Raw genomic sequence first — 55,762 nt, forward strand, 5'->3', positions numbered from 1 at the left:
CAGGTCCAGCGCCCGCGCCATCGCCCGGTAGCCGTTGTCGCTCGGGTGCAGATGGTCGCCCGAGTCGAACATCGGGCGCAGCCGCAGCGGGCTGATCGGGTCGCGCAGCGCCTTGTCGAAGTCCACGACCTCGTCGAAGACCCTCCCGGCCCGGATCTGCGCGTTGACCTGCTCGCGCACGGCGTCCAGCTGGGGGGTGTAGCCGCGGTGCCCGTAGAAGGGCGTCAGGGTGGCTCCGATGACCCGCAGGCCCCGCGCGTGGGCCTGCTCGGTCAGCCGCTTCAGGCCCCATACGATCCGGTCGGGGTCGGTCTGGTGGGGGATGCGGAGTATGTCGTTGACGCCCAGCTCGATGACCACGGCCTTGACGCCCGTACGGGACAGCACATCGCGGTCGAAGCGGGAGAGCCCGCTGGGGTTGTTGGGCGGGAACTGGGTGCCGTCGCTCAGTACGCGGTTGCCGCTGATGCCCTGGTTGAGCACGCCGAAGCGGGGCGCCCCGGGCTCGCTGCGCAGCCGCTCGGCGAGGAAGTCGGTCCAGCGGTGGTTGGCCCCGGCGGTGGAGGTGATGCCGTCGGTGATCGAGTCGCCCAGCACCGCGACCGCGCCCTCGGCCTGCTTGGACCACACGTCCACACCGGTCAGATAGCGCCAGTACGGGCTCTGCTGGGTGTAGGCGGCGCCCGCGGTGTCCTCCGTACGGTCGCCACGGGCCAGGTACGACGTCTGGCGGGCGTGCGGATGGTAGGTGACGGAGCCGGACGCCTGCGGGGTGTAGGTGGTGACCAGCAGATCGGCCGAGTCCGGGACGGCGAGCCGCACCGGGTCACTGGTGGCCGCCTTACCGGGCGGGATGGTCACCCAGGTGCGATTGTTGAACGTGAGGCGGCGCATGGTGCCGGCCGCCGCCGTGGGGTTGCTGGGCGCGGCGGCCAGCGCCAGCGAGGCATGCGTGATCGTCAGCGGACGGCTGCTGAAGAAGTTCGAGAGCTGGATGCGGGCGCTGGTGCCGCCGATGCTGGTGTGCACCACGTTCCGTACCGACATGCCCGACAGACCGCGCAGCGTCCTCGGCTCCGCGGCCGCCGCCGAGGTGGACCAGGTGCCCACCCAGGCCCCGGCCGAGGCGGGGGCGGCCGAGCCGCGGGCCCCCTGTGCACGGGGATCCGTACCGCCGTCGTCGCCCCCGAGACCGATGAATATCGCGGTGGAGACGAGGATCACCACAGCCGCCAGCGCAGCGAGCACGGCATACCCCGTGCGTCTGGGCATTGGGGGCACGCTCATGTGCGGGTTGTCTCCTCGGGCAGACGGAGCCCCGAGGCTCCGGAAGTGGACGGGAACGGCGGGTTTTATCCGACAGCGCCGATACGGTCCGGTCGGTCTCTCATGATCCCATGGTGGGACCCGGCTCCGCCTGTCGGCCTGCCCCCAATGTGCTGGGTCGCTCCCCCAGACAGACGACGGGAACTCACCGTTCGTTCCACCCATGGGCGACTGAGACCTGAAAGAGACAATGCATGAGGGGACGGGCCGACCAGGTGGAGCGTATGGAGCGAAGAACGACTGGTGAGACGGCGGCCCCGCCGTCCCGGGGCACGGCTGTGCCCTTCGTCACCGACAGCCCCCTCGATGTGGAACGGCGGCGCGGGGTGCGCCGCATGAAGACGTTCGCCACCGGCCTGCTGCTCGGCGTCGCGCTGGTCTATGTGCTCGCCACCTGGGCGCGCTCCTCCGGTATCGGCGGCTGGCCGGGCTATGTCGCCGCGGCCGCGGAGGCGGGCATGGTGGGCGCCCTGGCCGACTGGTTCGCGGTCACCGCGCTCTTCCGGCGGCCCATGGGACTGCCGATCCCCCATACGGCGATCATCCCCACCAAGAAGGACCAGCTCGGGGTCAGCCTCGGGGAGTTCGTCGGGGAGAACTTCCTCTCCGGCGACGTCGTACGGATGCGGCTGCGCGCGGTCGGCATCGGCAGTCGGCTCGGCGCCTGGCTCGCCGAACCCGAGCACGTCGACCGTGTGACGGCCGAGCTGGCGACCGCGCTGCGCGGCGCCCTTACGGTGCTGCGCGACTCCGATGTGCAGGCGGTGGTGGGCGAGGCGATCACCCGCCGGGCCGACAGCCAGGAGATCGCGCCGGGCCTGGGCAAGCTGCTGGAGCGGGTCGTTGCGGACGGCGGCCACCACCGCGCCGTGGACCTGGTCTGTCTGCGCGCCCACGACTGGCTGGTGGAGCACAACGACTCGGTGATGCTGGCGGTGACCGGCGGCGCCCCCGGCTGGACACCGCGGTTCGTGGACCGCAAGGTCGGCGAGCGCGTCTACAAGGAACTGCTGCGCTTCGTGACCGAGATGCGCGATATGCCGGACCATCCGGCGCGCGGCGCCCTGGACCGCTTCCTCACCGACTTCGCCGGGGATCTGCAATCCGACACCGACACCCGGGTGCGGGTGGAGCGGGTGAAGAGCGAGGTGTTGGGGCGCGGCGACGTCCAGGACCTCATCGCCTCGGCCTGGGGCTCGGTGCGTTCGATGATCGTCGCGGCGGCCGAGGACGAGCGCAGCGAACTGCGACAGCGGGCGCGGGCGGCCATTCTGTCCCTGGGTATGCGGATGGTGACGGACCAGCGGCTGCGGGACAAGGTCGACGGCTGGCTGGAGGACGCCGCCGTCTATGTGGTGACGACCTATCGGGACGAGATCACCTCGCTGATCACCGAGACGGTGGCGAGCTGGGACGCGGAGCACACCTCGCGCAAGATCGAGGCCCATATCGGCCGGGACCTTCAGTTCATCCGGATCAACGGCACGGTGGTGGGTGCCCTGGCCGGGCTGGTGATCTACACGGTCTCGCGGGCGCTGGGCGGATAGCCGCGCCCCGTCTCTGGAAGGTGCGCGCGGCCTGGCCTATGGTGCGCGCGTGCGACGTCGTGGAGGGCGGGCCGTGCTCGCCCGGGGGCTGTGGACGGCCGGTGAACTCGCCGTCACCCTCGGGGTCGTGGTGCTGCTCTTCGTCGTCCACCAGCTGTGGTGGACCAACCGGCAGGCGAGGGCGGACGCCCGGCACGAGGTGTCGGCGCTGGAGCGGCGATGGGATGACCGGGCTGCCGAGGGCGCCGAGGCCGCGACGCCCGCGCCGGGGGCGCCGCGATCGGGTACGGCCGACTCCTCTGGTGGGGACGAACGCGACCGGGCGACCGGGAGCGGGGGCCAAGGGCCGCGCCGGGACCAGGCGTACGCCGTGCTCAGGATCCCGCGTATCGGCCTTACGGTGCCCATCGCCGAGGGCATCGGCCGGGCGGCGGTGCTCAACAAGGGCTATGTGGGCCACTATCCACGCACCGCCCAGCCGGGGCAGGCGGGCAACGTCGCGCTCGCGGGCCATCGCAATACGCATGGCGAGCCCTTCCGGCAGCTGGACGAGGTGCGCCCGGGTGACACGGTGCGCATCGAGACCGCCGACGCCCGCTACACCTACGCGGTCGAGCGCACCCTGCCGCGCACCTCGCCAGCCGACGGCACGGTGATCGCCCGGGTGCCCTTCAGCTCGACCCACCCCCGCTACCGCTACACCGAACCGGGCTACTACCTCACGCTGACGACCTGCACCCCCGAATTCACCTCCCGCTACCGCCTGGTGGTCTGGGCCCGGCTGAAAGCCGCCGAGCCGCGGTCTGTCGGTGGGGCCGATTAGACTGGCGACGCCAGTAGGGGAGACCGGCCGGAGCGGAAGGGGGCCCAGATGACGTATCGCGTCGAAGCGCTGCGGATGCGGTTGGGTGTCTGCCTGTTCCTGCTGACCGGGGTTCTGCTGGCCCACAGCGGGGTGGTCGGCGCCGTCGCGCTCGCCGCCGCCGTCGCGGCCACCACCGCCGTCGCCACCGCGCTGCTCACCTGCGCTGTCCTCGCCTCCCGCGGCCGAATACCCGTCCCGGCCGGGCGGATTCGCACCGCGATACGGGACCGGGAGCGCCGTACGGCGTTCCTGCCGCAGCGGGATCCCGACGCCGCCGGACGCCCGAGGCCACGAGCGCCGGGCCGCCGTCTGCCGACGGCCGCGTAGGCGCACCGGGCGCACCCGTACCGCCGTACGTCGTCATCGCCGTACGGCGTACCTCCTCGTACGTCCTTCCTCGTACCGCCGCGCCACGCGGCTCGTCACGCCGATGTCTTTCTCACTCCGGCAACTCCGGTGACTCCGGCAACTCCGGTGACTCGGGTAGCTCCGGCAACTCCGGTAGCTCCGGTGACTCCGGTACGACGAGACCCGCGGAGGGCTCCCATGTCCCTTTTCTCCTCCCTTTTCTCTTCTCTCGGCACCCTGTTGACCACCATGGCCGACGGCCTGGACCCGCTCTTCGGCGCCTCCGCGGCGGCGGCCGCCATCGTTGTGTTCACGCTGTGCGTCCGCGCCGCGTTGCATCCCCTCGCCCGTGCCGCGGTGCGCGGCGAGAAGGCGCGGGCCACGCTCGCGCCGAAGATCACGGAGCTGAGCCGCAAGCACCAGGGCGACCCCGAGCGGATGCGGCGCGCCATGGCGGAACTCCAGGCGAAGGAGGGCGCGTCACCGCTGGCGGGCTGTCTGCCCACCCTCGCCCAGCTTCCGTTCTTCTTTGTGATGTACCACGTGTTCTCCACCGGCAGCGGTGCCGGGGACCTCCTCGACCACACGCTCGCCGGGACTCCGCTCGGCGCCCGGTGGGGCGGGGTGCTCAGCGGTGGGCCGGGCCTGGTCTACCTCGGGCTCTTCGCGCTGATTGCGGCCGTGGCGACCTGGACGTATCTCCGTGCCCGTAAGGCGACCGTCCCCGGGGCGCCCGGAGTGGCCCGGGCGCTGCCGCTGCTCTCGTTCGGCACTCTCGTCACCGCCGCCGTGGTCCCGCTGGCCGCGGCGCTCTACCTGGCGACCAGCGCGACCTGGACGGCGGTGGAACGGGCGCTGCTGCACCGCTGATGACGGCGGCCAGGCGGGGGCCAAGGCGGCGGCCCGGGGCGGCGCCCTATGACGGCGCTCATGAAGCCGTTCTCTTCGACGTCCCAGTCCGTGAACGAGGTCTTGCGGGCTGGATCTCCCCGAAGAGAGGATCGATCAGCCGGTAGGCGCCTCGCACCGGCGTGTGATCTCGGGAGTCTTGGGATGAAACTGCTGCGAGTCGGACCGTCGGGCGCCGAACGCCCCGCGCTGCTCGATCAGGACGGCACCCTGCGCGATCTGTCCGCCCTGGTCCCGGACATCGACGGCGCCCTGCTCGCCGATGAGGCCGCTCTCGCTCGGGTGCGCGAGGCGGCCGCCGCCGAGGGCGACGACGCGCTGCCCGCGATCGAGGACGGCGGGGTCCGGATCGGCCCGCCGCTCGGCCGTATCGGCAAGATCGTGTGCATCGGGCTGAACTACCACGGCCACGCCACCGAGACCGGTGCCGCCATCCCCGAAGAGCCCATCGTCTTCATGAAGGCTCCGGACACGGTCGTCGGCCCCGATGACACGGTTCTCGTACCGCGCGGCAGCGTGAAGACCGACTGGGAGGTCGAGCTCGCCATCGTCATCGGCCGCACCGCCCGCTACCTCGACTCCCACGAGGACGCCCTCGCCGCGGTCGCGGGCTATGCGATCGCCCACGACGTCTCCGAGCGCGCCTTCCAGATCGAGCGCGGCGGCCAGTGGGACAAGGGCAAGAACTGCGAGACGTTCAACCCCCTGGGCCCCTGGCTGGTGACCGCCGACGAGGTCCCCGACCCGCAGGCCCTGGGCCTGCGCCTCTGAGTCAACGGTGAGCTCGAGCAGAGCGGCAGCACGGCGGACCAGATCTTCGGCGTGGCCGAGGTGGTCCGCTACCTCAGCCAGTTCATGACCCTCTACCCCGGCGATGTCATCAACACCGGCACCCCGGCGGGCGTGGCCATGGGCCGCCCCGAGCCCAAGCCGTACCTCCGCGCCGGCGATGTCGTCGAGCTCGAGATCGATGGACTGGGCCGCCAGCGCCAGGAGTTCAAGGACGCCTGATGTCCGGTGCGATGCGTGGATGAGGGGCGGCCCCGCCGGGGCCGCCCCTTCGCACGTGCGCTGTCAGGCCGTCGTCGGCAGATAGCGCTCCAGCGCCTCCACCACCAGGGCGTGGTCCTCGGCCTGCGGCAGCCCCGAGACCGCGACCGCCCCGATGACGCCCGTGCCCGTCACATGGACGGGGAAGGCGCCGCCGTGCGCGGCGTACCGGTCGGGGTCGAGCCGGGAGGACTCCTCGAAACTGGTGCCCTTGGCGTGGAAGCGGGTGCCGACGAGGTAGGAGCTGGCCCCGTAGCGCTCCACGACCCGGCACTTGCGCTCCAGCCAGGCGTCGTTGTCCGGGGAGGTGCCCGGCAGAGCGCGGTGGAACAGGCGCTGACCGGCCCGGTGGATGCCGATGGTGACGGCGGCGGCGCGCTCCTGGGCCAGATCGGCGATGAGGCAGCCCAGGCGCCAGGCGTCGTCGTTGCCGAAGCGGGGCAGGCGCAGCCGGCGCTCCTGCTCCTCCAGACGGCCGATCAGCTCGGTGTAGTCGGTGTCCTCGCTCATGCCGGGACCTCGATCCGGACGGTACGGCGCTCGGCGGCCGACAGCCGGGCCGCCTCCAGCACATGCAGCGCGGCCGCGGCCTCGGCGGCGGTGACCGGCGGCGGGGTGCCGTCGCGCAGGGCGGCGGCGATGCCCGCGTAGTACGCGGGGTAGTCGCCCTGGAGGGTCGGCACCGGGGTTCCGCCGCCGGTCAGCGGGGACTCTCCCGCGCCCAGCCGGCCCCAGTCGCCCTCCGGCTCGGCACCCCATTCGGCGGACGGGTCGCCGGGGCGCAGCCCGTCGCGCAGGGCGGCCTCCTGCGGGTCGAGGCCGTACTTCACATAGCCCGACTCGCTGCCCAGCACCCGGAAGCGCGGACCGAGCTGGGCGGTGGTCGCGCTCATCCACAGATGGGAGCGGACCCCGCCGGTGTGGGTGAGGGCGATGAAGGTGTCGTCGTCGGTCCGCGCCTCGGGGCGGCGCACATCGGCCTCGGCGTAGACGGATTCGACGGGGCCGAAGAGGGTGAGCGCCTGGTCGACCAGATGGCTGCCCAGGTCGTACAGCAGCCCGCCGATCTCGGCCGGGTCGCCGGACTCCCGCCAGCCGCCCTTGAGCTGCGGCCGCCACCGCTCGAAGCGGGACTCGAAGCGCTGCACCTCGCCGAGCGCGCCCTCGGCGAGCAGCTTGCGGAGGGTGCGGAAGTCATTGTCCCAGCGCCGGTTCTGGAAGACGCTCAGCAGCAGCCCGCGGGATTCGGCGAGCGCGGCCAGCTCCTCGGCCTCGGCCGCGGTCGCGGCCAGCGGCTTGTCCACGACGGTCGGCAGCCCCGCCTCCAGGGCGGCACGGGCGAGCGGGACATGGGAGCGGTTCGGGGAGGCGATGACGATCAGATCCAGCTCATCCGCCCGTCCCCACAGCTCATAGGCGGAGTCGAGGAGGCGGACGTCGGGGAACTCGGCACGGGCTTGCTGCTGCCGCTCCGGGCTGGAGGTGACGATGGTGTCGAGGGTCAGCCCCTCGGTGGCCGCGATCAAGGGGGCGTGGAAGACGGATCCGGCCAGGCCATAGCCGATCAGTCCCACTCGGACGGTGGTGCTGCTGTCATGCGTGGCATCCATGTGGCCACTTTGGCAACGCTGTTGCGAAAGTGTCAAGCGGGGGCCACAATGGATGGGTGAACAGCACGATGTCGGGGGCGGCCGGGCCCGGAGCCAATCTGTCCGCCCTGCGCAGCCATAACGCCGCACTCGTCCTGCGTCTGCTGCGTGACGCGGGCGAGGACGGAGTCAGCCGTCTGGAGCTGGCCGGGCGCACCGGCCTCACCCCCCAGGCCGTCAGCAAGATCACAGCGCGGCTGAGAGCGGAGGGGCTGGCGGCGGAGGCAGGTCAGCGCGCCTCGACCGGTGGTAAACCGCCCACCGCGCTCCGCCTGGTCCCGGGCGCCCGCCATGCGATCGGGCTGCACCTCGACCGCGATGAGCTGACGGCGGTCCTGGTCGACCTCGCGGGCACACCGGTCGCCGCCCGTACGGCACCCTTCGACTTCGGCGCGGCGGCGGACGAGGCGATGGCGGCCGCCACCGCCGAGGTCAGGGCGCTCCTCGCGGATGCCGGGGCGGGTGGTACGGAGAGTGGGGGCGCGGCGGGCGGCGGGGCCGGCGAAGCCGGCGGTGCGGCGGACGGTGTGACCGGTGGCCTGGCGGGCGGCGGGAACGGTGGCGCGGTGGACGCGGGCAGCGCCGGGTCGGTCGGCGGCGGGACCGGCGGTGCGGCGGGTGGCGGGACCGGTGGCGCGGACACGGCCGGGACCGGGGTTGCGGCGGGCGGCGCGGCCGCGGGCGCGGGCGGGACCGGCAGCAGGGCGGGCGGCGGTGCCGGAGACCCGGACAGCGCCGGAGCCACCGGAGCCACCGGAGCCACCGGAGCCACCGGAACCACAGGTACCGCCGGAACCACCGGAACCGTCGGGCCCGCGGGCGGCGGCGGGCTGCTCGGCGTCGGCGTCGCCGCGCCCGGACCGCTCGATCACGGCTCCGGTGTGCTGCACCGCGTCACCGGCTTCCCCCAGTGGGACGGCTTCCCGCTGCGCGACGCGCTCGCCGAGCGGCTCGCCCTGCCCGTCGTCCTCGACAAGGACACCAACGCCGCGGCGCTCGGCCTGGCGACCGCCGGGACCACCGAGTCGGCCGCGTACCTCCATCTGGGCACCGGCCTGGGTGCCGGTCTGGTGCTCGGCGGGGACGTCTACCGGGGGGCGCGGACCGACGCGGGGGAGTTCGGGCATCAGGTGATCCAGCTCGATGGGCCGCCCTGTGGCTGCGGCAACCACGGCTGCCTGGAGGCGCTGTGCCTCGCCGCCGTCGCGCGTGGTGACCGTAAGGACGCCGCGCGGCTGCTCGGCATCGGCGCCGCCAACCTCGTACGGCTCCTCGACATCGACCGGGTGCTCCTGGGCGGCCGGGTGGTGCTGGCCGATCCCGAGCCCTACGTACGCGGGGTGGCCGCGCTGATCGCCGAGGACTCCGCCCGCGCCAGCCGTCCCACGGTGCCCGTGGACGTCGTGGAGCGGGGCGGGCGGGCCGTCGTGGAGGGCGCCGCCCGGCTGGTGCTCGCACCGCTGTTCGCACTGGGCTGATCGAGGGGGATCGTGAGGGCCAGTCGGGGGCAATCCGGGCCTTGTGCGGTGTGTCGGCGTGCGGACGCGGAATGTAGCGGAGTGCTCGGGGAAAACCGCAGCACAGCAGAGGTTCACTCATGCGCTTGCCCACCGCACTGTCCCTACGAGCAGTCCTTCCGGCGGCCGCGCTCGCGTTCGCCCCGGCCCTCTACGGGGTTCCGGCGTACGCCGCCGGGCCCCAGCCCGCCACCTGCGGGGACCGGAACGCCACCGACTTCCCGATCGAAGCCCATCTGCGCGACGGACCGGACCAGTATGCCCGGGGCGGCGGCTGGCGCGGCTGGCACCTCGAACTGCGCAACGCCACGGACACCGGCTGCCGCGCCATCCACCCCATCGCGGTCCTGGTCGACCAGGCCCATGAACTGCGGCCCCGCCATATCGGATTCGAGTTCCTCGACCCGTACGCGGAGGGCGGCGCCACCTGGCGGACCGTCTCCTTCGAGACGACGGACGAGGACGAGAACATCGGGGTCTTCGACGACCACTTCAAGGGTTTCACCGTGCCCGCGCACAAGACCGTCGACGTCCAGGTACGGACGCGGTTCACCGCGGACGCGCCCGAGGGACCGGTGACGGCCAACGCCATCGCCGTACAGCGGCGCGCGGACGACGGCGACTGGGTGGGGCAGTCGAACGACTACCAGTTCCGCGTCGGCGGCGCGGCGACGGCCACGGGAGCCGGTACGAGTACCGGGGTCGGTACGAGCGCGGATCCCGGAACGCGTACGAGGGCGGCTACCCGCACCGGCCGCGTTGCGGGGACGGATACGGATACGGATACGGGCACGAGCAGGGGCACGGAGACGGCGGATGCCGGTGATACCGGAGCCGCTGCCGAAGGGGATGCGGAGACAAAGCCCGCTCCGCCGCCGACCACCCGCTCCAAGAGCCCCACGGCCACTCCGACGCGTACGCCCGACAAGCCCCGGCCCTCCGCCTCCGCCTCGCCGAGCGACGGCACCAGAAGCCCCGGCGCAAGCCATAAGGAGAGCCGTCCGCCTGCGGTACCGCCCCGCGCCGACAGCGACGTTGATGCCGACACGGAGGCGGACGCCGACGCCGACGTCGACGCGGAGGCCGACGCCGACACCGATCCCAGTGCCGAAACGGACACGGGGACCGGAGCTGATGCCGATACCGGCACCGACAGCGGCAGTGATACCGAGTTGGGCGCGGATGCCGACACGGACACGGACGCCGACCTCGGCGCGGACACGGACACCGGCAGCGACACGGGTACCGACACCGGCCTGGACTCGGACGTGGGCGCTGACGTCGATGCCGGTACCGAAACCGGGACGGGTACCGACACCGGTACCGACGAGGGCCTGGACACGGGCACCGACCTCGGTACCGACGCAGGCACGGACGCCGACCTCGGCACGGACACCGGGCTAGGCACGGACACCGAGGACCCCAGCGCCGACACGGACCTCGGCACCGAAACCGACCTCGGCACCGAATCCGACCTGGGCACCGGAACCGACCTCGGCACCGACACGGACCTCGGCACCGGGACCGACCCCAGTGCCGAATCCGACCTGGGCACCGAAACCGATCCCGGTACCGGAACCGACGCCGGGCGCGACCCTCAAGCCACCGATCCCGGCACCGGTACCGGGAGCGACGGCCGTCACGAGGAGGGCGGTGGCCGCGAGCACGAGCGCGAGCGGATGCCCGAACTCGCCGCGACGGGCCGTCACACCGCCCTGTTCGCGGGGCTCGGCGTCATCAGCGCCGCGCTCGTGACCTGCGGCACCGTCCTCGTGGTGAAGTCCCGGCGCTCGGGGGCCTGAAGCCCCGACGCCCTCGAGTCCGGGGTATCCGTATCCGAGTTTTCCGAGCTGTCCGAACTGTTCGAACTGTTCGAGCTACTGGCCCCGGGGCCCCTCGCCCCGGCGGCGCAGCTCGTCGTCGACCTTGTCCGAGCCGGACTGGATCTGCTCCGAGTGCTGGCCGCCCGTCTTCTTGTCCGCGGTTTCGGCCCCCTTGCGAGCGCCCCGCCGAGCCTTGTCCGGGTTCTTGCTGATCGCGCCCTTGAGCTTGTCCATCATGCCCATCGCGGCCTCCTTACGGTCCGGCTCGTTCCAGGGAGGGGCGGAATCCGCCCCTCCCCCAGGATCGGACAGCTGTGCGGATCTGTCGCGCTGGGACGGAGCGCGAACGGACGGCGAACGGATCGTGCGCCCGGACACAGGGCGGTCTCACCGGCGCTTTCCGCGGTTACGCTGAAGGTTGTCGCAGAGGCCGATTTCGAGCGGAGAGCAACCAGTGGCAGAGCGCAAGCCGATCGAGTCATGGCTCACCGACATGGACGGTGTGCTGATGCACGAGGGCATACCGGTGCCCGGTGCCGACGCCTTCATCAAGCGGCTGCGCGAATCCGACACGCCCTTCCTGGTGCTCACCAACAACTCCATCTACACCCCGCGCGACCTCCATGCCCGGCTGTCCCGTATCGGGCTCGACGTCCCGGTGGCCAACATCTGGACGTCGGCGCTGGCCAGCGCCCAGTTCCTGGACGAGCAGCGGCCCGGCGGCACCGCGTATGTCATCGGCGAGGCGGGGCTGACCACCGCGCTGCACGACATCGGCTACGTCCTTACGGATGTCGAGCCGGACTATGTGGTGCTCGGCGAGACCCGTACGTACAGCTTCGAGGCGCTCACCAAGGCCATCCGGCTGATCAACGACGGTGCGCGGTTCATCGCCACCAACCCCGATGAGATCGGCCCCTCCGCGGAGGGTGCGCTGCCCGCCACCGGCTCCGTGGCCGCGCTGATCACCAAGGCCACCGGCCAGCGGCCCTATTTCGTCGGCAAGCCCAATCCGCTGATGATGCGGTCCGGGCTGAACGCGATCGGCGCCCACTCCGAGTCCAGCGCGATGATCGGCGACCGGATGGACACGGATGTGCGGGCTGGGCTCGAGGCCGGTATGGAGACCTTCCTGGTGCTCACCGGGGTGACCAAGGCGGGAGAGGTGGACCGGTATCCGTACCGCCCGTCCACGGTCGTCGAATCCATCGCGAACCTCGTGGAGCGCATCGCCTGACCCGCCGGTGACCGGCCTGCCGGTGATCCGCCAAAGAGTCGCCAATGAGTCGCCAATGAGTCGTCGATGAGCCGTCGGTGACCCCTCTGCCCCGTATGGCGCAGTAGGCGCCCGCAGCGGATGCGGGCCCCTGCCGGGCGCGTGAGCCTCTTGGTATCGGGAGGTTCTCACCATGCGCATTGTCGCACTCACCCTCTGTGTCGGAGCGTGTGCCGCCGTCGCGGCGGTGACGGCCGCCGCTCCGGCCCTAGCCGACCAGCGTCACTCCGTCACCACCACGATCCGGATCAGTCCGCACGCCCTCGCGCCCGGCGCGGAGGTCGAGGTCTGGGCCTTCGGCTGCCCCGACGACAGGGCGGCCACGGCATCCTCACCGGTGTTCGTGGACGACGCGGAGCTGACGCCCGAGGGGGACGCGCTCTTCAGCGAGGCGACGATCCGCTCGACGGCGGCCAAGGGGGCGCACCGGGTCACCCTGGACTGCGCGGACAGCCTCGCGCGCCGGGGCGGAACGCGCGAGGGCGAAACGGATGAGGACCGTAAGGGCGGCATGGACGGGGTCTCCATCGCCGTGGAACGCCCGCCCTCGCCCGTCGCCCCCGTCCGCGCGGGCGGCGGCGGCACCGCGCGCGAGGAGGAGCGGGCACGCGATGACATCGGCGGCGCGGCGGCGTACGGCCTGGTGCTCTCGGGCGGTACGGCCGTGGCCGTCGGCGGCCTGGCGGTCCACCGCCGCCGACACCCCTCCCGTGCTGCGGGCTGATCGCCATGGACGCCATGGATATGGACACCGGGATGGACGGAAACGTGGACGGCAATCGCTTCTCCGGCCTCGGACGGCTGGCCATGGGAGTGGCCTGGGCGGCGCTGCTGCTCGGCCTGTGGATGTGGGGCCGTGACACCACGGAGGGCACGGGCGGTCCGGCGCCGACGACCGGGGACGTGGCCGCGGTCGGTCGGCCGCCCGCGCATCCGCTGCCCCCGGCGCACGCGCCGCTGACGTCCGCCCGGCCCAAGCGGGTCGTCATCGAGGCGGCTGGGGTCCGCGCGCCCATCGTCGCCAGCGGCCTGGACCGCGACGGCGCGGTGAAACCCCCGCCGTTCAGCAGCCCCGGCACGGTCGGCTGGTACCGCGCCGGCCCCGAGCCCGGCTCCCCGGGCGCCGCGCTGCTCGTCGGCCACCTGGACACCAAGAGCAAACCGGCGGTCTTCCACGATCTGCGCGACCTCAAGCGGGGGGAGCGGGTACGGGTCGCGCGGTGGGACGGTACGACGGCGGAGTTCACGGTCGAGGACGTCGAGGTGGTGCCCGAGAAGCACTTCGACGCGCGGCGGGTGTACGGGTCGCGGTCCCATGACCGCGCGGAGCTGCGGCTGATCACGTGCGGCGGGAAGTTCAACCGCTCGACCCGGACGTATTCGGCGAACGTCGTCGTCTCGGCATACCTGACCGGCACCACGGGCTCCCCCCACAGCGTCTCGGCCGGCAGCCGCAACGCGCGATAGCCGACGAGGGCGGACGCCCACGCCAGGCCAAGCCCCCACCCCGCCCCTCCCCAAAACCAGGGGCTCCGCCCCTCGACCCCCGTCAGGGGCTCCGCCCCTCGACCCCCGCCTGAGGCTCCGCCCCGAACCCGGCTCGGGGCTGTGCCCCCAGACTCCGCCCGGGCTTCCGCCCCGAACCCTGCCTGCGGCTGTGCCCCCAGACCCTGCCGGGGCCCGATCCTGCGCCCTCACCTGGGGCTGCGCCCCGGGCCCCGCCAGGGGCCTCGCCCCCCTGCGCACTCACCGGGGGTTCGGCCTCAGACCCTGGGCGGGGTTCTGTCTCGAACCCGGTTCGGGGCTGTGCCCCAGCCCCTGGGGCTGCGCCGCCGGACCCCGCTCGGGGTTCCGCCCCGAACCCGGACTGAGGCTGCGCCCCCGCCTGGGGCTGCGCCCCTGCACCCCCGTCTGGGGCGGTGCCTCAGACCCCACCCGCGGCTGCGCCCCCAGACCCCACCCGGCGCGGTGCCCCGAACCCAGCCCGGGGCTCCGCAACCGACCCCCGCTCGGGGCTCCGCCCCAGACCCGGCCCCGGGGCGGGGTCCCCACTGCCGGGCGGGCCTCGCCGTGTCGTACGGGCGAAAAATTGGGTGGGTTGTGGATGAGCGCACGGTGATTGGGGGCGGTGTGTAAGGATTGATTCGACCGGTCTTGTCCTGCCGGGGGATTACCGCCTGTTCCCGGAGCGTGCACCCAAGGGGGAGTGGATGTACGGCAGTTATACCGGCCGTTCGCGTGACGTTGCCCGTGGTCGCGACCGTACTCACGCCCGCGCCCGCGATCGCAATCGCAATCGCAATCGCATCCGCGCGTTCTCCGCTGCCGGGGTGCTGCTCTCCTGCGTGGTGCTCTCCGGTTGCTTCGGGACCTCCAAGGGGGACAGCGACCATGCCTCCGTCGCCGGGGAGCCGAAGCAGCGGCCCAAGTCGACGATTCCCTACTGGGTGAATCCGGACGGCAGCGCGGCGCGGCAGGTGGCGGCGTATCGGAAGAAGGGGGCGGACAGCGAGGCCAGGCTGATACAGAAGATCGCGGAGCAGCCGGTCGCGGAGTGGCTCGGGGTGGACGACCCGGAGGGGCAGGCGCGGGGGTTCACCGCGGCGGCGGACCATATGAACCGGGATTCGCTGCTGGTCTTCTACAACATTCCGCACCGCGACTGCGGGCAGTACTCCAAGGGCGGCGCGGCCGACGGCAACGCCTATCGCACCTGGCTGGACAGGGTGATCCGGGGGATCGGCGACCGTCGGACGACGGTCATCCTGGAGCCGGACGCGCTGCCGCATGTGGTGGACGGCTGTACGCCCAAGCGGTTCCTCGAGGAGCGGTACGACTTACTGACCGGCGCTGTGGACAAGCTCAAGGGGCTGCCGCACACCAAGGTCTATCTGGACGCCGGAAACCCCCGCTGGATCAAGGACCCGCGGCGGATGGTCGAGCCGCTGAAGCGGGCCGGTATCCGTAAAGCTGACGGCTTCGCGCTGAACACCTCCAATTACCAGACCACCCAGGAGAACCGGGCGTACGGCAAGAGGCTGTCCGCGCTGATCGGCGGCAAGCCCTTCGTGATCGACACCAGCCGTAACGGCAATGGTCCGGCCCCGGGGAAGAACGACCCGCAGGCGTGGTGCAATCCGAAGGGCCGGGCGCTGGGTGAGACGCCGACCGTCGCCACCGGGGACAAGGCGGTCGACGCCTATCTGTGGATCAAGCGGCCGGGCGAGTCGGACGGCACCTGCAAGGGCGGTCCCACCGCGGGCCGGTGGTGGCCCCGGTACGCGCTCGATCTCGCCCGTAACGTCGGCCGTGCCGATCGTAAAGACCGCAAGGAGCGTAAGGACAGCAAGAGCCAGAGTCCTGGCGTAGGGCCCCGCCCAGCTCTGGGGGGTTGAGGCGGGTCTCCACCCGCTGGCCGGGATCTCCACCCGGGCACCGGCCCGGGAGCCGATGGCACATGGGCGCCGCGCGGCGAGAGTAAGGGCCGTGACAGCGAACATTGTGATCCTTCAGCTGGTCATCCTGACCGTGGTTCTCGAATCCGACCTGGGCCGCCGCAAGATCGGGTGGTTCCGCGTCGCACGCCCGGTCATCGCCGTGGCCGCCATCGTCCCGTTCTTCTTCACCACCGTGCCGACCGGCGGCAACGACCTGATCCTCCAGGGCGCGGGCGCGCTGACCGGGGCACTGCTCGGGGCGTTCTCGGTGTGCCCGCTGCTGATGTCGGTCGGCCACGACCCGGCCTGGCGCCGCCGCCACTTCCGCACCGCCACCACCCCCGCGAAACCGGCCGTGGTCAGCCACGCCGGTGCCGGGTACGCGGCGGTCTGGATCGCGGTCACCCTCGCCCGGCTCGGCTTCGCCTACGGCTCCGAGCACATCTTTCCCGCCGCCCTCGGCCGCTTCCTGGTCGACCAGCAGTTGTCCGCCGACGCCTTGGCCAATGCGTTCATCCTGCTGGCGATCGCCATGGACCTGGCGCGCAGCCTCGGCCTGTGGGCCCGCGCCCGCACTCATCTGGTCCAGGCCGGCATCGCTCCCGCCCACGCCTGACACACACCACCGCCAACCCACGCGGATCGGAGACAACACCATGATCATCATCTCGCTCATCGGCGTGATCGCCACGGCCGTCAAGAAGCTCGCCGGCCGCTTGGGCCGGAACACGGGCCTGCGATAATCCCGCTCCAATGACTCTCATCAGCCGATTCGGACCGGCCCCGGAGCAACCCGGGATCGGGGTGAGCGCTCTCCTCCCCGACCCGCGCGCCCGCTCCGCGGTGTCGCTCATCGGCCTTGCCATCTCGCTGTGGATCACGGTCGACTCGCTGCCCGCGCACCCGGGCGCCGCCGCGCTGATCGCGCTGGCGGCGGCCGGCGCGGGATGGCTGGCTCTGGCCACCGTCGCCACCGGCCGGACCGCACTCGCCGCCATCGCCGTGACGGCGGCCGGTGGCGCGGTGGTCGGGGTGGCCGACGCCAAGGGCCTGATCTTCACCGGTGTCGCGGCCGGCAGCGCCGGTGTGGCCTTCGGCATAACCACCGCGCTCGCCCTCGCCGCGATCGGCCCGGCCGGTTTCGCCCTCACCGCGCTCGCCCAGCACCAGTTCCCCGGACAGCTGTTTGCGGTCTGCACCGCCGGTCTGATCGGCCTGGTGGCCGGGGCGAGCCGCCGCGAGATCACCCAGCGTGCCGCGCACAGCGCCGAGGTCGCCTACCAGACGCGGCGCGCCGCGCTCGCCGGGCAGGAGGCCGAGCTCGCCGCCGAGCGCAACCGGCTCGCCCGGGACCTGCACGATGTGCTCGCCCACACCCTCGGCGCCCTCTCGATCCAGCTGACCGTGATCGACACCCTCGCGCGCAAGGCCGACGTACCCGATCCGCTCCTCACACAGATCGGACGCGGCACCGAGCTCGTCGGCTCGGGTCTGGAGGAAGCGCGCCAGGCGGTGCGCGCTCTGCGCGAGGACAACACGCCGCTGCCCGCCCAGCTCGAACGGCTCTGCACACTGCACCGGGCCGACCTGAAGATCACGGGGGAGGTGCGGGGGCTCGAGGCGCAGGCCACCCTCGCCCTCTACCGCGTGGCCCAGGAAGCGCTGACCAACGCCGCCAAACACGCCCCCGGGGCTCCCGTGACCGTCCGTCTCGTCCACGGCCCCGAGGAGGCGGCCTTGACGGTGCACAACGCCGCACCGGACCCCGGGTCACCCGGCCCACTGCACACAAGCGGCGGCGGCTTCGGCCTCGCGGGCATGCGCGAACGCGTCCTCCAGGCCGACGGCCAGTGCTCCACCGGGCCGTCAGAGGACGGCGGCTGGACGGTCACCGCCCGTATCCCCTACCGACGGAGGCTTCGATGAGCGACGCGCCGATCACCGTGATCGTCGCCGACGACCAGCGGGTGATCCGCGACGGCCTGGTCACCATTCTCGGCGCGCTCGACGGGATCCGGGTCGCCGCCGCTGCCCAGGACGGTGCCGAGGCCGTCGCCCTCGCCGTCGAGCACGAGGCCGACGTCGTGCTCATGGATCTGCACATGCCCGGGACCGACGGTATCGAGGCCACCCGCCGACTGCGCGAGCAGCTGCCGTCGACGGATGCTCACTTCTTCGCGGCCGCGGGCACCTTCACCCACACCGCCTTCGACGGAGTGCCCTGGTCGTCCACCGCGTTGAGCATGTACCACCCCGGCGGCACCAGCGACGCGTCCTTCGGGAGGGTCACCGTCACCCCGTCCTTGGTCCGTGTGAAGTCGAGTGCGATCGACCGCTGCTCGACATTGGTCACATGGGTGAAGGAGCCGGGCCGGATCAGCCGCATTTTGGTGATGGCCGATGCGTGCGCGGTCCGGTAGGTGGTCTTGGCGCCGAGCTTGACGGTCTTGGGCGCGCCGCCGGCCAGCTTCGGACGGGAGTCGCGGAAGAGATACGGCGGGGTGTAGAGGTCGATCTGCTGCTGGAACTCACCCGGTGTGGTGTTGGCCTTGTCGGCGAAGAGCGAGTCCGAGCCGAAGGTCATCACCCGGCCGTCCGGCAGGAGCAGCGCCCCCGAGTGGTAGTTGCGGCCCACCAGCGGGTCGGCCACGCCGCGCGAGGTGTTGGTCCTCGGGGTGTAGAGCTCGGCCTTGAGCACATTGCTGGCGCCGCGGCCCCGGTAGTCGCCCGAGCCGTTCGTGGTCAGAACGGTGTCATCCGGGAGGATCACACTGCTCGGATAGCGTGCCTTCGCATATAGATCGGGACCGTTTTTGAACCGTGGCTTATCGGCGTGCAGATCGACGATCCGGGTCTTCGCCGTGGACGTGGGGTCCTCGCCGACCCCGCCCCCGCCCAGCACCATGAACCGCTGGTCCTGTGCGGGCGGCAGCAGTACGGACATCGACGTCTCCAGGGCGTCCGGGGCGCTGATGCCCGGGACCACGTCGAACCGGTTGCTCTTCGGATCCCAGATGCCGGGGGTGCGGCCCTTGTCGGCCGGTCCGTATCCGGCGTTCGAGCCGGTGTAGAAGATCCGGCCCTTGTCGGTCAGGAACAGTGCGGGGTAGGTCGGGAAGAAGCGCTGCTTGGGCAGGTACTTCCACTTCTTGGTCTTGGGGTCGTAGATCTCGTTCTTCCCCGGCACCACCTGGCCGATCTCGTCCAGTCCGGAGACCGCGAGCACCTTGCCGTCCTTGAGGGGGGTCAGGGTCGGGTACCAGCGGGCCTCGTTCATCGGATCGACCGGGATGTACCGCTCGGCCTCCGGGGCGAATTCATACGCCTGCTTGATGCCCTGGAAGTCCTTCTTGTCGAACGACAGCTTCTGCGCGATCCCGTAGAAGTTCTGCCGGTCCTTGCCCTTCAGCCCGGGGATCCGGTAATTGTCCTCGGTGCCGGTCTGGTACTTCTTGCCCTTGCGCAGCGCCTCCACATAGACCCGCGCCGTGCTCGCGGTGACGGTGACCTTCCCGGTCTTGGGATTCTTGGTCTTCTTGGCGCGCGGAACGAGCAGCGGATCCTTCGACTCGAAGGTCTTGCCGTTCTCCTTTCCCGTGAAGCGGGTCCCGGCGGGGAGGGTTTTCGGCTTGTCGGGGCTCTCGTTGTGGACGAACATCAGTCCGCCCGCCTTCTCGACATCGCCCTTGAGCTTCTCATAGCGCTGGGTGCCGCCCGCGACCAGCAGCTTTCCATCCGGGAGCTGGCTGTGCCCGGAGCAGAAGAGGTCCTTGGGGGTCGGAATGTTCGTGAAGGTGTTCTTCTCCGGATCCCATAGAACGCTGCGGAATGATTTGGCGGCGAAGTTCTTGGCGTTGTTCCCGGAGCCGGCCACCAGCAGCACCTTTCCGGTGTGCAGCAGGGCCGCGTGGATCGTATTGATCCGGTATTGGTCGGGGACATTGACCACATCCCAGTGGCCGTTCTCCGCCTTGTACTCCGGTTGGTTGATTTTGTAGGCGTGGTACTTGTCCGAGCTGAAATGGTAGAGGGCCGGGCCGTTCATCCCGGCCAGCACGATCACAGCAGCCGCACCGATCCCGAAGCGGCGGGTGCGGCGAGTCGGTCGGTACTTCACTTCTTATCGTCCCCCAAGGGCGGGCTGCGTGTTCCGTTTCTCCCGGCGGACGGTCCACCGCCAGGCGATGATCGGGGCGGCTGCGACAGCCAGGGCAAGTGATGCCCAAACGGTCATCGCTGGATGACTGTGGCCGAAGTAGAAGGAAGAGGCGAGCGACCCGCCGAAGATCACCAGGAAGAAAAGATGGATCTGGAAGGTGCCGAAGAGGGTGTCGGGGCTCGCGGAGTCGCCCTTCGGCGTCACCACGAAGCGGCTCTTGCGGCGCAGCACGGTATCGAGCAGCGAGCGGGCGTAAATGGGCGCGGCCAGCGCAGACATGACCATTCCGGCTACTCCGCCGGAGCCCTCCGGCTCATGGGGAGAAACGTTGTGTCGCCGGTTCCAGACGTAGAGGCCGATCTGGAGTGCGGAGACATTGCCGTAGAGCATCATCCAGATGGCGGGGTCGATCTCGACACCGGAGGCGCCGAAGCCCAGGAACAGCGCGCAGCTCAGCGCGGCAAGGATCCAGTTGAGCGCCGACATCGGATAGAAGATCATCAGCAGGGAGTAGTTGAAGAGCCTGCCGGGCGGCAGCGAGAACGGCGCCTTCCAGAGTTGTTTGACGATCGTCTCGTAGGTCCCGCGTGACCAGCGCAGCTGCTGGGTGAAGAAGTCCGTCCAGGCGTTCGGCCCCTCTCCGACCGCCAGCACATCGGGGGTGTAGACCGACCCCCAGGCGCGGCCGGTGACCGGATTGCGGTGCCGGTGCAGTTCGAATCCGGTGGCCATGTCCTCGGTGATCGAGTCGTACAGCCCGCCGATCGCCTTGATGGCGCTGATCCGCACCGCGTTGTTGGTGCCCACGAACATCGGGGCCCGGGGTACGCGTTCCCCGCCCGCTGGATCAGCGCGTGGAAGAGGAACTGCTGGCTCTCGGCGGCCTTGGTGACGGCCGCGTCGTAGTTGCCGTAGACCTGTGGGCCGACGACGAAGGCGATGTCCGGATCGCGGAAGTAGCCGAGCAGCCGCTCCAGATAGTTGGGCAGCGGCACATGGTCGGTGTCGACGGAGGCGAAGAAGTCGCACTCATCGCCGTGCGCGTCCAGCCAGGCGTTGTAGTTGCCGTGTTTGGTCCTGGCGCGGTGCGGGCCCTTGGGCTGGTTCCACTTCTCGACGCCCTTACGGGTGAAGTGGTAGACGTTCAGCCGCCGGCAGTGCGTTGGACGCGACGTTCATCGTCCGGAATAACTCGATCAGCCCTATCGAGACCAGCATCACCACGTCCATGACCGCGAGGACCGGGCCGGTGCCCTCCCGGCTGGTCCAGTGCGCGGGCTGCATCAGCCAGATCAGCAGCCCCAGCGAGACCAGCGGCGCGGCGCCGAGCAGCAGCGCCGCGCGGATCCGGTGCGGCTCCTGGGCGAGCAGACCGCGGTAGCGCACCCGGTACGGCGCGCCGGGTGCGGGCTGGGTCAGCGGCCCGGCGAGCCTGCTGTAGTGCTCGTAGTCGTACTTCGGCAGCGGCCGCCGCCGGGGCCGGTGGCGGTCCGGCGCGGTCTGGTGCTGCCGTGGGATGCGCAGGCGCGTGGTCGTGGACGAGTCGTACCCGCCGTACGGCGGATGTCGGGCGCCAGTCGGCGTCGACGTCATGAGTCACCCCCCCCGCGACTGCGTGCCGTCAAGTTCTGTCGGCCGCCTGGCCCCCCTTCGGCCGCAGGGGAACGATAGTGGAGGGAGCCGACCTTACGGACATAGAATGGCTACCTTCCGGATCTTTGCGTAGTAAACGAACTCGTTCCGTTCCTATCCTGCCGAGACGCGCCTCAATAGCCCTCTGGTCAGGGGAAGTTGAGGTGAAGGGCATCCACTACAGGGCTCGCAGCCCTGTTGGTGATCGCAAGTGTGAACGGTCTGTTTATCGAACAAACATGGGCAAGGGGTGGGTGTTGAGTCCCGGCTTGAAATCGGTCCATGGAGCCGCACATTGACACGGCCCCGTGCCCCCTCAGGGCGCCTTTCGTGCGGCGGCCGACTTCCGCCGATCCGCTCAGTCGCGGTGCGCAGAGCGCAGCCGGATGCGGATGTTCCCGAAGTGGTCGCGGATCGCCCCTTCGGCCCGCAGGGCGTCCCCCGAGCGCACCGACTCCAGGATCTCCCGGTGCTGCTTGCAGGTGACCTTCGGGTCGGTGGGCACGTCCACGAGGTCGGTGCGCACCCGGTGGAAGGCGTCCCAGAACGCCTCCAGCACCTCGCTCAGCAGGGTGTTGTCCAGGCTTCCGTAGAGCGCGGCGTGAAACGCCCGGTCCGTCTCGGCCCGCACCGAGCCCTCCGCGGCCTCCGCCTCCATCCGCCGGACGACCGCGTCCAGTTCGGCGAGATCCGCCTCCGGGATCCGCCCGGCCAGCCGCGCGATCAGCCCCGTCTCCACGGCCTCGCGCAGCTCCAGCAGCTCCAGCAGGCTGTCCTCGCCCCGGTAGTGCCCGGCGACGGTACGGAAGATCAGCCCCTCGATCATCGGCGCCATCGACATGGGCCCGACATACGTCCCGAAGCCGTGCCGGATCTCCACGATCCCCATCGCCTGAAGCGCCTTGAGCGCCTCCCGTACGGAGTTGCGGCTCACGCCGAGCAGCTCCATCAGCTCGGTCTCGGTGGGCAGCGGGGCGCCCGAGGGAAGCCGCTGGTCGACGATCAGCCGCTTGATGCGTTCCTGGATGTCGTTCGTCATCCCCCGTGAATGGGAATGCGAATGTGAGTGCGCCGCCACCGCCACCTCCGATCCGAACAGCTTAGCGGCGGGGGTGCGAGCAGGTCAGATGTGTGGGGTGAAGGCCGCCCGGGCTACGGGGGCCTGCTTCTGGTCGAGGTGCTCGCGGGTTGCGTTGAGGCGCTCGTGGGTTGCTGGGGTATCGGGGAGCGCCGGGGTCCTGGTGGGCCGGGGTCCTGGGTGAGCCGGGGTCCTGGCAAGAGCGTGTGGGTGCGGATCACCGAGGCGAGGTGGCTTTGAGCATGGGGCCGGGGGTGGGGGGCCGGGGCCTCGCCGCCGGCCGCCGGGTCCGTGGGGGTCGGTGCCGTGGCGGCTTCCGTGCCCAGGGGCCGGAGCCGATCCGGAGTGCGGGCCGCCGGGCCCCATAGCGGCCTCTCCGGGTACCCCTTCGGAAAACGCTTGATCTGAAGCAACTAATTTGTCAAACGGTTTCGAGAAGGGGGTACCCCAGGGGCGAGTGCGGCAGGTGCCAGGGTCCGGCAGTCCGGCAACGGCCTTTGCCGTGAGTGGCCTTAGCCGCTACCGGCGTGTACCCCGGCGGCCCGGCGCCCGGCGACGCAACCCACGCCCCCCACCCCCTGCCCCGCTGCTCAATTGCGCCGAAGGCGCGAGACGGCGCCGCACCCGACAGAACGGAGCAGCCCAAACCCCTCCCGCCCCCCGAAGCGTGGCTCGGTGTGATCGACCGGCGCACCAGCGGCGGCCGACCCCGGGCGCGCCACGGTGCGCCGGGGGCCGGGCCCTGGCGTGTGTCCCTCCGGTGCGGAAGATTCTGCTGCGCCATCAATTCGGTGCATTGCCGAATGTGTCGCACTGGAGGGGAACATGTCGCCTATTCGCATCTTTGTCGCATCGCTCGCCGTCGCCGGCGTGCTGGCCGGTATGGGGGCCGGCACCGCGACGGCCGCCGCCGTCAGCCGCTTCGACGACGGCAGCTTCGAGACGCCCACGGTGGGGGCCAACACGTTCGTGAACCTGGGGACCGGTGTGTCCATCGGACCGTGGAAGGTCGCGGGCGGAAACGTGGACCTGATCGGGGACGGCTTCTGGCAGGCGGCCGAGGGGAACCAGTCCGTGGACCTCAATGGTGGGGGCGCCGGCACCGTGGCGCAGACCTTCACCACGGTGCCGGGCAAGAAGTACTCCGTGACGTACTCCCTGGCGGGCAACCCGGGTGGCGGCCCGGCCGTGCGGACCGGAAAGGTGCTGGTGGACGGGCAGACCTTCCAGGACTTCAGCTTCGACGTCACAGGCAAGACGTGGACGAACATGGGCTATGTGACCCGGGAGGTGACCTTCGTGGCGCGTGGCACCTCCACGACGTTGGCGTTCGCCAGCACGAACAGCAGCGCCTACGGGCCGGTCATCGACGACGTCAGGGTCAGCTCCTGCACGCCCTGTCCCTCCTGCGACTGATCGCGTAAGGGAGCCCCCGGCGCCCCCGCGCGCCGGGGGCTCCCCGGTTCTCCCCGGTTCTCCCCGGTTCTCCCCGGTTCTCCCCGGTTCTCCCCGGTTCTCCGCGCAACTTCGCTCAGGTGACCACGCGCCGCCCGCGGGCCACGACGGATACCGCGCCCGTGCCGATGGCCAGGACGAAGGCGATGGTCATCGCCGGGTTGACGTATCCGGGGACCGCGGCGTCATAACTCCCGCCCTCGTCGAGATGGCAGGTGAAGCGGAGGGGAAGATAGTGCGCCTCATAGCGGTCGACCTGGGCCGCCTTGACCGCCCCGCCCGCCTTGGCGCACTCCTCGCGCATGTTGTCGTTCTCCATGAACATCACATGGAGCGCGCCCCATATGTACAGGGCGACGGCCGCGCAGACGGACAGCAGGGCGGTCCCCCCGAGCCATTCGTCCCGCGTCTTCCGGCGGCCGGTGCGCTTGGCGATGCCCGAGCCGAGCATGCCGATCAGGGTGAAGATGACGATGACGCCGATCAGGCAGATGAAGAGCAGCAGGATCGAGTCGTGCCCGCCAGCCGAATCGGCCGCCATGGATGAAGGGGATGAAGGTGCTTCGCTCACCGCGTCATCCTGTTGTATTTCTCGAAGATGCAGTAGAGGGGCTGGCGCCCCGGCGGCGGGGAAGGTCCGTCAAGAAGCGGTCCACGCCGCGTGCTTATGCCTTCTGGTGTGGTGCCATGCGAGGCGGAACCGCACGGGAACGGCCAGCAGCCAGCAGTACTCCGCCGTGTCGGGCGAGACCATCGCCACCGGCACCGAGCTTCCGAAGACGATCGCGACACCCACCGCCTGCTGGAGCGACTGGGCGATCAGCGGGCGCGGAACGTCGCTGTCGCACAGGCCGGGGTGGCCGAGGAGGCGGATCGCCATCGCCGTGATCAGCAGAGCGGCCAGGGTGATCGTGCCGGCGTGCAGCGAGGTCGCGATCGCGTTGCTGTGGTACTCCGTGATGATCTTCGTCGGAAACGGCAGCGCGGCGACGAGGGCCATCAGCGTCAGGTCCAGGTAGAGCAGTGGACCGTCCACCACCTTGGCCATGCGGAACAGCCGGTGATGGGAGATCCACAGCGCCCCGACCACGACAAAGCTGAGCAGATACCCGGCGACGGACGGAAGCGCCTCCTCCTCCAGGGCGTGCCCGAGTTCGGCTGCGGGGAGGTCCTCGGGGACCGTGATCTCCAGGGCGAGGAGCGTGATGGCGATGGCGAAGACCGCATCGGCGAACGCTCGTATCCGCTCGACGTCGATTCCGTGCAGAGGTCTCACTGCCAGGGGCTCCTGATTCATCGGGTCCGGTCGCTCGGGCGTCGTTCCGCCCGTGACCCGTGGGACTCTGCATATTACGTACCTGACATGTCAAACTGATCACTGCCTCGTCTTTGAGCTGGTCCAACCGAGCACCAATAGCTTTGACATGTCGAAGTTGACATGTAGGTTGAAGTGTATGAGCCTCTTCGAGGTCTTGGCCGCCGAGGCGGCCGTGGCGGCCCTCATCGCCCGCCAATTGCGTGGCGAGGGGCTCACCGGCCGACGGCTGATGCTGCTGCCCGTGGTCCTCACAGTGATCGGCATGGCCGACCTGAGCCGGCACGGCCGCCATCCGAATCGGCTCGGGCGGGCGCTCGTCCTCGTCCCGCGTGTGATGTCCTCCGGTATGGAGTTCACCCCGGAGCGGGACGGCAGGGCGTTCCCGGAGCAGGTGTCCCAGCGGTTCGCGCCCCCGCCGCTGGACGACGAGGCCCCAGCGCGACCGGGAGGCGTCCGCCGGGCGGCGCCGTACGCCGGTGGGTATCAGGGCGTTCGGCTGGATCTCATGCGCGGCCGCGGACAGCGGCGCCGGGCGCGCCGGTTCGGCGGCTGGAGATGACGGCCCGCGGGGCTCATGGTGATGAGCTCGCGCGACAGCGGGTCACCGTTGGCGCGGCGACCCGCTGTCGTCTCCCGTGGACCCCTGGCGCTTGTTGACGTGCTCGATCGCCCATAGCGCCCAGTCGCGCAGGGCCTGGTACTGGCGCAGGCCGTACTCCGAGGCGAGCTGTCCGAGGACGTCGAGGCCCTCCGGGGGCTCGACGTCCCGCTTCTCGCGGAGCGCGCGGAGTTCGGACATGCGTCCCTCGGCGTGTTCGACGACGTCGCGCAGTGCGGTGACGGTCTCGTTCGGCTCCAGCGCTTCGAGCAGGAACAGCCGCAGGACCTGCTCGTTGCGCACCACGCCCTGCCCCCATGGCGAGAGCAGCCACTCCCTCAGCTCCTCGCGGCCCTTGTCCGTCACCGCGTAGGTCCGGCTTCGGCGGGCGCCCTCGTGCGTCACCTCGACGAGCCCTTGCTCCGCCATTCGAATCAGCTCGGGGTAGACGCTGGTGTGGCCGGCCTGCCAGGCGTACCGACCGAGGTCGCGCTCGAACTCCTTGCTCAGTTCGTAGCCGCTCGCGGGCTCGATGGCGAGGAGGCCCAGCAGTGCGTGCGACAGAGACATAAGCGCATCTTACGGGGGTGATCCGCGGCCACCGGCGGCCGCGGCCCTTGATCGTCAAACGCCGATGGGCGCCCTCGGAAACCAAGGACGCCCAGGTCAGCGACATAAGCACTGGTGCGCCGCCAGGGACTCGAACCCCGGACCCGCTGATTAAGAGTCAGCTGCTCTAACCAACTGAGCTAGCGGCGCCCGCTGACGTGCAAATCTTACCCGACCCCGGAGGGTGCTCAGGCCGTCTCAACCCCGCGCCATTGGTATGGACATGACTATTACCCCTGGATACTCTCAACTTGGTCTAGACCGCCGTGCACGGCTCGTCGAAGCACTCCCCACGTCTTCAGGAGCGAAGCATGCGCAAGAAGATCAGCGCCGCCGTCATCGGCATCGGTCTCGCGGCGATCTCCGTCCTCGCGACCGGCGGCAGCGCCTCCAGCCACGGCTACACCGACTCGCCCATCAGCCGCCAGAAGCTGTGCGCCAACGGCACGGTGACGGGCTGCGGCGACATCCAGTGGGAACCCCAGAGCGTCGAGGGCCCGAAGGGCTTCCCGGCGGGCGGTCCCGCGGACGGTTCGATCTGCGCGGGCGGCAACAGCCGGTTCTCGCAGCTCGACGACCCGCGGGGTGGCGGCTGGCCCACGACCAGGCTGACCGCCGGGCAGAGCTACACCTTCAACTGGCGGTTCACGGCCTCCCACGCGACCACGGACTTCAAGTACTACATCACCAAGAACGGCTGGAACCCCAGCCAGAAGCTCACCCGTGCGAGCCTGGATCCCCAACCCTTCCTGACCGTGCCGTACAACGGCCAGCGCCCGCCGTCCACGCTCTCCCACTCGGGGGCCATCCCGAGCGGTAAGACCGGCAGACACCTGATCCTCGCCGTGTGGACCGTCGCGGACACCTCGAACGCCTTCTACGCCTGCTCCGACGTCCAGTTCTGACGTCGCCGGTGTGGTGCCGTCCAAGGGCGGCACCACACCTCAGGGGTCACGGTCAGACGTTCAGCGCGCCCGCCTTCGCGCTCCGGACGAAGGCGGCCAGGACCGCCGGCACGGTGGTCAGAACGGTGCCGGGGTCGTCGCTCTCCCGCAGCCGGACGCGGCTGCCGGCGGCGGCGACCTCGACGCACTGGCCCTCGCCCACGGAGTAGGACGACTTGCGCCAGTGGAGGTGGCGATGCGTGGTCATTGCAGAGGTGTTCATATGTGGGGCCCTCTTTCTCATACCAGACCAGCGATGAGGGCCTTCGTCGCATCCGTGGACAGTGCGCAGTCCACGATATGGCCGAAGGCGTCGGCGAAGACGGTGACGTCGTCGACTCCTTCGACGTACGAGGGGCCGAGCAGGTTCTCCTGCGTGACCACATCCGGCATCGGGCCCGGGAAGGCCACGAGTGTGAACGCGCCCGCGTCCCCGGGGTTGGGCGCCGTGTCGATCGGCATCACCTGAAGCGTGACCGTGGGCCAGTCGGCCACGTCCAGCAGTCGTCGCAGCTGAGCGGCCATGACGCCGGGCCGGCCGGTGAACCGGCGGCGCAGCGCCGCCTCGTGGATGACGGCCCACAGCCGCAGCGGATGGCAGGTGCGGGTGAGGACGGCCTGGCGGGCCAGGCGCACCTCGGCGAGGGCGTCGACCTCGGCGGCGGTACGGGCCACGGTGTTCGCCGCGATGGTCTCGCGGGCGTAGTCGGCCGTCTGGAGCAGACCGGGGACGACCAGCGGGGCGTAGTCACGGACGCTCTCCGCGTCGCTCTCCAGCGAGATGTAGTCGGCGTAGGCGGGCGCGACGACACCGCGATAGGTCTGCCACCAGCCGCGTTTGCCCGCGTCCTTGGCCAGTCCCTCCAAGGCGATACGGGTGCCCGGGTCGGTGACGGCATAGGCCCTCAGCAGGGTTTCGACCTCGGTGGTGCGGATCGTGGCGTTGGCGTTCTCGATCCGGGAGAGCTTCGGCGCGGTCCAGCGGCGGGCGTCGGTCGATCCGTTCGCGGTCGCGTTGAGCGCATCGGCCGCCGCGTCCAGTGTCATCCCCGCTTCGATGCGCAACTGTCGCAGCGTGGACCCCAGGCGCCTGCGCCGAACGGTGGGCACTGGCTGGTAGGACATGTCGCCAGTCTGTCGTATCGCCAACTACGCCTACCAGCCCGGCATATGCCAGTCTTGTGCGACTGGGTCGAAACATTGCGAGTGGGACGTCCCATAGGCCAGGATCGCTAGGGGACGCGGCAGCGCGCCGTGCTTTGGAGGAGCCCCGGATCATATGGCTGAGAACATCTCGCAGCGATACGAACTGCGCCTCCGTGCCCATCCGCGGATCCTCGCGGACATACGCCGTGCCGTGGCGGCGCGGCTGCGGCTGTGGGGGCGTGAGGAGCTGATCAGCGCGGCGGGGATGTGCGTCACCGAGCTGCTGTCCAACGTCCATAAGCACGCGGCCTCTCCCGAATGCGTCCTCACCCTGGAGAACCTTCCGCACGGGATCCAGGCGGCGGTCGGCGACACCGAGTCCGCGCTGCCCGTCGTCAAGGAGCCGGACTTCCTCTCCGAGAGCGGCCGGGGGATGTTCCTGCTGAGCAAGACCGCCCATGCGTGGGGCACGGATCTCACCCCGACGGGCAAGACGGTCTGGTTCACCCTGCACGCGGAAGCGGTGGAACCGTGAGCGGCGGCGCCGGTAGCGTGGGGCTCCGGTCGAGGGCAGGGGGTGGGCCATGGACCCGGTGACGGCGGGAGCGTTGGTCACGGCGGTCAACGCGGCGGCGTCGGGCGCCGGTGGCGAGGCCGGGCGGCGGGCCCTGGAGTCCTTCGGCGCGCTGGTCCGCAGGGTACTGCGGCGGGGCGAGGGCGAACCGGCCGGTGAGCCGGAGCCGGTCGCGATTCCGTACGACGACGGCGACCGGCTGCGTCAGTTGGCCGATCTGCTGGTCGAACGGGCCCGGCGGGACTCGGAGTTCGGCCGTGACCTGGCCGCCTGGATGCGTGAGCACGGCGAACCGGCCGGGGCGGCGGGGGCCGTGCACAACAGCGTCTCGGGCGACGCCCGTATCACCGGGCCGGTCATCCAGGGACGGGACTTCCACGGGCCGATCAACTTCGGCTGAAGCCGGCGGCCACCGCCGGACGGGGGCGTGGGCACCCGGTGCGAGCTGGCAGCAACCGGACACTGGTCCCCACTCCGCGTCGTCGAACCCGGCCGGATCGCTGCGGTCCGTAGCCCCGCCTCGTCCGGGCGGCACACTCACCGGTAACTTGTGGACATGCGCCTCCGGCGCATCGGTGGCGCCACCGCATGGCGCGCGCTACCGCACGCGGCTTTGTCAACTCTTTACCTCACGCCCCGCGTTGACGTGGTCGCTGTGTGCGAATTAGTGTCGTCATGGATTTCGCACAATGCTGCCCGCGCATTTCGGGGCAGAGGAATTGACGAGAATCAGGCCGGTATTCGCATAACCAGGTCACTGTCGCCCGGCAGGGGAAGTCATGGTTGGTCTTGTGAGGGTGTCCGAGCCTTCTCCCATGAGCACGGAGAGCACGGAGACTCCCTCGTCAGGCGCCATCGACTATGTCGAGCACGCGCTGCTGGCCGCCCGTGATCTGATCGAGTCGACGGTCACCCGGCACCGCAGGGAGCTGGCCCAGGACTCCTGGGCGGGGACGGCTCTGGGGAAGGTGCCGCTCGCCGAGGTCGTCGACACGCTGGTCGACTGCGCCGAGCGGACCGTCAGCGTGGTGCTGCCGGGGAACGAGGAGCAGACGCGGGCCGTCTGCGCCGCGCTCGCCCGCCCCGCCAGGGGGGCCCGGCGCGCCGTGGTCGTACGGCTGTTGTGCGAGGAGCGGGTGCTGGAATCGAGCGCGGTACGGGCGCTGGCGCGCACCGATCCGCGGTGCGAGATCCGGATCAGCGACGGCGGACTGCCGGCGTTACCCGAGGCGCTGCTCATCGACGGCGAGGTGGTCTACCTCAGACGGGGGCCGTCGGAGCCGGGGCGGGGTCCGGGACAGGCGTCGCTCGTCGAAGACCCCGCCACGGTGCGGGCCCTGGAGATGATGTTCGCCGGGACCTGGGGGAACGCCGTGGGGATCGCCGACTACCCACGGCTGGGCGGGCGGTTGTGCCCGGACTCCGTGCGGCGGATCCTGGAGTGCCTGCGCACCGGCCACACCGATGAGGTGGCGGCGCGCACGATGCAGGTCTCCCTGCGCACCTATCGCCGGTACGTGGCGGAGGTCATGCGGGAGCTGGGGGCCAACTCACGGTTCCAGGCGGGGGTGCGGGCGGTGGAACTGGGGCTGCTGCCCAGCCGTCACTGACGGTGCTCGAGACCTTGACCACGTCACGAGGCGGAAAGTGCGGGAATGCCGACATGATGGACCGCGGACGCGATCCGGGGCCGGAGGCCGCGCTCGCGGTGGACACCCTGGAGGGGACATTACGGGAGGTACGGGACCTCATTGAGTCCACGGTGGTCCAGCACCGCGCCCGGCGGGCCCGGGATGCGCGGTTCACCGAGGTGGGGGTGGAGGACGCCGCGTTCCTCGCCGCCGCCGAGGAGGTGATCGGCCAGGCGGGGCGGAGCGTGGACGCCGTCTTCCCCGAGTGCTCGGCCCGGATGGCGCCGGCGCATGCCGCGCTCGGCGCACTGCTGGAGGACCTTGGCGAGCCGGTCGGGGTGCGGGTGCTGCGCGGAAGATCGGCTCCTGGATCAGCGGTAGGAGTGGGATCCGGGGCGGGATCCGGATCAGGGCCCGGGGCGGGATCCGGGGCCACTGCCGGAGCGTCGCCGGGGCCGGTGCCACGGCCCATCCCCGGTCCCGCGTCATCCGTTTCGCCCGCCGGGGCGTCCGGCGCCGCGCACCCCGCGCAGGTGCGGATCGCGGCGGTGGCGCTGCCCACGGCGGTGATCGCCGACGGCCGGGCCGCCCTGGTGTGCACCGAGGCCGAGGAGGGACGGCAGACCTCGGTCATCGAGGACCCCGTGGTGGTCGCCACCCTGTACGGCATGTTCCGCTCCATCTGGGGCGGTGCGGTGCCCGCCGCTCGCCCGCTGGACTTCGGCAATCGCGCCCGTACCGAAATGGTGCGCCGGGTGCTGGCCCGGCTGCGCGACGGGGTCACCGACGAGGCCGCCGCCCGCGATCTGGCGATCTCGGTGCGTACGTACCGCCGCTATGTCACCGGGATCCTGGAACTGCTGGAGGCCAACTCCCGTTTCCAGGCGGGGGTGCGCGCCACTGAGCTCGGCATCCTTGGAAATACGTCCACATGATAATTTCGTTTTCCCCATCGACATTGTGATCCGGAGCGTGCTGGCGATAGGTTGCCTGCGGGCGTGCCGAGATCTGGCAACAGCCGGTAATGCAAGGGGATTTGGGGATGACCGAAGGGCACGGAAGGGGCGCGACCGCCACGGCGGGCGCGGACGGCGGGCCGAGTACGGAGGCGCCGCATTCACCCCGACCGGGACATGCGCGAAAGACCGGTGACGACGCCGGAAATGGTGAGAGACCGCGGAGCGAAGACGGTCGGAAAATGACCGCGGCGGCATCCGGCGGAGCCCTCGCCGACCGGCGGAGAACGCTGTTCCGGGGTGTGCTGCCGCCGCTTGTATTCGGGCTGTCGCTGCTTGTCGTCTGGGACATCGTGACCCGGACCGGCGCCGTTGCGGAGTTCTATCTTCCGGCTCCGCTCGACCTCGCGCGGCATTTCCTCGATGACGTGTTCCACGGTGATCTTGTCGACTACACCGAGGAGACGGTGTGGGAGGCGCTTGCGGGCAGTGGCATCGGGATCGGAGTGGCGCTGCCGCTGGGTTATCTGATCGCCCGCAGTGAGATCGCCGCCGCGGCGCTCCAGCCGTATGTGGCCGCCTCGCAGGCCATGCCCGCGGTGGCGCTGGCGCCCCTGCTGGCCCTGTGGATCGGGTACGGACTGCTGCCCATCGCGGTCCTCTGCGCGCTGCTGGTCTTCTTCCCCATCATCGTCAACACCGTGCTGGGACTGCGTTCACTGGACCCCGATGTGATGGGGGCCGCGCGGGTGGACGGGGTCGGGTGGTGGGGGATGCTCTGGTACATCGAGCTGCCGCTCGCCCTGCCCAGCGTCCTCGCGGGGGTGCGCAACGGCCTCACGCTCTCCATCACCGGCGCCGTCGTCGGCGAATTCGTGATGGGCGGCGACGGACTGGGGCAGCTGCTGTCGGTGCAGCGCCAGGAGGCCGACACCATCGGACTGTTCTCCACGCTCGTCATGCTCGGCCTTCTCGCCGCCGTCCTGTACGGAGTGGTTCGCCTGGTCGAGCGGCTCGTTCAGCGCGACTGACCAACTTTCATCCAAGAGGAGAAGTACGTGCGTTTCGTGCAGACGTCCATGAGGTGTGCCCGCAGACACCGGGTCACGGGTGCGGCCCTCGCCTCGGTGGTGGCACTGGCCACCTTGACCTCGTGCGCCGAGGAGCCGAAGGACGCGGGGGCCAAGGGCGGCGCAGGCATCACGGTGGGGCTGACCTACACCCCCAACATCCAGTTCTCCCCGTTCTATGTGGCAGCTGAAAAGGGTTACTACAAGGACGCCGGACTCAAGGTGACGCTACGTCATCACGGTGCGGCCGAAGATCTTTTCGGAGCCCTCTCCTCGGGCAAGGAAGATGTGATCTACGCGGGCGGCGACGAGATGCTCCAGGCGCGCGCCAAGAATGTGCCCGTCGTGGACATCGCCACCTTTTACCAGAAATACCCGGTGGGGCTGATCGTGCCCAAGGATTCCGAGATCCGGACCCCCGCCGACCTCAAGGGCCGGAAGATCGGCACACCCGGCCCCTTCGGCGAGACCTATTTCGGTTTGCTGGCGCTCCTCAAGGAGGGCGGCCTTTCCACCAAGGACGCCAAGGTACAGAACATCGGCTTCACCCAGCAGGCCGCCCTCACCGGAAACAAGGTCGAGGGGGTCATGGGCTATCTGAACAATGACGCCATCTCCTTCAAGGAGGCCGGTAAGGAAGTCCGCTCGATTACCCTCAACTCGGGCTCGTCGGGGGATCAGCTGGTCGGTGTGGGTCTGGGCGCCAAGAAGAAGACGCTCGACAAGCGCGGTGACGACATCAGGAAGTTCGTCGACGCCTCGTTGCGCGGATTGCGTTATGCGATCGATCACCAGGACGAGGCCATCGAGCTCAGCGAGAAGTATGTACCGGGGCTGCGCGGTGAGAAGCAGCGCGACAACGCCCGCGCCGTGCTCAAGGCCACCGCGTCGCTGATGAAGAACGACCAGGGCGAGCTGGGTGCGATCGACCCACAGACCTGGACCCGGATGGCCGACTTCATGTACGACCAGGGGCTCCTGGAGAAGACCGTCACACCTGAGGACGCCTACGACACGTCGTTCCTGCCCAAGTCGTAGGTCGGTACGCAGAGTTCCGGGTGGCTGATCAGGCGCCTGCCCGGCTGTGCAGCGCGGCGGTCACGGTGAACGCGGCCGCCGCGCCCAGCGCGAGCGCCAGCCAGCTGCCCGCCGCCGAGGCGTGGGCGACGACGAACAGCCCGATCGGCGGCCCGGAGGCCGTGCCCAGGTTCCAGGCCAGTGAGGCCAGGGCGCTCGCCCGGCCCACCGCTTCCTCGCCCGACCAGCGCAGCAGCAGCGGATAGAAGGCGGAGGAGTACATCAGCTCGCCCGCCGCGAAGACCACCGCGAAGGCCAGCAGCAGCCCGTACCGTACGGCGGCCGGGGCCGTCTCCCCGGCGAGCGCCGCACCCAGGCCGCAGCCGAACGCGATGGCCCACAGCACCGGGCCGGCCGCCAGGCCGACGGTCTCCGGCAGCCGCTCCAGGTGGCGGCGGAGCAGCGGCTGGAGGGCGATCAGGGCGAAGGAGTTGGCCGCCACCACCGTGCTGACCCAGCCCAGCGTGACCGCCATACGGTCATGCATCAGCAGCGGTACGGTCGCCTCGATCTGGGTGAAGCCGACGATCGCGAAGAGCGCCTGCGCCAGGATCAGCAGCGCCATCGGGCGGGCCCGCAGCAGGGTGCGATAGGTCGGCCCGGCCCCGGACGGCTCAGGTGGCGTCCGACGGATCTTGCCGCCTGCGGCGGGGGAAGCACCGATATGTGGCTCCGCCGCGTGGTCCGCCGGACACCCCGTAGTGGGCGCGGGCCGGGTCCGCGGCCGTACGCCCAGGATCACGGCGATCAGCGGCAGCGCCGCCAGTCCGTTGGCCAGGTACAGCCAGCGCAGCGCCCCCACCGGGGTGTCCGCGCCGTGCAGCGCGAGCCCCGCCACGACCGAACCCAGCCCGATCCCGGTGTTGTTGACGATATGCCGGATGGCGAAGGCGGCCCGGCGGCCGCTCTCGGGGACGGCCGTGTCCACGACGCCCACGATCGAGGCGTAGAAGAGCCCGAAACCGGCCCCGACGCAGATGCCCGAGGCGAGCACCAGCGCCACCGAGTCGGCCGGCGCCAGCAGCGCGTATCCGACGGCGAGCGCGGCGCCGCCCAGCGCGCCCACCCGGTGCGGGCTGCCCCGGTCCGCCAGCGGCCCGCCGGCCAGGGCGGCGGCGAAGCTGGCGGCGGCCATGGCGATGAAGTAGCCGCCGGCCGCCCGGCCGCCGAGCCCCAGCAACTGGCTGATGTAGATCGAGGTGAACGGGAAGCACAGCCCGTTGCCCAGGCTGGACAGCAGCAGGGCGCCCATGAGCAGGCCGAAGCGGCGCCCCAGGGGCGTACGGGGCGCCGTCTCGCCGAGGGCCGTCACGAGCCGAGCGCGGCGCGCACCTTGAGCAGCTCCTCGACCCTCCGCAGCTCGTACGGGGCGGGGAGGGAGAGCACCACATGGACCGCACCGGCCTCGGCGAACCCCTCGACCAGCGGCAGCTGGTCCGGGTTGATCATCACCGTACGGGCCACCCGGCCCGGGTCCCGGCCGACCCGGTCGCACCACTGGTCCAGGACGCCGCTCAGCTCGCGGAACTCGGCGACCGGGTCCTCGGAGGCCCAGCCGTACCAGTTCCACCAGTCGGCCTCGCGGGCCACCAGCTCCAGGGTGCGCCGCCGCCCGGCGCCGCCGATCAGCAGCGGAAGCGGGCCCGCGGGGCCGGGGTTGAGCTTGGCCAGCCGCTCCTTGACGGCGGTGACGGACGCGGCGAAGGCGTCCATGCGCCCGGCCGGGCCGGGGAAGGGCAGTCCGTACTCGGTGTGCTCGGCCTCGAACCAGCCCGCGCCAAGACCCAGCACCAGCCGTCCGCCGCTGAGCTGGTCGACGGTGCGGGCCATGTCCGCCAGCAGATGCGGATTGCGGAAGGCCGTGCAGCTCACCAGGGGCCCGATGGTGGCCCGCCGGGTCTCGACCGCCATCGCGGACAGCAGCGACCAGCACTCGTAGTGGCGCCCGGCGGGGTCGCCGGTGTGGGGCAGGAAGTGGTCCCAGGTCCACAGCGAGTCGACCCCGAGGGCGTCGGCCTCCCGCCACGCGGTGCGCAGCTCGGCGATTCCGGTGTGCTGGGGGTGGAGTTGCACGCCTACGCGCAGGGACACGGAGGGGAATCCTTTCGCTTGTCTCTTGATCTCTTGATCTCTTGGTCTCTTGCCGATGCGAGGGGGCTGGCCGATGCGCGAGGGGCTGGCCGATGCGCGAGAGAACTCGCCGATTCGGGCGCGGAGAGCGCCGTTCGAACGGGAACGCCGTTCGCGCGGGGAGCGCCGTACGGGCCGGGCCGCGGGCGGCTACGGCGTGACGACCACGCGGTAGACGGGCGTCTCGGCGGCCTGCTTGAGCGCCTTCTCGACCTCGTCCAGGGTGTAGCGCGCCGTCACCAGCGTCTCCAGCCGCCCCGACAGCCGCCCGCCGCGCAGCAGTTCGGCGGCGGCGCGCCAGTCGTCCGGCTCATGGCTGAAGGAGCCGGTGACGGTCAGCTGGCGGCGGTGCACCTCATAGCCGGGGAGCTCGGCGGGCGGGCCGCCGGGGCCGCCGCCGTAGAGAACGATGGTGCCGCCGTCGGCGACCGCGGCGAGGGCCGCGGCGATGGCCTCCTTGGAGGCGATGGTCACGAAGACCACATCGGCCGGGGGGAGTTGGCCGACGTCCTCGGGGGTGACGGCCGCGTCGGCGCCCGCCGCCGCGATGGCGGCCAGCCGCTGCTCGTCCCGTTCGACCACCGCGACACTGCGGGCTTTGAGCTCGGCGGCGACGGCGAGGTGGAGATGGCCCATATAGCCGGCGCCGATGACGGTGACCCGGTCCCCGGCGCGGAAGCCGCCGCGGCGCAGCGAGTGGACCACGCAGGCCAGCGGTTCGCCCATGGCGGCGACGGCGGGGTCGGTGTCGCCGACCGACCACACCCGTGACGCGGGCAGGGCGATGTATTCGGCGAGCCCCGCGCCCATGGTGATCGCGCCGTCCTCGCGCTTGTGCCCCTGGAGCGCGACACAGATGGCGGTCTGGCCGCGCCGGCAGCTGCGGCAGGCGCCGCAGCGCGGCAGTCCGTCGAGTGTGACGAGGGAGCCCACGGCGGGCATGTCCTCGAGGTCGGCGGCCTTGGCGCCGATCCGCTCGACCCAGCCGGAGATCTCATGTCCGGCGGCGGCGGGGTAGACCGTCATCCGCCCGGCGTAGAGATTGGCCTCCATGGTGCAGATGCCGCAGGCCGCGATGCGTACCAGCACCTCGGAGTCACCGATGTCGGGGTCAGGTATCTCTCTGGTCTCCACCTGGCCTGCCGCCGTGATGACAGCTGTACGCATGTGAACTGCCTTCCGGAATACGGATGTTGTGCCGGGAGGCTATGCCGGGGCGACGGGGGTGGCAAGGAAGAAAGATCACATGCTGGATCGTGCTCCGGAAGATGTCCGGCGGAAGCCCCACCAGATGATCAGGGCTCCGGCCGCGGCGGCGGCCGCGCCGACCACGGAGGCTACATGCATGGCGTGGACGAACCCCTCGTCGGCGATGTCCGACAGCCGCGGCAGCCGCATCTTCGCGCCGAGCAGCCGGGTGGCCTCGGGGGACTCCGCGGCGCTGTCGGCGGCACCGGACGGCAGCCCGCCGAGGCGCGGGGTGACCTGGTCGCGGTAGACGCTGACCAGGACGGAGCCGAGGACCGCGACCCCGAGGACCCCGCCGATCTGCCGCAGCGAGTTGTTGACGGCGGAGCCCGCGCCGGTCCGGTCGGCGGGGAGGATGGCCATGATCGCCTCGGTGGTGGGGGCGACGGCGGCGCCCATGCCCAGGCCCTGGAGGATGAGGAAGACCCAGAACAGCGGCAGTCCGCTGGTCTCGTCGAGGAAGACGTAGGCGATGAATCCGGTGGTGGCGATCAGCATGGCCGCGGTGACGACCGGGCGCACCCCGTAGGCCCGTACCAGCTTGGCCGAGAGCGGGGCGCCGAGCAGCACACCGAGTGCGACCGGGGCGATGGACAGCCCGCACTCCAGCGGGGTCTGGCCGTGGACGCCCTGGAGATAGAAGCTGGTGTAGTACATCGAGCCGTTGAGTCCGAAGAACGTGAGCATGACGGCGACGCTGGCGCCGGTGAAGCGGATGTCGCGGAAGAGCCGGACGTCGAAGCTGGGGTTGGCGACGCGCAGTTCGACCAGGACGAAGACCACGACCAGCGCCACACCTCCGGCCAGCGAGCCCACGATGGCGGGATCGGTCCAGTCGTTGCGGTGGCCGCCCTCGATGACGCCCCAGACGATGGCGAAGAGCCCGGCGGTGGAGAGCACCACGCCCAGCGGGTCGAACTTCTGCCGCACCCGGGTCACCACACCGGGCAGGAAGAGAAACGAACCGGCCACGCACAGCACCACGATCGGCACATTGACCAGGAAGACCGATCCCCACCAGAAGTGGTCGAGCAGCAGTCCGCTGAGCATCGGCCCGGTGGCGATCGCGATTCCACTGGAGCCCGACCAGATGGCGATGGCGGTGGCCCGGTGCCGCTCGTCGAAGACCTGCGCGATCAGGGCCAGGGTGGCGGGCATGATCAGGGCACTGCCGATGCCCATCGCACCGCGTGCCACGATGAGTTCGGTGGCCGAGCCGGCGTAGGCGGCCCAGGCGGAGGTAACGCCGAAGAGCACCATGCCGGTCAGGAGCAGACGGCGGTGGCCGTAGCGGTCGGCGAGCACCCCGCCGGTGAACAGCAGCACGGCGAAGACCAGGGTGTAGGAGCTGATGCTCCACTGGAGCTGGTTGGGGCTGGCACCGAGACCTTCGGTGGGGTCCGCGAGGGTCTTGAGGGCGACATTGAGCACGGTGTTGTCGAGCCACACCGCGAGTTGGGACAGGACGAGCACCGAAAGCGCGAGCCATTGCCGACCGGTGGGGGAGTGCGAGGGATCAACCTGCGTGGCATCGGTGGTCGCGGTGTTCTGTGCAGCCATGGGGGCGGCGCCTTTCGGGACCCAGGGCAAGGTGGGGGGTCCGCGTCGTATGGCAAGGGATGGCTTGCTGGCTCTGGAGGAAGTTACCAATCCGCCGAGCGGAGGCGCAGCCCCTTGCCGGCACGGGGAGGTGTCGTGGCCGGAACGCGAGGGTATTTCCCGGCGGGAAGTGTCCCATAAGGAACGATCTTCCTTGCCGTGTGCCAGGGGGCTCGTTACTGTTCCCGGAAAGGGAACGGGGGTGTCCTTTGAGCCATTTCGGAATTCAACCAAATGGGCGAGTGCCTATTGACGGATTTGACGGGGAGGCGGGTACGGGGGAAGCGGTCCGAACGGAGCCGGACATGGGGTCGGACAACCTGGAGGAGACTCTGGGTCAGGCGTTACGCCTCCTGGAGTCCGCCGTGCACCACCACCGCCGCTCCACGCTGGCCTCGGCGTCCGCCGAACTGCCGGTGGCCGGGGAGGCCGTGGCCGGGTGGGTGGCGCGGCTGGTGCTGCGCGCCGAGCGGGATGTGATCTGGAGCCTGCCGGAGGTGACGGGCGAGGATCACGCCCGGCTGGTGGCGCAGACCCTCGCCCAGCTGGCGGGCAAGGGGGTCAGGACCCGGATGCTCTGCCCGCCGGAGGTCATCCGGGGCGTGGCCTGGCAGCGCTCGGTGGGGACCGTGGCGCGGCTGGAGGTGCGTGTCACCGAGGGGGTGCGGCAGGAGCTGGTGGTCGTGGACGGCGCGGCGGTCATCGCGCCCGACGCCTCGCCGGGCGAGCCCGGCGGCTCCCGCGCCTCGATGATCCAGAACTCCACCGTGGCCGATATGCTGCACCAACTGCTGTGCGGTATGTGGGACACGGCCCAGCGCCCGATGCGGCCCCTGTCGTTCGAGGGCGGTGCGCGCGGCCGGGTGCTGCGTGAGGTGCTGACGCTGATGGCGGAGGGCTACAAGGACGACGCGGCGGCTCGCAAACTCGGCCTTTCGGTGCGTACCTACCGTCGCTATGTGGCCGACATCATGCGTGACCTCCAGGTCGAATCGCGCTTCCAGGCCGGAGTGCGCGCCGTGCGCGCCGGGCTGATGGAGTCCGAACCCGAGTAGGGGCGGGCCGCGCATCAGGAGGAGCGACAGCCGGGTTGTTGGCGGTTTGAACGTTATTGGAACGCTTCTGTCCACTGACGACCTGGCAGCTTCCTGCCGAATCCATGTTCTGACCGTGGGGTAACCGGGTGCCCTGTGCAGCTTTATGACACGTGAACTGGTCGAACGCTGGTGTTCACCGGGCACGTGACAGCTAGTGGACTCTGGGGTTGTCCCCTCCCGGACCGGCGCCTAGCGTCAGCGGGAGCTTCGTCGCTTTGCCCATGCCCGAAAATGGAGGTGCGCGGTAATGACCGCCATCGTCGAAGAGCGTCGTGAAACCATCAAGGAAATCGTTACCGATATTCTTGAGATCGACCCCGACGAGGTCACCGAGACCAGTCTCTTCAAAGAAGAGCATGACGCGGATTCACTGCGTGCCATTGAAATACTCGCGGCTTTGGAGAAGACCTTCAATGTCGTCATAGACCAGTCCGAACTTGCCCGGATGGTAAACCTCCGGGGCGTTTACGAGGTTGTCTCCGACGCGGCGGGCTGGTGACCGCCGGACCTGGCGGACTCCTCGGAAGGCAGGGCGAAATGCGTGGTGAGCCGGGTCGCAGGGTCGTTGTCACCGGCCTCGGGGCGGTGTCCGGCATCGGCGTCGGCGTGGCGGAATTCCTCGCCGGACTGCGCGCCGGGAAGAGCGCGGCGGGGCCCATCACCGCGTTCGACACGGAGGGCTTCGACCGATCTACGGCGTGTGAGGTCAAGGATTTCGAGCCGGACCGGTGGATTCGAAATCTCGATGTGCGGACCCTGGGCCGGGCGAGCCGGTTCTCGGTCGCGGCGGCCCGTATGGCGGTGGTCGACGCCGGATTCCCCGAGTCGGGGAGCGCGCTGCGCGACATACCGTCCCTGATCTCCGTCGGCACGACCGACGGCGAGTCCAGGGACCTCGACCATCTGGTCGAGGAGGAAGTGGACCTGGGGCCCGAGCGGATGGATCCCACGGTCGCCCGGCGGGTGCCCGCCGGACGGCTGTCGAGCGCGATCGCCCAGGAGTTCGGCCTCACCCGCGCCGAGGCGGTCACCCTCCCCACCGCGTGCGCCGCCGGGAACTACGCGGTCGGCTACGGCTTCGACGCCATCCGCGCCGGGGACGTGGACCTCGCGCTGTGCGGCGGGGCCGACGCCCTGTGCCGCAAGACCTTCACCGGCTTCTACCGCCTCGGCACCATCGCCCCCGAGCGCTGCCAGCCCTTCGACAAGGACCGCAAGGGCATCCTCACCGGCGAGGGCGCGGGCATCCTGGTGCTGGAGAGCCTGGAGTCGGCGCTGGCCAGGGGCGCCCGTATCTACGCCGAGGTCCTCGGCTACGGACTCAACTGCGACGCGGACCACCCCGTGGCCCCCAACCAGGACAGCGTGGTCCGCTGTATGCGGCTCGCGCTGGACAACGCCCGGGTCAAGCCGGAAGAGGTCGACTTCATCTCGGCGCACGGCACCGGCACCAAGGCCAACGACATCACCGAGGCCCGCGCCATCCGCCAGGTGTTCGGGAACACCGCGCCGCGCACGGTCTCCATCAAGTCGATGATCGGCCATTCCATGGGCGCCGCCGGGGCACTGGCCTCGATCGCCTGCGCCCTCGCGCTCACCGAGGGCTTCATCCCGCCGACCATCAACCATGACGAGACCGACCCCGAATGCGGTCTGGACTGTGTGCCCAACCAGGCCGTGGCGGCGGACCTGAAGGTGGTCCAGAACAACGGGCTGGCCTTCGGCGGGAACAACGCCGTCGTCATCTTCGGCAAGAGCCAAGCGGACTGGTCATGAGTCAGCTGGTCACCGGGGCGGGTGCCGTGGCGAGCGTGGGCGAGGGCGTGGACGAGGTCTTCCGGGCCCTGTGCGCCGGCATCAGCGGCCTCGGTGAGCTGCGCGGCTTCGACCAGGAGCGGTACCGGACCCGCCACGCCTACGAGATCGACGACCGCCCCGCGCCCGGCGCCGACCTCCCGGGCCGCGCCACCGACTGGCTGCTGCGCGCGGTCGGCGAGGCCGCGGCCCAGGCGGGGCTCGGCGAGGACCTGAGCGAGGTGCCCGTCCTCGTCGGCACCGGGCTGCGGGAGCTGCGCTCCGCCGAACTCGCCTGGCGCGACGGAGCGCCCTTCGACATCGGCCGGCTGCACTTCGGCACCGCGTTGCGCGAACGTTTCGGCGCGGTCCGCACCCACACCTTCTCCGGGGCCTGCTCGGCCTCGCTCTACGCGCTCGCACTCGCCGCCGACCTGCTGACCACGGGGGCCGAGGACACGGTCGTGGTAGCCGGTGTGGACACCGTGACCGAGTCGATGTACGGGCTGCTGGACCGGGTCAACAGCGAACCCCCCGACCGCGTCCGCCCGTTCGACCGGGACCGCCGCGGGGTGCTGATGGGCGATGGCGCGGCCGCCGTGGTGCTGCGCCGGGAGGAGCCCGGCGCGGGCACCGGCGCGCTCGGCCGGGTGCGCGCCGTCAGCATGAACTGCGACGCGCGTCATGTGACCGCCCCCGACCCCCAGGGCATCGCACGGGCGGTGCACGAGGCGCAGTGGCGGGCGGGCGTCAAACCGGGCGATATCGATCTGGTGCTGCTGCACGGCACCGGCACCCAGCTCAACGACGCCGCCGAGGCCGCCGCCATCGCCGAGGTCTTCGGCACCGAGGTGAGCGGGCCCCTGATGACCGCCATCAAGTGCATGACCGGCCACACCTCGGGCGGCTCCGGTCTGCTCAGCCTGATCGTCGCGCTGGAGTCCCTGGCCTCCGGCCGGGTGCCGCCCACCCTGGGCCTGGCCGAACCGCTGCCCGAGGCCGAGGCGTTCCGGTTCGTCCGGGAGGAGGCGCGGGAGGGCGGGGATCTGCGGGTCGCGCAGATCGACGCGTTCGGCTTCGGCGGTGTCAACGCGGTCGCCATCGTGGAGAGGGCCGACCGATGACGCATGGCCCCGGTGAAGTCGTCATCACCGGCGTCGGCCTGGCCGTCCCCGGCGCGAGCACCCCCGACGCGCTGCTGCGCCGCACCGCCTGCCCCGTCACCGGGCCCGACCCGGAGCCGTTCGACACCGCCGCCCGGATCGGCCGCCGGGGCCACCGCTACAAGGACCGGGCGACGCGGCTGGCGCTGTGCGCCGCGCTGGAGGCGCTGCGGGACGCCGACCTGCTCCCCTCCGACCGGGAGTCCGACAGCCCTGCCGGCGGCCCTTCCGACAGCCCTTCCGACAGGGAGACGGTGACGGTGCCGGGCGACACCATCGGCGTGGTCGCCAGCTCCAACCTGGGCAACCTCGACACCGCCTGCCTCACCACCACCGCCATCGCCGAGCGTTCGGCCGTGGACCTCAGCCCCATGAGCCTGCCGAACGCCTCCAGCAATGTGATCGCCTCCTGGGTGGCCATCCGCCACGGTCTGCGCGGCCCCAACCTGATGCTGTGCAACGGGCCGACATCCGGCCTGGACGCCGTGCACTGGGGCGCCGCGCTGGTCGCGGCGGGCCGGGTCCGGCGCGTGGTGGTGGTCGGCGCGGAGACGCACAACGCCGTCGTCGAGGATCTGCTCGGCCGGTCCGCCGGTGAGCTGCTGGACGGCGCGGCAGCGCTCGTCGTCGAGGGCGCCCGCTGGGCCGAGGCCCGGGGAGCGCGAGGAGTCGCCGCCCTCGGCCAATACGAGCGGCGGGCCGGGCTCACCGGCTGTGTCGAGGCCCTGCTGCCCGACGCCGCCGCCCCCGGCGTCTGGTTCACCCCCGAGCGTTACACCGAGGGGCCCGCCGGGGGCGTACCGGTGCCGCGGGCCGTGCCGCGCTACGACGTCACCGGCGCGGTGGGCCGGGCCTCCGGGGCCCTCGGGGTGCTCCAGTGCGTGGCGGCCGTCGGCTGGCTGGCCCGCGCCGCGGCCACGAGCGGCGCCGAGCCGGTCGAGCCGGTCGAGCCGGTCGAGCCGGACGCGGGAGCCGGGAACGGTACGGCCTTCGGTGCCGGTCCCGGGGGTGCGCGGGACCCGGTGCCCGTGTCCCGGCAGGCCCTGATCACCAGTGGTGACGACACCGCGGACGCCGTGGCCGGACTGTTGCTGCGCCCCACGCCCGACCGGAGCCACCCGCACCCCGCACGTGCCCCCCTTATCTCCATGGAGTGTTCCCGATGACCGCCGCCGCCCCGCCGATGTCGACCAAAGCCCTGCTGACGGACGTCACCACCGTCCGGCTGCGCCCGCGCTACGAGGGCTCGAACATCTGCACCTGGATCGGCTTCAAACACGTCAACTACCTCGTCGAGGAAGCCGTGCTGGTGCACTTCGCGGAGTCCGGGGTGCCCGCGCGACGGCTGTACGAGGAGCACGGTCTCGGGCTGGACATCGTCGCCCTGGAGACCCGCATCCTGCACGCCTTCCACATGGACGACGTGGCCGAGGCCGAGGTGGTGCCGGACACCGCCGAGGACGACCGCACCCTCGGCTTCCGGGTGACCCTGCGCGTGGACCGCGACGGCTCGGTCCTCAAGGCCGTGGCCGCCAAGGTGCGGGTCTCGCTGCGCGCCGACTCCTATCTGCCGGAGCACGGTGAACCCTCGGCCGAGTTCGCGCACTTCGTGGTGGACCGGCTGGGCGCCGAGGCGGGCCCGGACGAGCTCGCCCCGATCCGGGTGCAGATGCCGGACGGCGACGAAAGCGCCGTCCTCGCCTCGCTGACCGAGGGCCGCAACGCCTACGCCTGGAAGTGGAACATCCCCTATCCGTACTGCCACTTCACCGAGCGGCTCCAGATGTCCGGCTATCTGCGGCTGATGGAGGAGGCCAAGGACCGCTTCGTGTTCGACCGGGGCATCTCCATCAAGACCCTGCTGGACGACCGCAAGTGGATACCGGTCGTTCCCCAGTCCTCGGTGCGCGTCATCGACGAGGCGGTGATGGAGGAGGACCTCTACACCGTCTACACGGTCGAGGAGATCTTCAAGGACCTCACCTACACCGCCCGGATGGACTGCTTCGTGGTCCGCGACGGCGCGCTCACCCTCACCGCCACCGGCCGGATCACCCATGGCTACGCGGTGATCGAGAACCGCAGCGACTGGCGGCTGGTCCCCTTCGACCGGCGGGTGCTGGACGCGCTCGGCGGAGAACAGAGCGGCACCTGATGGACGACGTACTGGTCACCGGCCTCGGCGCGCTGTCCCCGCTGGGCGCGGGCGTCGACGCCTTCTGGCGCGGGATGCACGCGGCGGACACCGGGCCGACGCGGGTCCCCGACCCGCTCGCCCATATGGACCATCCGCTGATGTACCTGGTGCCGGAGGCCGACCTTCCGGACGGGCCGCCGGAGCGGGACGGGCTGCCGCTGGGGCGCGCCTCCCAGTTCGCGCTCGCGGCGGTGCGGGAGGCGGTCGCCGACGCGGGGCTGGCCGCGCCGCCGGGGCCGGATACGGGATCGGATACGGGACCGGACGCCGGGCCGGGCGCCCTGGGCGCCGGGGTCGATCCGCGCCGGGTGGCCGTCGCCCTCAGCACCGGTATGGGCGACACGGATCTGCACGAGGGCTGGTGGACCGGCCAGGCCCCCGAGTCCGGCCGCTGGGCGCCCGCCTTCCCCCTGGCCTCGGTGGTCGGCGGATGGCTGGGCGCGCAGGGCGTCAACACCTGTGTCAGCAACGCGTGCGCCGCCGGCGGCTACGCGCTCTCGGTGGGCGCCGATCTGATCCGCTCCGGCGAGGCCGATGTGGTGATCGCGGGCGGCGCCGAGGCGTACTCCCGGGTCGCCCTGGCCTGTTTCAACCGGCTGGGCGCCATCGACCCCGAGCGCTGCCGCCCGTTCGCCGTCGAGCGGCGCGGCACCGTCTTCGGCGAGGGTGCCGCCGTGCTCGTCCTGGAGTCCGCCACGCACGCCCGCGCGCGCGGCGCGCGCACCGTCTACGGCCGTCTGGCGGGCGCCGGCTGGAGCTGCGACGCCTACCACGCGACCGCCCCCGAGCCCTCCGGTGAGCAGATCGAGCGCGCGATGCGCGAGGCGCTGCGGGAAGCGGGGACCGGGGCCGAGGTCGGGACCGGCTCGGGTACCGGCTCCGGGGCGGAGTCCGGCTCCGGCGGGCTGGGGTTCGTGATCCCGCACGGCACCGGCACCGAGCTCAACGACGTGGTGGAGAGCCGGGTGCTCGGCGCGCTGACGCCCCGGACACCCCTCTACAGCGTCAAGGCGCTCATCGGGCACACGGGCGGCGCGGCGGGCGCCTTCGCCGCGCTGGCCGCCAGTCTGGTGCTGCACCACAAGACGCTGCCGCCGAACGTGCCGGTCGGCGAGCGGGACCCCGAGTGCGGGGTGCCGCTGCCGTCCGGCTCCGCGCCCATGACCGGCGCGTACGGGCTGGTCAACGCCTATGCCTTCGGGGGCAACAACATCTCGCTCGTCTTCGGGGAGGCCGCCGCGTGAACGACGCACATGCGGCCGCCGGGCCGGGGGTGGCGATGAACGGCGCGCCTTTGCGCCGTGTGGGCGGAGAGGCGAACGAGGGGGCGGCGGGCGACGCGCATGCGGTCGCCGGGCCGGGGATGGTGACGAGAGGCGCGTCTCTGGGCCGTGTGGGCGGAGAGGCGAACGAGGGGGCGGCGGGCGACGCGCATGCGGTCGCCGGGCCGGGGATGGTGACGAGAGGCGCGCCTCTGGGCCGTGTGGGCGGAGAGGCGAGCGGGGAGGCGGCGGGTGGCGATCCGGCCGTCGGGCTGGTGGTGACGGGCATCGGCACCGTGGACGCGGACGGTTTCGACTTCCGTACGGCGCTCGGCCGTCACGGCTACAAGTACCTGCCCGCCGCCTCCCAGTACTTCCTCGCCGCGGCCAAGCGCGCGCTGGCCCAGGCGGGCCCGGAGGCCCTGGAGGCGGTAGGCCCCGAGGAACGCGGCGCCGCGGTGGGCACCAACAGCGCAGCCGTCGCCCTGCACCACACGATGGACCGTACGGTCACCACCTCCGGGGCGGGTGATTTGTCCCCGGTCGCCGCGCCCTACTTCTCCATCAACCTCTTCGGCAGCCGCCTGGCCACCGAACACGACCTCAAGGGCTTCAACCTCACCTTCACCAGCCCCCGGGTCGCGGGCCTGGAGGCGCTCCAGACCGGTCAGCGCGCCCTCCTCACCGGCCGGGCCCGGCGTTTGCTGGCCGGGGCCACCGAGGAGGCGTTGCCCGAGGGCGAACCGGGGGCCGGCACCTCGGAGGCCGGGGCCGTCGCGCTGGTGCTGGAGCCCGAACCCGCCGCCCGGAGCCGGGGGGTGGCGGCGCTGGGCCGGGTGGGCGTCCGCTCGTTCTTCCTGCCGCCGAAGGCGGCCGCCTCCGCCGAGGGGGCCGAGCGCGCCGCGGCGCTGCTGCGGGACGCGCTGGACGCCCTCGGCCACCGGCCGGACCAGCCCCTGGCCGTCACCGCCGTCCTCGACGACTCGCCGGTCGGCGAGGCCATGGCGGCGGCGCTGGACGAGAAGGCGCTGGACGAGAAAGCGCTGGGCGGGCGGCCACCGGCCGGGAAGCCCGAACGGGTCCCGGCGGGCGCGGGCGCCCTGGAGCCGGTGGCGCGCGTGGCCGCCGCCCTCGTCGCACCGGCCGGGCGCGCCCACGCCGTCATCACCGCGGCGGCCGAGGGGAACGCCGCCGTATGCCTGGTCACCCCGGCGAGGGTGGACGCCACCCCGGGCGGCCCCGACGTCACTTCGGCCGAGGCAGGCGCCACCCCGGCCGGGCTGGGTGCCACTCCCGGCGGCCCTGACGTCACTTCGGCGGGGGCGGACGCCACCCCGGCGGGGGCGGGCGCCGCCCCTGGTGGCCCGGGCGCCACTCCCGGCGGCCCGGGCGCCACCCCCGGCGGCCCCGACGTCACCCTGGCGGGGGTGGACGCCACCCGGGGCGGCCCCGACGTCACTTCGGCCGGGGCAAGTGCCACCCCGGCCGGGCTGGGCGCCACTCCCGGCGGGCCTGACGTCACTTCGGCGGGGGCGGACGCCACCCCGGCCGAAGCAGGTGCCGCCCCTGGCGGGCTGGGTGCCACTCCTGGCGGGCTGGGTGCCACTCCTGGTGGGCCGGGTGCCGCCCCTGGCGGGCCGGGTGCCACCCCCGGCGGGCCCGGCGCCACCCCCGGGGGGCCCGGCATCACCCCCGGCGGGCCCCCCGGGGCGGAAGCGAGCAGCCGATGAGCGGACGACGGAGGGCGAGCGAGCGATGATCACCCGACTCGAAGGTTCCTGGTGCCTGGTCCTGGGCGCGTCCAGCGGTATGGGCCTGGCCATCGCCCATGAACTGGCCCGCGAGGGCGTCCACATCCTCGGCGTCCACTTCGACACCACCGACGGCCAGGAGAAGGCCGCCGTCGCCCGGGAGGAGATGCGCGGCCACGGCGTCGAGGCCCACTTCTTCAACGCCAACGCCGCCTCCGCCCGCACCCGCGAGGAGCTGCTGCCCCGGTTCGAGGAGCTGACCGGCGGCGCGGGCATCCGGATCGTGGTGCACTCGCTCGCCTTCGGCACCCTGCTGCCGTACGTCGGCGCGGCGGGCGAGGACAGCCTGACCTCCCGCCAGATGAACATGACGCTCGATGTGATGGCGCACTCCCTCGTCTACTGGACCCAGGACCTGTTCACCGCCGGGCTGCTGCGCCAGGGCGCCAAGGTGTACGCGATGACCAGCGCCGGGGGAGCCAGGGTGATGCCCCACTACGGCGCGGTCTCCGCCGCCAAGGCCGCCCTGGAGTCCCATGTGCGCCAGCTGGCCCTGGAGCTCGCCCCCTCCGGCATCGCCGTCAACGCGCTGCGCGCCGGGGTCACCCCGACCCCGTCCATGGAGCGCATCCCCGGCAGCGACCGGCTCGCCGCCCACGCCCGGGACCTCAATCCGCACCGGCGGCTGACCCGGCCCGAGGACGTCGCCGAGGCGGTCTCGCTGCTCTCGCGCACCGACTCCTCCTGGATCACCGGCAATGTGATCGGCGTGGACGGCGGTGAGCTGCTGACATGACGGCCCATCTGCTGATCGAGACCGGCGGGCCGCAGACCGGACCCGCCTGCGAGCGGTTCCTCGGCGACGCCGCGCGGCTGGCCAGGGACGGCCATCAGGTGGTGCTGTTCCTCGTCGAGAACGGCGTGACCGCCGCCGTCCCCGGTGCCGCCCCCGGAATCGAGACGTTCCTGAGCGACGGCGGCGAGCTGTGGGTGGACACCTTCTCCGCCGCCCAGCGCGCCCTGCCCGCCGCCGATCTGACGCCCCGGGCGCGGCTGGTGGAGATGGACGACGTGGCCGCCAAGCTGCTGGAGCCACGGGTCAGGGCGGTGTGGCACTGATGCCCAGGCCCGTTCCCCGTACCGATGTGCTGCTCAACCTCTTCGGCGCGCCCCACCAGAGCGACCTGGTCACCTCGGCGCTGCGGCTTGCCGGCGCGCTGCTCGCCCGGGGCGCCCGGGTGCAGATCTGGACCTGCGGTGACGCCACCCGGCTGACCGGCGCGGCCCTCGGCGATACCAAACCGCGCGACTACACCGACCTGGGCCGCGAGTATCCGTCCGCCGCCCGGGTCGTCCGCGAGTTGATCGAGGATCACCCCGACCGGCTGTACTGGTACGTGTGCCGCTTCTGCGCCGAGGAGCGGGGCGCCGCCGACCAGATACCGCAGGTCCGTACGCGAGCGCCCTTCGTCTTCGCCGAGCATGTGAACGCGGCGGACAAGAGCCTGCTCATGGGGGTGTGCTGAGCCATGGGCGACCAGGCGCGCTGGCTGCTGATCGTGGAGAAGGCGTACCGGGGCTCGATCGAGACCCAGTACGCCGACGTGCTGTACTGCGTGCCCGATCTGCACCGGCAGAGCGGCGGCTGCGATGTGGCGCTGCGCGGCCCCGCCGTCGGCTACGCCCTCGACACCGGCTCCCGGCCTTCGCTGCGCCTGGGCGACCGCACCCTGGACACCCTGCCCCATCCCCCCGCCTCCGTGGCGAAGCTGCTGGCCGCCGGGGTGACCGTGCTGGCCGAGCGGGACGGCCTGGCCGCCCTCGGCCGCACCGCCGCCGAGCGGCTGCTGCCCGGCGTACGCGTCATCGAGGGCGACGACCTCGCGGCGCGCTGGCCCTCCTACGAACAGGTGTGGTTCCTGTGACCCGCCCCTCCCACGGCCCCATGGCCCCAACCGACATTCCCTTGGCCTCTACCGAAGGAGCACCCGTACCCATGGTCAACGCCCCCGGCGGGGCAGCCCCGGTCATCTCGGCCTGGACCGCCGTATCGCCCCTGGGACTGCGCGGGTCCGACTTCGCCGCGGCCCTGCGGTCCGGCCGCACGGCTGGCCGGCCGCTGGACCCCGAGGAGTGGTCGGTGCCGTTCCGCGAGGCGAGCCTCGTGCCCGACTTCCACATCCGGCAGATCCTCGGCCGCAAGGGCACCCGCTCCATGGACCGGGCCACCGGGCTCGCCGTCACCGCGATCCGCCATCTGCTGACCGGGGAGCGGGAGTTCGCCGAGGCCGAGCGGCTGCCGGGAGTGGACGAGGAGACCGGCCTCGCGCTCGGCACCAGCACCGGCTCCGCCCAGAGCATCATGGACTTCACCCGGGACTCGCTGGTGGGGGAGAAGCCCTTCTACGTGGACCCGGCCCGGTTCCCCAACACCGTGATGAACTGCGCGGCCGGCCAGTCCGCCATCTGGCACGGGCTCAGGGGCCCCAACACCACCATCGCGGGCGGCCGCGCCACCGGGCTGCTCGCCCTCCGGTACGCGATGCGGCTCCAGCGCGCCGGACGGGCCAGGGCCGTGTTGTGCGGGGCGGTCGAGGAGTTCTCCTCCGCCCGCGCCTGGCTGGAGTGGCACGCCCGCGCGGACGGGGACGGCGCCGACAGCGCCGCCGTGCTCGGGGAGGGCGCGGCCGTATGGCTGCTGGAGCCCGACGCCTCGGCGCGCGAGCACGGCCGTAAGGGGCTCGCCGAGGTGCTGGGCCTGGAGTTCGGCTGCGCCCCGGACGCGACGGCGGCCCGTACGGTGCTCGCCGAGGCGATCGCCCGGCTGCTGCACCGCACCGGTGTGCCCCCCGGCGAGCTGAGCGCCGTCGCCGACTCCGGCGCCCCAGGGGCCGAGGGGGAGGCCGAACGCGCCGCGCTCGCCGACGCCCTCGACGGCAAGGAGCCGCCGCGGATCACGGTCGCCGACACCATCGGCGACACCTGCGCCGCCGCTGCGGCCTTCCAGATCGCCGCCGTGCTCGCGATGGCCGAGCGCAAGGAGATCTCCCCCGGCGCGACCGCTCTGGTCACCACCGTGGACCGGGACGGCGTGGTCGGCGCGGCCCTGCTGCGGATCCGGTGACGGGCCGGCCGCCCCCTGAACTGAAGGAGCTGGTTGAGATGACGGACCGAGAGACGACGGGCGGAGCCGCCCACGACGGCGCGCCCCGTACGGCGCTGGTCTTCCCCGGACAGGGCGCCCAGAAGTCGGGCATGGGCCAGGCGTGGCGGGACACCGAGTCCTGGGCGCTGGTGGCCGAGATCTCGGACCACACCGGTGTCGACGTCGAGGAACTCCTGCTGAAGGCGGACGACGAGACGTTGCGCCGCACCGACCTCGCCCAGATCGCCGTCTTCACCACCGAGGTGCTCGCCCACCGCGAGGCGGCGGCCGCCGGGCTGCTGGGCGAGGTGGTGGCCTGCGCCGGGCACAGCCTGGGCGAGTACACCGCGCTGTACGCCGCCGGGGCCGTGCCGCTCGCCGACACCGCCCGCCTCGTCGCCGCTCGCGGCCGCGCCATGCGTGCGTGCGCCGAGCGGTCGCCCGGCACCATGGCCGCCGTGGTGCGGCTCGGCCCCGAGACCGTGGAGGCGCTGGTCGCCCGGGTCCAGGAGGACGGCGGCCAGGTCTGGGTGGCCAATGTCAACGCACCCGGCGCCATCGTGCTCTCCGGCACCGCCGAGGCCGTCGACCGGCTCGCCGAACTGGCCGTGGAGAGCGAGGGCAAGGTGATCCGGCTCGCCGTGGGCGGCGCCTTCCACAGCCCGCTGATGGCCGCGGCCGCCGATGAGCTGCGCGAGGCCCTGGCCGCCGTGCGCTTCGCCCCCGAGCACCTCCCGGTCGTCGCCAACGTGGACGCCCGCCCGTACGCGAGCGGCGAGCGCTGGCGCGACCTCGAACTGAACCAGCTCACCAGCCCGGTGCGCTGGGAGGAGAGCGTCCGCACGCTCGCCGGTGAACTGGGCTGCAACCGGTTCGTGGAGCTGGGCCCCGGGCGCCAGCTGACCGGCATGATCCGCCGGATCGCGGACGGCGCGCTCACCGTCCCGGTCGAGTCGGCCGCCGCGCTCGCCAAGCTGACCACCCCCGAACCCTGAGCCCCACCCCCCTGAGAGCGGAAGGAGACCCCCGCATGGCCGACGCCACCGCCGCCCTGGACATGGACGAGCTGCGCACCTTTGTCGCGGATGTGCTCGATGTGGACGAGGAGGACGTCACCGACGACGCCGACTTCGTCAAGACGCTGGGCGTGGACTCGCTGATGGCCCTGGAGGTCATGGTCGTCCTGGAGAAGAAGTACTCGGTGAAGCTGGAGGAGCGGGAGATGAAGGACATCACCACGCTCCGGAAGGTGCACGACCTGCTCGCCTCGAAGATGGGGAAGTGAGATGACGACGGCCGCGTGCGGACCGGTCGACGGGGCCGTGGAGGTCGTGGACCCGGGCGTCCCCGGCGAGCGGCCCGCCCGGTGCGTGGCCGTGGTCGGCGCGTCGGAGAAGGTGTTCGCCGGGCACTTTCCAGGATTCGCCATCTTCCCCGGGGTGTGTGTGGTGGAGTACGTCCAGCGCGGCGCCCTCGCCACGCTGCCCGAGCGCGAACCGGGCGGGCGCTGGGTCCTGGCGGCCGTGGAGTCCTCCCGCTTCCTCAGCCCGGTCTCTCCCGGAGACGAGCTGACCAGCGAATACGTCTGGTCGCGCAAGGACGGGGCCTGGCGCTGCCGGGCCTCGGCGGCCACCGGGCGCGGGCCCGCAGCGCAGATAAGGCTGCGCTTCGAGAACCGGGACGCCCCGGGCGCGGAGGCCGGGGTGGAGGAGCGAAGAGACCAAGACGTACGCGCCCGAGGAGCGGACGCCGGATGATCACCGTCGATGAGATCAAGCGGCTGCTGCCGCACCGCTACCCCATGCTGCTGGTCGACCGGGTCACCGAGCTGGTGCCGGGTGAGCGGGCCCGCGGGCTGAAGGCGGTCACCTGCAATGAGCCCTGGTACGAGGGGATGCCGGACACCGCGTCCGCGGAGGACTACCACTATCCGTGGACGGTGCTCATCGAGTCCTGGTGCCATGTGGCCGGGGTGCTGGTGACCTGGGACCGGCCCAACCCCGATGTGCGCGCGGGCAAGGCGATGCTGCTCGGCGGCATCACCGACGCAGAGTTCCACCGCCCGGTGGTGCCCGGCGATGTGGTGGAGCACCATGTGCGGCTGGCCCGCCGGGTCGGCGAGACCTTCGTCTTCGAGGGCGAGAGCCTGGTCGGCAAGGAGACCGCCCTCACCATCGGGCGGCTGACGATGACCATGCGCCCGGCCTCCGAACTGACCGCCCCGCCGGTGACCGGCCCGCCCCCGGCCGACCCCCCTGCGGCTCCGCCCGTGCCCGACTCCCCTGTGCCCGACCCGCTCTGAACCACACCACCCTCCGGGAGAAGGACCTCACCGTATGTCCGACCGAATATCCGACGACACGGGCCGCGCATCCGGTGACGAGAAGCCGACGCCGCGCGTCGCGCTGGTCTCCGGCGGGTCCCGCGGCATAGGCCGGGCCACCGTGCTGCGGCTGGCCCGGGACGGTTTCGACGTGGCGTTCTGCCATCGCTCCAGCCCCGACGCCGCGCATCGGCTGGAGGAGGAGGCGGCCCGGCTCGGCGGCGGGCGGGTGATCGGCAGACAGACGGATGTCCGCGACGCGGACGCGGTGCGCGAACTGGTCGCCTTCACCGAGGAGTCGCTGGGCCCGGTCGAGGTCGCGGTCACCTCCGCCGGGATCACCCGGGACAATCCGCTGCTGCTGATGAAGGACGAGGAGTGGCGGGGGGTTCTGGAGGTCAACCTGGACGGCACCTATCACCTGTGCCGTTCCGTGGTGTTCGGAATGATGAAACGCAAGTCCGGATGCGTCATCAACATCTCGTCGGTCGCCGGTGTCCACGGCAATGCGACCCAGAGCAATTACGCGGCCTCCAAAGCGGGGATCATCGGTTTCACCAAGTCGCTCGCCAAGGAGGTCGGACGGTACGGCATCCGGGCCAATGTGGTGGCGCCCGGCTTCGTCGAGACCGATATGACATCGGAGCTGTCCGAGCGGGTGCGCAAGGAGGCGGAGCAGAGCATTCCGCTGCGCCGCTTCGGCCGCCCCGAGGAGGTCGCCGACATGGTCGCGTACCTGGTCGGAGCGGAGTATGTGACCGGCGCGGTGTTCCAGGTCGACGGCGGCATCGTGCTCTGACGGGCGCTGCGGGCACCGTCGGTCGAGCGGTGCCCGCGAGCTGAGAGAGCGTCACGCAGGAGACGGAAGAGGGAGGGGGTACGGACGTGGCGGCCAAGCGCAGCAAAGCACCGCGCTTCTATTTCAATTTCCGCAGCCCGTACAGCTGGATCGCCTACCGTGATCTGATGGACCGCTATCCGGATGTCGCACAGGCGGTGGAATGGCACCCCTGGTGGGAGCCGGACGCGGACGGTGAGCGCCGTATGGCCGAACACGGCCATCACTTTCCGTATACGGCGATGTCCCGGGAGAAGCAGCTCTATATCCTCCAGGATGTGCGCAGGCTGACGACCGACCGCGGGCTCGCGGTCAGCTGGCCGGTGGATCGCGGCCCGGTCTGGGAGGTGCCGCATCTGCCGTACTTCCGCGCGCTGGACGCGGGGCTCGGCCCCGCCTGGATCGAGCGCGTCTACCGTGCGCGCTGGCTGGAGGGCCGCGACATCTGCGACCGTACGACCATCGCGGCCATCGCCGCGGAGCTGGGGCTTCCGGCCGACCGGGCGGCAGCAGCGGCCGATGACGAGGAGCTGCGCGGTGGCCGGGGGCTCCAGGCCCTGCTCACGCTCAGCGACGCCGGGGCGTTCGGCGTGCCGTTCTTCACCCACGGCTATGACAAGTTCTGGGGCGTGGACCGGCTGCCGGCCTTCGTCGACTCGGTGCGCTCCCGTTCCGGGCCGGGCGCCGGCTCCGGCCCGCGCTCCCGGGACACGCCGCCCGACGGGCCGTTGGGCGCGGACGCCGCCGGGCTGTCGGACGCGGACTTCGTCGTCGCCCGGTCGGCCGATCCGGGCCATGCCGGGGGCTGCGGCTGACTCTTCGCCCGTCCGCTCGTTCACACGATGTCGCCCGACCGCCCGACCGCCCGACCGCCCGCTCCGACCGCCTGACCGCCTGACCGCCCGCTCCGACCGCCCGTCCGCGCCGACCGCCTGTCCCCCGCCCGTCCGACCGCCCGTCCCGACCGAGACGAGAACGCCCTGACCGCCGACGGACACTCCCCCTCCTGGAGGACGCAGATGCCCGAGCCACGCCAGACGTCGGCGCGGCCTCCCTCGCCGGGAGCCCGCGTCCTCTCGGCCGCGGCCCTGCCGATCGCCCCGCTGTACGGGGTCTCGCTGGCGTATCTGGCCTTCCATCCGCGGCGCCGGGAGCAGCGGGAGCACCCACGGGACCACGGGCTGCCCTGCACCGAGCTGAAGGTCCCCTTCGCGGCGCGCA

Annotated in this window: 56 protein-coding genes, 1 tRNA gene and 3 pseudogenes (2 of these 60 only partly in view); 43 read left to right on the top strand and 17 right to left on the bottom strand. The window is 71.4% G+C overall.

Annotated elements, in window-relative coordinates; translation table 11 throughout:
- Window positions 1-1,287, bottom strand: the 5' portion of a protein-coding gene (locus tag NQU54_RS27940) for a GDSL-type esterase/lipase family protein (protein WP_234701195.1). The gene continues 36 nt to the left of window position 1, outside the view; 1,287 of the gene's 1,323 nt are visible here — the first part of the coding sequence; the start codon lies at window positions 1,285-1,287; the stop codon falls past the left edge of the window.
- Between the two features lie 263 nt (window positions 1,288-1,550).
- Here NQU54_RS27940 and NQU54_RS27945 point away from each other — a divergent pair, with 263 nt between their 5' ends.
- From NQU54_RS27945 to NQU54_RS27965, 5 genes and pseudogenes are all read left to right on the top strand, one after another.
- Window positions 1,551-2,873 carry a DUF445 domain-containing protein gene (locus tag NQU54_RS27945; protein ID WP_257633498.1) on the top strand — a complete coding sequence of 441 codons (1,323 nt, stop codon included), beginning with the start codon at window positions 1,551-1,553 and terminating at the stop codon, window positions 2,871-2,873.
- A 49-nt stretch (window positions 2,874-2,922) separates the two neighbouring features.
- Window positions 2,923-3,696 carry a class E sortase gene (locus tag NQU54_RS27950; RefSeq protein ID WP_257633499.1) on the top strand — a complete coding sequence of 258 codons (774 nt, stop codon included), beginning with the start codon at window positions 2,923-2,925 and terminating at the stop codon, window positions 3,694-3,696.
- 48 nt (window positions 3,697-3,744) lie between these two features.
- On the top strand, window positions 3,745-4,065 hold the full coding sequence (locus tag NQU54_RS27955; RefSeq protein WP_257633500.1) for a DUF6412 domain-containing protein: 321 nt from the start codon (window positions 3,745-3,747) through the stop codon (window positions 4,063-4,065).
- A gap of 219 nt (window positions 4,066-4,284) precedes the next feature.
- Complete coding sequence (locus NQU54_RS27960; protein WP_257633501.1) at window positions 4,285-4,956, top strand: YidC/Oxa1 family membrane protein insertase; 672 nt, start codon at window positions 4,285-4,287, stop codon at window positions 4,954-4,956.
- 183 nt (window positions 4,957-5,139) lie between these two features.
- Window positions 5,140-6,006, top strand: a pseudogene (locus NQU54_RS27965) (fumarylacetoacetate hydrolase family protein).
- A gap of 63 nt (window positions 6,007-6,069) precedes the next feature.
- On the opposite strand, the gene NQU54_RS27970 reads toward NQU54_RS27965, so the two are convergent.
- Complete coding sequence (locus tag NQU54_RS27970) at window positions 6,070-6,555, bottom strand: heme-degrading domain-containing protein (protein WP_257633502.1); 486 nt, start codon at window positions 6,553-6,555, stop codon at window positions 6,070-6,072.
- Entirely contained in the window at window positions 6,552-7,655 is a 1,104-nt protein-coding gene (locus NQU54_RS27975; protein WP_257633503.1) for a Gfo/Idh/MocA family protein, read from the bottom strand. The genes NQU54_RS27970 and NQU54_RS27975 overlap by 4 nt, the downstream gene beginning before the upstream one ends.
- Before the next feature lie 56 nt (window positions 7,656-7,711).
- On the opposite strand from NQU54_RS27975, the gene NQU54_RS27980 reads away from it, so the two are divergent.
- Entirely contained in the window at window positions 7,712-9,172 is a 1,461-nt protein-coding gene (locus NQU54_RS27980) for an ROK family transcriptional regulator (protein ID WP_441005755.1), read from the top strand.
- 125 nt (window positions 9,173-9,297) lie between these two features.
- Window positions 9,298-11,013, top strand: a complete 1,716-nt coding sequence (locus tag NQU54_RS27985) for a hypothetical protein (RefSeq protein ID WP_257633504.1) — start codon at window positions 9,298-9,300, stop codon at window positions 11,011-11,013.
- Window positions 11,014-11,088: 75 nt separating this feature from the next.
- Here the strand turns inward: NQU54_RS27985 and NQU54_RS27990 are convergent, their stop codons facing one another.
- Window positions 11,089-11,277, bottom strand: coding sequence for an antitoxin (locus tag NQU54_RS27990; protein ID WP_257633505.1), 189 nt, complete (start codon window positions 11,275-11,277; stop codon window positions 11,089-11,091).
- Between the two features lie 211 nt (window positions 11,278-11,488).
- On the opposite strand from NQU54_RS27990, the gene NQU54_RS27995 reads away from it, so the two are divergent.
- The 7 genes and pseudogenes from NQU54_RS27995 to NQU54_RS28025 all read left to right on the top strand — a co-directional run.
- A complete protein-coding gene (locus tag NQU54_RS27995) occupies window positions 11,489-12,271 on the top strand; it encodes an HAD-IIA family hydrolase (RefSeq protein ID WP_069863778.1) in 783 nt (260 codons plus the stop codon).
- Window positions 12,272-12,443: 172 nt separating this feature from the next.
- On the top strand, window positions 12,444-13,034 hold the full coding sequence (locus NQU54_RS28000; RefSeq protein WP_257633506.1) for a hypothetical protein: 591 nt from the start codon (window positions 12,444-12,446) through the stop codon (window positions 13,032-13,034).
- A 5-nt stretch (window positions 13,035-13,039) separates the two neighbouring features.
- Window positions 13,040-13,777 carry a class F sortase gene (locus NQU54_RS28005; RefSeq protein ID WP_502362205.1) on the top strand — a complete coding sequence of 246 codons (738 nt, stop codon included), beginning with the start codon at window positions 13,040-13,042 and terminating at the stop codon, window positions 13,775-13,777.
- A 743-nt stretch (window positions 13,778-14,520) separates the two neighbouring features.
- A complete protein-coding gene (locus NQU54_RS28010) occupies window positions 14,521-15,705 on the top strand; it encodes a glycoside hydrolase family 6 protein (protein ID WP_257633507.1) in 1,185 nt (394 codons plus the stop codon).
- A gap of 91 nt (window positions 15,706-15,796) precedes the next feature.
- Window positions 15,797-16,363 (top strand): hypothetical protein, encoded by a 567-nt coding sequence (locus NQU54_RS28015; protein WP_142881428.1) that lies wholly within the window; start codon window positions 15,797-15,799, stop codon window positions 16,361-16,363.
- Window positions 16,364-16,500: 137 nt separating this feature from the next.
- Entirely contained in the window at window positions 16,501-17,673 is a 1,173-nt protein-coding gene (locus tag NQU54_RS28020; protein WP_257633508.1) for a sensor histidine kinase, read from the top strand.
- Window positions 17,670-17,873, top strand: a pseudogene (locus tag NQU54_RS28025) (response regulator transcription factor); the annotation flags it as partial. The gene NQU54_RS28020 and the pseudogene NQU54_RS28025, both read left to right, overlap by 4 nt.
- 41 nt (window positions 17,874-17,914) lie before the next feature.
- On the opposite strand, the gene glxA reads toward NQU54_RS28025, so the two are convergent.
- From glxA to NQU54_RS28040, 3 genes and pseudogenes are all read right to left on the bottom strand, one after another.
- A complete protein-coding gene (gene glxA, locus NQU54_RS28030) occupies window positions 17,915-19,864 on the bottom strand; it encodes a radical copper oxidase GlxA (RefSeq protein ID WP_257633509.1) in 1,950 nt (649 codons plus the stop codon).
- A 3-nt stretch (window positions 19,865-19,867) separates the two neighbouring features.
- Window positions 19,868-21,499 (bottom strand): annotated as a pseudogene (locus NQU54_RS28035) (glycosyltransferase family 2 protein).
- A 397-nt stretch (window positions 21,500-21,896) separates the two neighbouring features.
- Complete coding sequence (locus NQU54_RS28040) at window positions 21,897-22,577, bottom strand: FadR/GntR family transcriptional regulator (protein ID WP_257633510.1); 681 nt, start codon at window positions 22,575-22,577, stop codon at window positions 21,897-21,899.
- 864 nt (window positions 22,578-23,441) lie between these two features.
- On the opposite strand from NQU54_RS28040, the gene NQU54_RS28045 reads away from it, so the two are divergent.
- The gene (locus NQU54_RS28045; protein ID WP_257633511.1) at window positions 23,442-24,032 is read left to right on the top strand and encodes a choice-of-anchor C family protein; all 591 of its coding nucleotides are present in this window, start codon (window positions 23,442-23,444) and stop codon (window positions 24,030-24,032) included.
- A 115-nt stretch (window positions 24,033-24,147) separates the two neighbouring features.
- Here the strand turns inward: NQU54_RS28045 and NQU54_RS28050 are convergent, their stop codons facing one another.
- Window positions 24,148-24,612 carry a hypothetical protein gene (locus tag NQU54_RS28050; protein ID WP_257633512.1) on the bottom strand — a complete coding sequence of 155 codons (465 nt, stop codon included), beginning with the start codon at window positions 24,610-24,612 and terminating at the stop codon, window positions 24,148-24,150.
- Between the two features lie 99 nt (window positions 24,613-24,711).
- Complete coding sequence (locus NQU54_RS28055) at window positions 24,712-25,347, bottom strand: TMEM175 family protein (protein WP_257633513.1); 636 nt, start codon at window positions 25,345-25,347, stop codon at window positions 24,712-24,714.
- A 178-nt stretch (window positions 25,348-25,525) separates the two neighbouring features.
- Here NQU54_RS28055 and NQU54_RS28060 point away from each other — a divergent pair, with 178 nt between their 5' ends.
- Entirely contained in the window at window positions 25,526-25,948 is a 423-nt protein-coding gene (locus tag NQU54_RS28060; RefSeq protein ID WP_257633514.1) for a hypothetical protein, read from the top strand.
- Between the two features lie 42 nt (window positions 25,949-25,990).
- On the opposite strand, the gene NQU54_RS28065 is transcribed toward NQU54_RS28060, so the two are convergent.
- Entirely contained in the window at window positions 25,991-26,557 is a 567-nt protein-coding gene (locus NQU54_RS28065) for a PadR family transcriptional regulator (RefSeq protein ID WP_257633515.1), read from the bottom strand.
- 112 nt (window positions 26,558-26,669) lie between these two features.
- Window positions 26,670-26,746, bottom strand: a tRNA-Lys gene (locus tag NQU54_RS28070).
- A 161-nt stretch (window positions 26,747-26,907) separates the two neighbouring features.
- On the opposite strand from NQU54_RS28070, the gene NQU54_RS28075 reads away from it, so the two are divergent.
- Entirely contained in the window at window positions 26,908-27,501 is a 594-nt protein-coding gene (locus tag NQU54_RS28075) for a lytic polysaccharide monooxygenase auxiliary activity family 9 protein (RefSeq protein WP_257633516.1), read from the top strand.
- A 52-nt stretch (window positions 27,502-27,553) separates the two neighbouring features.
- Here NQU54_RS28075 and NQU54_RS28080 read toward each other — a convergent pair whose 3' ends face one another.
- Both NQU54_RS28080 and NQU54_RS28085 read right to left on the bottom strand, forming a co-directional pair.
- Window positions 27,554-27,763, bottom strand: coding sequence for a DUF397 domain-containing protein (locus tag NQU54_RS28080; protein WP_257633517.1), 210 nt, complete (start codon window positions 27,761-27,763; stop codon window positions 27,554-27,556).
- Window positions 27,764-27,780: 17 nt separating this feature from the next.
- Entirely contained in the window at window positions 27,781-28,665 is an 885-nt protein-coding gene (locus NQU54_RS28085; protein WP_257633518.1) for a DUF5753 domain-containing protein, read from the bottom strand.
- A 154-nt stretch (window positions 28,666-28,819) separates the two neighbouring features.
- On the opposite strand from NQU54_RS28085, the gene NQU54_RS28090 reads away from it, so the two are divergent.
- From NQU54_RS28090 to NQU54_RS28115, 6 genes are all read left to right on the top strand, one after another.
- The gene (locus NQU54_RS28090) at window positions 28,820-29,221 is read left to right on the top strand and encodes an ATP-binding protein (protein WP_257633519.1); all 402 of its coding nucleotides are present in this window, start codon (window positions 28,820-28,822) and stop codon (window positions 29,219-29,221) included.
- 49 nt (window positions 29,222-29,270) lie between these two features.
- A complete protein-coding gene (locus NQU54_RS28095; protein WP_257633520.1) occupies window positions 29,271-29,660 on the top strand; it encodes a hypothetical protein in 390 nt (129 codons plus the stop codon).
- Between the two features lie 415 nt (window positions 29,661-30,075).
- Window positions 30,076-30,870, top strand: coding sequence for a helix-turn-helix domain-containing protein (locus tag NQU54_RS28100; RefSeq protein WP_257633521.1), 795 nt, complete (start codon window positions 30,076-30,078; stop codon window positions 30,868-30,870).
- A gap of 53 nt (window positions 30,871-30,923) precedes the next feature.
- Entirely contained in the window at window positions 30,924-31,826 is a 903-nt protein-coding gene (locus tag NQU54_RS28105; protein ID WP_257633522.1) for a helix-turn-helix transcriptional regulator, read from the top strand.
- 488 nt (window positions 31,827-32,314) lie between these two features.
- Window positions 32,315-32,878: an ABC transporter permease gene (locus NQU54_RS28110; protein ID WP_237288278.1), complete on the top strand. Its 564-nt coding sequence runs from the start codon at window positions 32,315-32,317 to the stop codon at window positions 32,876-32,878.
- A 27-nt stretch (window positions 32,879-32,905) separates the two neighbouring features.
- The gene (locus tag NQU54_RS28115; protein ID WP_232639792.1) at window positions 32,906-33,955 is read left to right on the top strand and encodes an ABC transporter substrate-binding protein; all 1,050 of its coding nucleotides are present in this window, start codon (window positions 32,906-32,908) and stop codon (window positions 33,953-33,955) included.
- A 28-nt stretch (window positions 33,956-33,983) separates the two neighbouring features.
- On the opposite strand, the gene NQU54_RS28120 is transcribed toward NQU54_RS28115, so the two are convergent.
- From NQU54_RS28120 to NQU54_RS28135, 4 genes are all read right to left on the bottom strand, one after another.
- Entirely contained in the window at window positions 33,984-35,306 is a 1,323-nt protein-coding gene (locus NQU54_RS28120) for an MFS transporter (RefSeq protein ID WP_257633523.1), read from the bottom strand.
- The gene (locus tag NQU54_RS28125; protein WP_257633524.1) at window positions 35,303-36,085 is read right to left on the bottom strand and encodes an LLM class F420-dependent oxidoreductase; all 783 of its coding nucleotides are present in this window, start codon (window positions 36,083-36,085) and stop codon (window positions 35,303-35,305) included. The genes NQU54_RS28120 and NQU54_RS28125 overlap by 4 nt, the downstream gene beginning before the upstream one ends.
- Window positions 36,086-36,274: 189 nt before the next feature.
- Window positions 36,275-37,291 (bottom strand): zinc-dependent alcohol dehydrogenase, encoded by a 1,017-nt coding sequence (locus NQU54_RS28130; protein ID WP_069863818.1) that lies wholly within the window; start codon window positions 37,289-37,291, stop codon window positions 36,275-36,277.
- A gap of 75 nt (window positions 37,292-37,366) precedes the next feature.
- On the bottom strand, window positions 37,367-38,932 hold the full coding sequence (locus NQU54_RS28135) for an MFS transporter (protein ID WP_257633525.1): 1,566 nt from the start codon (window positions 38,930-38,932) through the stop codon (window positions 37,367-37,369).
- A 344-nt stretch (window positions 38,933-39,276) separates the two neighbouring features.
- Between NQU54_RS28135 and NQU54_RS28140 the strand changes: the two genes are divergently transcribed.
- The 20 genes from NQU54_RS28140 to NQU54_RS28235 form a co-directional block, all read left to right on the top strand.
- The gene (locus NQU54_RS28140) at window positions 39,277-40,026 is read left to right on the top strand and encodes a helix-turn-helix transcriptional regulator (protein WP_257633526.1); all 750 of its coding nucleotides are present in this window, start codon (window positions 39,277-39,279) and stop codon (window positions 40,024-40,026) included.
- Between the two features lie 289 nt (window positions 40,027-40,315).
- Entirely contained in the window at window positions 40,316-40,567 is a 252-nt protein-coding gene (locus NQU54_RS28145; RefSeq protein WP_069863824.1) for an acyl carrier protein, read from the top strand.
- A 38-nt stretch (window positions 40,568-40,605) separates the two neighbouring features.
- On the top strand, window positions 40,606-41,844 hold the full coding sequence (locus tag NQU54_RS28150) for a beta-ketoacyl-[acyl-carrier-protein] synthase family protein (protein ID WP_257633527.1): 1,239 nt from the start codon (window positions 40,606-40,608) through the stop codon (window positions 41,842-41,844).
- Window positions 41,841-42,986 (top strand): beta-ketoacyl synthase N-terminal-like domain-containing protein, encoded by a 1,146-nt coding sequence (locus NQU54_RS28155; RefSeq protein WP_257633528.1) that lies wholly within the window; start codon window positions 41,841-41,843, stop codon window positions 42,984-42,986. The genes NQU54_RS28150 and NQU54_RS28155 overlap by 4 nt, the downstream gene beginning before the upstream one ends.
- Window positions 42,983-44,191: a beta-ketoacyl synthase N-terminal-like domain-containing protein gene (locus tag NQU54_RS28160; RefSeq protein ID WP_257633529.1), complete on the top strand. Its 1,209-nt coding sequence runs from the start codon at window positions 42,983-42,985 to the stop codon at window positions 44,189-44,191. The genes NQU54_RS28155 and NQU54_RS28160 overlap by 4 nt, the downstream gene beginning before the upstream one ends.
- Entirely contained in the window at window positions 44,188-45,180 is a 993-nt protein-coding gene (locus tag NQU54_RS28165) for an acyl-CoA thioesterase family protein (RefSeq protein WP_257633530.1), read from the top strand. Before NQU54_RS28160 ends, NQU54_RS28165 begins: the two co-directional genes overlap by 4 nt.
- The gene (locus NQU54_RS28170; protein ID WP_257633531.1) at window positions 45,180-46,466 is read left to right on the top strand and encodes a beta-ketoacyl-[acyl-carrier-protein] synthase family protein; all 1,287 of its coding nucleotides are present in this window, start codon (window positions 45,180-45,182) and stop codon (window positions 46,464-46,466) included. The genes NQU54_RS28165 and NQU54_RS28170 overlap by 1 nt, the downstream gene beginning before the upstream one ends.
- The gene (locus NQU54_RS28175) at window positions 46,463-48,214 is read left to right on the top strand and encodes a beta-ketoacyl synthase N-terminal-like domain-containing protein (RefSeq protein ID WP_257633532.1); all 1,752 of its coding nucleotides are present in this window, start codon (window positions 46,463-46,465) and stop codon (window positions 48,212-48,214) included. The genes NQU54_RS28170 and NQU54_RS28175 overlap by 4 nt, the downstream gene beginning before the upstream one ends.
- Before the next feature lie 25 nt (window positions 48,215-48,239).
- Entirely contained in the window at window positions 48,240-49,031 is a 792-nt protein-coding gene (locus NQU54_RS28180) for an SDR family oxidoreductase (RefSeq protein ID WP_257633533.1), read from the top strand.
- Window positions 49,028-49,354, top strand: coding sequence for a DsrE family protein (locus NQU54_RS28185; RefSeq protein ID WP_257633534.1), 327 nt, complete (start codon window positions 49,028-49,030; stop codon window positions 49,352-49,354). Before NQU54_RS28180 ends, NQU54_RS28185 begins: the two co-directional genes overlap by 4 nt.
- Complete coding sequence (locus NQU54_RS28190) at window positions 49,354-49,761, top strand: hypothetical protein (protein WP_257633535.1); 408 nt, start codon at window positions 49,354-49,356, stop codon at window positions 49,759-49,761. The genes NQU54_RS28185 and NQU54_RS28190 overlap by 1 nt, the downstream gene beginning before the upstream one ends.
- Before the next feature lie 3 nt (window positions 49,762-49,764).
- Entirely contained in the window at window positions 49,765-50,160 is a 396-nt protein-coding gene (locus NQU54_RS28195; RefSeq protein WP_069863844.1) for a hypothetical protein, read from the top strand.
- Between the two features lie 71 nt (window positions 50,161-50,231).
- On the top strand, window positions 50,232-51,359 hold the full coding sequence (locus NQU54_RS28200; protein WP_257633536.1) for a beta-ketoacyl synthase N-terminal-like domain-containing protein: 1,128 nt from the start codon (window positions 50,232-50,234) through the stop codon (window positions 51,357-51,359).
- 38 nt (window positions 51,360-51,397) lie between these two features.
- Window positions 51,398-52,375, top strand: coding sequence for an ACP S-malonyltransferase (locus NQU54_RS28205; protein WP_257633537.1), 978 nt, complete (start codon window positions 51,398-51,400; stop codon window positions 52,373-52,375).
- A gap of 35 nt (window positions 52,376-52,410) precedes the next feature.
- On the top strand, window positions 52,411-52,665 hold the full coding sequence (locus tag NQU54_RS28210) for an acyl carrier protein (RefSeq protein ID WP_020871038.1): 255 nt from the start codon (window positions 52,411-52,413) through the stop codon (window positions 52,663-52,665).
- Between the two features lies 1 nt (window position 52,666).
- Window positions 52,667-53,137 (top strand): ApeI family dehydratase, encoded by a 471-nt coding sequence (locus NQU54_RS28215; protein WP_257633538.1) that lies wholly within the window; start codon window positions 52,667-52,669, stop codon window positions 53,135-53,137.
- Complete coding sequence (locus NQU54_RS28220) at window positions 53,134-53,682, top strand: 3-hydroxyacyl-ACP dehydratase FabZ family protein (protein ID WP_257633539.1); 549 nt, start codon at window positions 53,134-53,136, stop codon at window positions 53,680-53,682. The genes NQU54_RS28215 and NQU54_RS28220 overlap by 4 nt, the downstream gene beginning before the upstream one ends.
- Before the next feature lie 34 nt (window positions 53,683-53,716).
- Window positions 53,717-54,502 (top strand): beta-ketoacyl-ACP reductase, encoded by a 786-nt coding sequence (locus NQU54_RS28225; protein ID WP_167501833.1) that lies wholly within the window; start codon window positions 53,717-53,719, stop codon window positions 54,500-54,502.
- Window positions 54,503-54,588: 86 nt separating this feature from the next.
- Window positions 54,589-55,356 (top strand): DsbA family protein, encoded by a 768-nt coding sequence (locus NQU54_RS28230; protein WP_257633540.1) that lies wholly within the window; start codon window positions 54,589-54,591, stop codon window positions 55,354-55,356.
- Between the two features lie 204 nt (window positions 55,357-55,560).
- Window positions 55,561-55,762 carry the beginning of an alpha/beta hydrolase gene (locus NQU54_RS28235; RefSeq protein WP_069863859.1) on the top strand. It continues 728 nt past the right edge of the window, so only the first 202 of its 930 coding nucleotides appear in the window; it begins with the start codon at window positions 55,561-55,563; the stop codon falls past the right edge of the window.

This window comes from Streptomyces malaysiensis subsp. samsunensis (assembly GCF_024519315.1).
Lineage (GTDB): Bacteria > Actinomycetota > Actinomycetes > Streptomycetales > Streptomycetaceae > Streptomyces > Streptomyces malaysiensis.

Bases quoted from the DNA above. Each gene is read 5' to 3' on its own strand.
- NQU54_RS27945 (WP_257633498.1), top strand. From the start codon at position 1,551: ATGGAGCGAAGAACGACTGGTGAGACGGCGGCCCCGCCGTCCCGGGGC.
- NQU54_RS27955 (WP_257633500.1), top strand. From the start codon at position 3,745: ATGACGTATCGCGTCGAAGCGCTGCGGATGCGGTTGGGTGTCTGCCTG.
- NQU54_RS27960 (WP_257633501.1), top strand. From the start codon at position 4,285: ATGTCCCTTTTCTCCTCCCTTTTCTCTTCTCTCGGCACCCTGTTGACC.
- NQU54_RS27970 (WP_257633502.1), bottom strand. From the start codon at position 6,555: ATGAGCGAGGACACCGACTACACCGAGCTGATCGGCCGTCTGGAGGAG.
- NQU54_RS27975 (WP_257633503.1), bottom strand. From the start codon at position 7,655: ATGGATGCCACGCATGACAGCAGCACCACCGTCCGAGTGGGACTGATC.
- NQU54_RS27990 (WP_257633505.1), bottom strand. From the start codon at position 11,277: ATGGGCATGATGGACAAGCTCAAGGGCGCGATCAGCAAGAACCCGGAC.
- NQU54_RS28000 (WP_257633506.1), top strand. From the start codon at position 12,444: ATGCGCATTGTCGCACTCACCCTCTGTGTCGGAGCGTGTGCCGCCGTC.
- NQU54_RS28005 (WP_502362205.1), top strand. From the start codon at position 13,040: ATGGACGCCATGGATATGGACACCGGGATGGACGGAAACGTGGACGGC.
- NQU54_RS28010 (WP_257633507.1), top strand. From the start codon at position 14,521: ATGTACGGCAGTTATACCGGCCGTTCGCGTGACGTTGCCCGTGGTCGC.
- NQU54_RS28020 (WP_257633508.1), top strand. From the start codon at position 16,501: ATGACTCTCATCAGCCGATTCGGACCGGCCCCGGAGCAACCCGGGATC.
- NQU54_RS28040 (WP_257633510.1), bottom strand. From the start codon at position 22,577: ATGACGAACGACATCCAGGAACGCATCAAGCGGCTGATCGTCGACCAG.
- NQU54_RS28045 (WP_257633511.1), top strand. From the start codon at position 23,442: ATGTCGCCTATTCGCATCTTTGTCGCATCGCTCGCCGTCGCCGGCGTG.
- NQU54_RS28050 (WP_257633512.1), bottom strand. From the start codon at position 24,612: ATGGCGGCCGATTCGGCTGGCGGGCACGACTCGATCCTGCTGCTCTTC.
- NQU54_RS28060 (WP_257633514.1), top strand. From the start codon at position 25,526: ATGAGCCTCTTCGAGGTCTTGGCCGCCGAGGCGGCCGTGGCGGCCCTC.
- NQU54_RS28065 (WP_257633515.1), bottom strand. From the start codon at position 26,557: ATGTCTCTGTCGCACGCACTGCTGGGCCTCCTCGCCATCGAGCCCGCG.
- NQU54_RS28075 (WP_257633516.1), top strand. From the start codon at position 26,908: ATGCGCAAGAAGATCAGCGCCGCCGTCATCGGCATCGGTCTCGCGGCG.
- NQU54_RS28080 (WP_257633517.1), bottom strand. From the start codon at position 27,763: ATGAACACCTCTGCAATGACCACGCATCGCCACCTCCACTGGCGCAAG.
- NQU54_RS28085 (WP_257633518.1), bottom strand. From the start codon at position 28,665: ATGTCCTACCAGCCAGTGCCCACCGTTCGGCGCAGGCGCCTGGGGTCC.
- NQU54_RS28090 (WP_257633519.1), top strand. From the start codon at position 28,820: ATGGCTGAGAACATCTCGCAGCGATACGAACTGCGCCTCCGTGCCCAT.
- NQU54_RS28095 (WP_257633520.1), top strand. From the start codon at position 29,271: ATGGACCCGGTGACGGCGGGAGCGTTGGTCACGGCGGTCAACGCGGCG.
- NQU54_RS28100 (WP_257633521.1), top strand. From the start codon at position 30,076: ATGAGCACGGAGAGCACGGAGACTCCCTCGTCAGGCGCCATCGACTAT.
- NQU54_RS28105 (WP_257633522.1), top strand. From the start codon at position 30,924: ATGATGGACCGCGGACGCGATCCGGGGCCGGAGGCCGCGCTCGCGGTG.
- NQU54_RS28130 (WP_069863818.1), bottom strand. From the start codon at position 37,291: ATGCGTACAGCTGTCATCACGGCGGCAGGCCAGGTGGAGACCAGAGAG.
- NQU54_RS28135 (WP_257633525.1), bottom strand. From the start codon at position 38,932: ATGGCTGCACAGAACACCGCGACCACCGATGCCACGCAGGTTGATCCC.
- NQU54_RS28140 (WP_257633526.1), top strand. From the start codon at position 39,277: ATGGGGTCGGACAACCTGGAGGAGACTCTGGGTCAGGCGTTACGCCTC.
- NQU54_RS28145 (WP_069863824.1), top strand. From the start codon at position 40,316: ATGACCGCCATCGTCGAAGAGCGTCGTGAAACCATCAAGGAAATCGTT.
- NQU54_RS28150 (WP_257633527.1), top strand. From the start codon at position 40,606: ATGCGTGGTGAGCCGGGTCGCAGGGTCGTTGTCACCGGCCTCGGGGCG.
- NQU54_RS28155 (WP_257633528.1), top strand. From the start codon at position 41,841: ATGAGTCAGCTGGTCACCGGGGCGGGTGCCGTGGCGAGCGTGGGCGAG.
- NQU54_RS28160 (WP_257633529.1), top strand. From the start codon at position 42,983: ATGACGCATGGCCCCGGTGAAGTCGTCATCACCGGCGTCGGCCTGGCC.
- NQU54_RS28165 (WP_257633530.1), top strand. From the start codon at position 44,188: ATGACCGCCGCCGCCCCGCCGATGTCGACCAAAGCCCTGCTGACGGAC.
- NQU54_RS28170 (WP_257633531.1), top strand. From the start codon at position 45,180: ATGGACGACGTACTGGTCACCGGCCTCGGCGCGCTGTCCCCGCTGGGC.
- NQU54_RS28180 (WP_257633533.1), top strand. From the start codon at position 48,240: ATGATCACCCGACTCGAAGGTTCCTGGTGCCTGGTCCTGGGCGCGTCC.
- NQU54_RS28185 (WP_257633534.1), top strand. From the start codon at position 49,028: ATGACGGCCCATCTGCTGATCGAGACCGGCGGGCCGCAGACCGGACCC.
- NQU54_RS28190 (WP_257633535.1), top strand. From the start codon at position 49,354: ATGCCCAGGCCCGTTCCCCGTACCGATGTGCTGCTCAACCTCTTCGGC.
- NQU54_RS28195 (WP_069863844.1), top strand. From the start codon at position 49,765: ATGGGCGACCAGGCGCGCTGGCTGCTGATCGTGGAGAAGGCGTACCGG.
- NQU54_RS28200 (WP_257633536.1), top strand. From the start codon at position 50,232: ATGGTCAACGCCCCCGGCGGGGCAGCCCCGGTCATCTCGGCCTGGACC.
- NQU54_RS28205 (WP_257633537.1), top strand. From the start codon at position 51,398: ATGACGGACCGAGAGACGACGGGCGGAGCCGCCCACGACGGCGCGCCC.
- NQU54_RS28210 (WP_020871038.1), top strand. From the start codon at position 52,411: ATGGCCGACGCCACCGCCGCCCTGGACATGGACGAGCTGCGCACCTTT.
- NQU54_RS28215 (WP_257633538.1), top strand. From the start codon at position 52,667: ATGACGACGGCCGCGTGCGGACCGGTCGACGGGGCCGTGGAGGTCGTG.
- NQU54_RS28220 (WP_257633539.1), top strand. From the start codon at position 53,134: ATGATCACCGTCGATGAGATCAAGCGGCTGCTGCCGCACCGCTACCCC.
- NQU54_RS28225 (WP_167501833.1), top strand. From the start codon at position 53,717: ATGTCCGACCGAATATCCGACGACACGGGCCGCGCATCCGGTGACGAG.